Origin of the sequence: Clostridium sp. AF02-29 (assembly GCF_934835585.1) — a bacterium.
GTDB classification, from domain to species: Bacteria; Bacillota; Clostridia; order Lachnospirales; family Lachnospiraceae; genus Otoolea; species Otoolea fessa.
In genome coordinates this window covers 57,672-115,342 of sequence record NZ_CAKVZK010000003.1, presented here as the reverse complement: position 1 = coordinate 115,342, position 57,671 = coordinate 57,672, and the positions used below count along the sequence as shown (strand labels likewise).

37 protein-coding genes (2 of these 37 cut by a window edge) are annotated in these 57,671 nt (G+C 48.3%); 5 read left to right on the top strand and 32 right to left on the bottom strand.

Annotated elements, in window-relative coordinates:
* On the bottom strand, nucleotides 1–380 hold the 5' end (the start) of the coding sequence (locus PUQ60_RS01800) for an L-aspartate oxidase (RefSeq protein ID WP_273381305.1). Its footprint begins 835 nt before the window's first position; only the first 380 of its 1,215 coding nucleotides appear in the window; it begins with the start codon at nucleotides 378–380; its stop codon lies beyond the left edge, outside the window.
* A 363-nt stretch (nucleotides 381–743) separates the two neighbouring features.
* Here PUQ60_RS01800 and PUQ60_RS01795 point away from each other — a divergent pair, with 363 nt between their 5' ends.
* Complete coding sequence (locus tag PUQ60_RS01795) at nucleotides 744–1,568, top strand: EFR1 family ferrodoxin (protein ID WP_273381307.1); 825 nt, start codon at nucleotides 744–746, stop codon at nucleotides 1,566–1,568.
* Nucleotides 1,569–1,753: 185 nt separating this feature from the next.
* Here PUQ60_RS01795 and PUQ60_RS01790 read toward each other — a convergent pair whose 3' ends face one another.
* The 6 genes from PUQ60_RS01790 to rsmH all read right to left on the bottom strand — a co-directional run bounded on the left by PUQ60_RS01790 (nucleotide 1,754) and on the right by rsmH (nucleotide 14,502).
* The gene (locus PUQ60_RS01790) at nucleotides 1,754–5,860 is read right to left on the bottom strand and encodes a Cna B-type domain-containing protein (protein WP_273401038.1); all 4,107 of its coding nucleotides are present in this window, start codon (nucleotides 5,858–5,860) and stop codon (nucleotides 1,754–1,756) included.
* 138 nt (nucleotides 5,861–5,998) lie between these two features.
* The gene (gene srtB / locus PUQ60_RS01785; protein WP_273380516.1) at nucleotides 5,999–6,799 is read right to left on the bottom strand and encodes a class B sortase; all 801 of its coding nucleotides are present in this window, start codon (nucleotides 6,797–6,799) and stop codon (nucleotides 5,999–6,001) included.
* A gap of 199 nt (nucleotides 6,800–6,998) precedes the next feature.
* Entirely contained in the window at nucleotides 6,999–11,282 is a 4,284-nt protein-coding gene (locus tag PUQ60_RS01780; RefSeq protein ID WP_273380515.1) for a VWA domain-containing protein, read from the bottom strand.
* A gap of 53 nt (nucleotides 11,283–11,335) precedes the next feature.
* Nucleotides 11,336–12,001: a hypothetical protein gene (locus tag PUQ60_RS01775; protein ID WP_273380514.1), complete on the bottom strand. Its 666-nt coding sequence runs from the start codon at nucleotides 11,999–12,001 to the stop codon at nucleotides 11,336–11,338.
* Nucleotides 12,002–12,287: 286 nt separating this feature from the next.
* Nucleotides 12,288–13,133 carry a tyrosine-type recombinase/integrase gene (locus PUQ60_RS01770; RefSeq protein WP_273401040.1) on the bottom strand — a complete coding sequence of 282 codons (846 nt, stop codon included), beginning with the start codon at nucleotides 13,131–13,133 and terminating at the stop codon, nucleotides 12,288–12,290.
* Between the two features lie 310 nt (nucleotides 13,134–13,443).
* A complete protein-coding gene (gene rsmH / locus PUQ60_RS01765; RefSeq protein ID WP_118695990.1) occupies nucleotides 13,444–14,502 on the bottom strand; it encodes a 16S rRNA (cytosine(1402)-N(4))-methyltransferase RsmH in 1,059 nt (352 codons plus the stop codon).
* A gap of 524 nt (nucleotides 14,503–15,026) precedes the next feature.
* Here rsmH and PUQ60_RS01760 point away from each other — a divergent pair.
* On the top strand, nucleotides 15,027–15,812 hold the full coding sequence (locus PUQ60_RS01760) for a MerR family transcriptional regulator (RefSeq protein WP_273380509.1): 786 nt from the start codon (nucleotides 15,027–15,029) through the stop codon (nucleotides 15,810–15,812).
* A 131-nt stretch (nucleotides 15,813–15,943) separates the two neighbouring features.
* Here PUQ60_RS01760 and addA read toward each other — a convergent pair whose 3' ends face one another.
* The 8 genes from addA to PUQ60_RS01720 form a co-directional block, all read right to left on the bottom strand.
* On the bottom strand, nucleotides 15,944–19,771 hold the full coding sequence (addA, locus tag PUQ60_RS01755) for a helicase-exonuclease AddAB subunit AddA (RefSeq protein WP_273380507.1): 3,828 nt from the start codon (nucleotides 19,769–19,771) through the stop codon (nucleotides 15,944–15,946).
* Between the two features lie 67 nt (nucleotides 19,772–19,838).
* Nucleotides 19,839–23,306: a helicase-exonuclease AddAB subunit AddB gene (gene addB, locus PUQ60_RS01750; protein ID WP_273380505.1), complete on the bottom strand. Its 3,468-nt coding sequence runs from the start codon at nucleotides 23,304–23,306 to the stop codon at nucleotides 19,839–19,841.
* A 34-nt stretch (nucleotides 23,307–23,340) separates the two neighbouring features.
* Nucleotides 23,341–24,843: an RNA polymerase factor sigma-54 gene (gene rpoN / locus PUQ60_RS01745; protein WP_273417072.1), complete on the bottom strand. Its 1,503-nt coding sequence runs from the start codon at nucleotides 24,841–24,843 to the stop codon at nucleotides 23,341–23,343.
* Nucleotides 24,844–24,933: 90 nt separating this feature from the next.
* A complete protein-coding gene (locus PUQ60_RS01740; protein ID WP_022358993.1) occupies nucleotides 24,934–25,272 on the bottom strand; it encodes a DUF1292 domain-containing protein in 339 nt (112 codons plus the stop codon).
* Between the two features lie 145 nt (nucleotides 25,273–25,417).
* On the bottom strand, nucleotides 25,418–25,951 hold the full coding sequence (locus PUQ60_RS01735; protein WP_273380272.1) for a hypothetical protein: 534 nt from the start codon (nucleotides 25,949–25,951) through the stop codon (nucleotides 25,418–25,420).
* Nucleotides 25,952–25,965: 14 nt separating this feature from the next.
* Nucleotides 25,966–26,547, bottom strand: a complete 582-nt coding sequence (locus PUQ60_RS01730) for a cob(I)yrinic acid a,c-diamide adenosyltransferase (protein WP_022358991.1) — start codon at nucleotides 26,545–26,547, stop codon at nucleotides 25,966–25,968.
* Nucleotides 26,548–26,815: 268 nt separating this feature from the next.
* A complete protein-coding gene (locus PUQ60_RS01725; RefSeq protein ID WP_273380275.1) occupies nucleotides 26,816–30,178 on the bottom strand; it encodes a TRAP transporter large permease subunit in 3,363 nt (1,120 codons plus the stop codon).
* Complete coding sequence (locus PUQ60_RS01720) at nucleotides 30,179–30,667, bottom strand: TRAP transporter small permease (RefSeq protein WP_118481861.1); 489 nt, start codon at nucleotides 30,665–30,667, stop codon at nucleotides 30,179–30,181.
* Nucleotides 30,668–31,222: 555 nt separating this feature from the next.
* On the opposite strand from PUQ60_RS01720, the gene PUQ60_RS01715 reads away from it, so the two are divergent.
* On the top strand, nucleotides 31,223–32,251 hold the full coding sequence (locus tag PUQ60_RS01715) for a 3-deoxy-7-phosphoheptulonate synthase (RefSeq protein WP_117796364.1): 1,029 nt from the start codon (nucleotides 31,223–31,225) through the stop codon (nucleotides 32,249–32,251).
* A gap of 246 nt (nucleotides 32,252–32,497) precedes the next feature.
* On the opposite strand, the gene PUQ60_RS01710 is transcribed toward PUQ60_RS01715, so the two are convergent.
* The 15 genes from PUQ60_RS01710 to PUQ60_RS01640 all read right to left on the bottom strand — a co-directional run bounded on the left by PUQ60_RS01710 (nucleotide 32,498) and on the right by PUQ60_RS01640 (nucleotide 50,734).
* The gene (locus PUQ60_RS01710) at nucleotides 32,498–33,235 is read right to left on the bottom strand and encodes a GntR family transcriptional regulator (protein WP_118467923.1); all 738 of its coding nucleotides are present in this window, start codon (nucleotides 33,233–33,235) and stop codon (nucleotides 32,498–32,500) included.
* A 296-nt stretch (nucleotides 33,236–33,531) separates the two neighbouring features.
* Complete coding sequence (locus PUQ60_RS01705; RefSeq protein ID WP_118742675.1) at nucleotides 33,532–34,530, bottom strand: SIS domain-containing protein; 999 nt, start codon at nucleotides 34,528–34,530, stop codon at nucleotides 33,532–33,534.
* 36 nt (nucleotides 34,531–34,566) lie between these two features.
* Entirely contained in the window at nucleotides 34,567–36,306 is a 1,740-nt protein-coding gene (locus PUQ60_RS01700; protein ID WP_273380280.1) for a hydantoinase B/oxoprolinase family protein, read from the bottom strand.
* 1 nt (nucleotide 36,307) lies between these two features.
* Complete coding sequence (locus PUQ60_RS01695; RefSeq protein ID WP_273380282.1) at nucleotides 36,308–38,371, bottom strand: hydantoinase/oxoprolinase family protein; 2,064 nt, start codon at nucleotides 38,369–38,371, stop codon at nucleotides 36,308–36,310.
* A 168-nt stretch (nucleotides 38,372–38,539) separates the two neighbouring features.
* On the bottom strand, nucleotides 38,540–39,376 hold the full coding sequence (locus PUQ60_RS01690; RefSeq protein ID WP_273380284.1) for a sugar phosphate isomerase/epimerase family protein: 837 nt from the start codon (nucleotides 39,374–39,376) through the stop codon (nucleotides 38,540–38,542).
* Between the two features lie 29 nt (nucleotides 39,377–39,405).
* Entirely contained in the window at nucleotides 39,406–40,308 is a 903-nt protein-coding gene (locus PUQ60_RS01685; RefSeq protein ID WP_273380285.1) for a fructoselysine 6-kinase, read from the bottom strand.
* A 128-nt stretch (nucleotides 40,309–40,436) separates the two neighbouring features.
* Nucleotides 40,437–41,525, bottom strand: coding sequence for a TRAP transporter substrate-binding protein (locus PUQ60_RS01680; RefSeq protein WP_273380287.1), 1,089 nt, complete (start codon nucleotides 41,523–41,525; stop codon nucleotides 40,437–40,439).
* Nucleotides 41,526–41,575: 50 nt separating this feature from the next.
* Nucleotides 41,576–42,871, bottom strand: coding sequence for a TRAP transporter large permease (locus tag PUQ60_RS01675; RefSeq protein WP_273380289.1), 1,296 nt, complete (start codon nucleotides 42,869–42,871; stop codon nucleotides 41,576–41,578).
* A complete protein-coding gene (locus tag PUQ60_RS01670) occupies nucleotides 42,864–43,316 on the bottom strand; it encodes a TRAP transporter small permease subunit (RefSeq protein ID WP_270224273.1) in 453 nt (150 codons plus the stop codon). Before PUQ60_RS01670 ends, PUQ60_RS01675 begins: the two co-directional genes overlap by 8 nt.
* A gap of 544 nt (nucleotides 43,317–43,860) precedes the next feature.
* Complete coding sequence (locus PUQ60_RS01665) at nucleotides 43,861–45,084, bottom strand: MFS transporter (RefSeq protein WP_273380291.1); 1,224 nt, start codon at nucleotides 45,082–45,084, stop codon at nucleotides 43,861–43,863.
* Nucleotides 45,081–46,172 (bottom strand): sialidase family protein, encoded by a 1,092-nt coding sequence (locus tag PUQ60_RS01660; protein ID WP_273380292.1) that lies wholly within the window; start codon nucleotides 46,170–46,172, stop codon nucleotides 45,081–45,083. Before PUQ60_RS01660 ends, PUQ60_RS01665 begins: the two co-directional genes overlap by 4 nt.
* Before the next feature lie 14 nt (nucleotides 46,173–46,186).
* Nucleotides 46,187–46,627, bottom strand: a complete 441-nt coding sequence (locus tag PUQ60_RS01655; protein ID WP_273380294.1) for an RbsD/FucU family protein — start codon at nucleotides 46,625–46,627, stop codon at nucleotides 46,187–46,189.
* Between the two features lie 161 nt (nucleotides 46,628–46,788).
* Entirely contained in the window at nucleotides 46,789–48,054 is a 1,266-nt protein-coding gene (locus tag PUQ60_RS01650; protein WP_273380296.1) for a diaminopimelate decarboxylase, read from the bottom strand.
* A 271-nt stretch (nucleotides 48,055–48,325) separates the two neighbouring features.
* Nucleotides 48,326–49,780: a pyruvate kinase gene (gene pyk / locus PUQ60_RS01645; RefSeq protein WP_273380298.1), complete on the bottom strand. Its 1,455-nt coding sequence runs from the start codon at nucleotides 49,778–49,780 to the stop codon at nucleotides 48,326–48,328.
* A 111-nt stretch (nucleotides 49,781–49,891) separates the two neighbouring features.
* Nucleotides 49,892–50,734: a hypothetical protein gene (locus PUQ60_RS01640; protein ID WP_022359663.1), complete on the bottom strand. Its 843-nt coding sequence runs from the start codon at nucleotides 50,732–50,734 to the stop codon at nucleotides 49,892–49,894.
* Between the two features lie 350 nt (nucleotides 50,735–51,084).
* On the opposite strand from PUQ60_RS01640, the gene PUQ60_RS01635 reads away from it, so the two are divergent.
* Both PUQ60_RS01635 and PUQ60_RS01630 read left to right on the top strand, forming a co-directional pair.
* A complete protein-coding gene (locus PUQ60_RS01635; RefSeq protein WP_273380977.1) occupies nucleotides 51,085–55,341 on the top strand; it encodes a 2-hydroxyacyl-CoA dehydratase in 4,257 nt (1,418 codons plus the stop codon).
* 150 nt (nucleotides 55,342–55,491) lie between these two features.
* A complete protein-coding gene (locus PUQ60_RS01630) occupies nucleotides 55,492–55,977 on the top strand; it encodes a hypothetical protein (RefSeq protein WP_273380975.1) in 486 nt (161 codons plus the stop codon).
* 107 nt (nucleotides 55,978–56,084) lie between these two features.
* Here PUQ60_RS01630 and PUQ60_RS01625 read toward each other — a convergent pair whose 3' ends face one another.
* On the bottom strand, nucleotides 56,085–57,482 hold the full coding sequence (locus PUQ60_RS01625) for a sodium:solute symporter family protein (protein WP_273380973.1): 1,398 nt from the start codon (nucleotides 57,480–57,482) through the stop codon (nucleotides 56,085–56,087).
* Nucleotides 57,482–57,671, bottom strand: the 3' end of a protein-coding gene (gene larA, locus PUQ60_RS01620) for a nickel-dependent lactate racemase (protein WP_273380971.1). It continues 1,136 nt past the right edge of the window; only the last 190 of its 1,326 coding nucleotides appear in the window; its start codon lies beyond the right edge, outside the window; it ends in the stop codon at nucleotides 57,482–57,484. The genes PUQ60_RS01625 and larA overlap by 1 nt, the downstream gene beginning before the upstream one ends.

Below are 57,671 nucleotides of genomic sequence, written 5' to 3'. Positions count from 1 at the left end.
TCCTCATGGAAACAGATACGCGGCTGCGAATGCGCGCCCTCCTTTGTATATTTTAAACTGCCATCTGGATTTTTGTCAAACCCTACGCCTAATTTCAGCAGATTATTTATCACATCCCGGCTGGAGCGGATCATGATATCCACACTCTCCTTGCGGTTCTCGTAGTGTCCCGCGCGCATCGTGTCCTCAAAATACGCATCATAATCCGTCTCATCCCGCAGCACGCAGATACCTCCCTGCGCCAGCATGGAATCACAGCTCTCTATATCTTCCTTGCAAATCATTAAGATCCGGTCTTCCGACGGCAGGTTTAAAGCGGTGTACAGACCGCCTACGCCACACCCGACGATGACCACATCATAATTTTCCTCCCGGACCATTTTGTTGCCTTCCTTTCTATACCATACGTTTGCACTTATCTTTTTATCCCGCAGATAGTTCAGCCTTCAAATCGCAGAATACTATCTGCCACTCTATGCTCCTATCGCAAACAGAGTTCTCTTTCAATCCAAAACTTCATTTGTGCATCCGCACCAGTATAGCACATATTATTTCATGTGACAAGACATATGTAATGATATTTTGGGCGATTCTGTAAAAAACATATTACTATTCACGCATACGTGCCCAGTAACCAAAAAACTCCAGTTTCATTGACAGCCCACCATAAATCCATTAAAATACCTACTATAATAAGGTATTTTACCGAATTAAATTTAAGCATACGAAGAGAAGGTATTTTCATGAAAATCAATCACGTACACGCAGTCTATTTCAGCCCGACCGGCAACGCGAAAAAGGTTGTTACCACGCTGGCGCAGGCGATCGCTGACACACTCGGCGTCCCGATGGATTCCTATGATTTCACGCTGCCGGAAAGCCGCGAAAAAGTTCATACATACGGGGCTGACGATCTGCTCGTCATCGGCACCCCGGTCTACGCGGGACGCATCCCGAACAAGATGCTCCCATTTGTACAGACCCATTTTGAGGGAAATGGCGCGCTCGCCATTCCGGTGGCTGTCTTCGGAAACCGTAACTTCGACAATGGGCTCATCGAGCTTCGCAATGAATTAGAGGCGCACGGCTTCCACACCATCGCAGGTGCCGGTATCCCGACCGAGCACGTATTCAGCGACAAGCTGGCAACCGGACGTCCAGATGCGGATGATCTCGCACAGATCCACGCGTTCGGCATCAAGGCGGCTGAAAAGGTCGCTTCCCTGACCGAAATCCCGGCTCCGATTGCCGTGCGCGGCGATGATCCGGTCGGACCATATTACACCCCGCTCGGCACCGACGGAAAACCGGCTGTCTTCCTGAAAGCCAAACCAGTCACCGATCCGGAAAAATGTACTGGCTGCGGCATCTGTGCAACAGTCTGTCCGATGGGATCCATCCCGGCAGATGCACCGGACACCTGCATCGGTATCTGCATTAAATGTCAGGCGTGCATCAAGATCTGCCCGGCTGGCGCCAAATACTTCGACAATGAGGCCTTTCTGTCCCACGTCGCGATGCTGGAGCAGAACTATACGCGCAGAAGTGAGGCGGAGTATTTTATTTAAAGATAGCCGCATTCTTTCTCTGGGGAGATTCGTGGGAGATTCGAGATAGAATAAGACAGCAGCAAAACAGACTATTTCTTTCCGTTTTTGTCTGTTTTACTGCTGCCTTTTTTACTTACTTTTCTGGTGACGCCCTATCAACCTGATTTTATGACCGTGCAATCTTTATTTTTCTATGCCAGATTCTATTCTTCTGTCTTTTTTCTACCTGTCATTAATACATAGGCTGCTGCCATCATTCCAACTGTCAGCACAGCCATCGGCACATTCATCCTGTCTTCTCCAGTCTTCGGAAGTCCCTCTTCCGGTACGACCGGCTGAGGTTCTGATTCAACCGGTGTAACCGGTTCGGTCGGTTCTGCTGCCGGACCAGACGCGGTTGTGGTCGAAGACTTTTTGCTTCCAGAACTACTTCCTCCGCCGTGACCACCATGGCTTCCACCGCCATTATGATCCGGGGTCGGATCTGGTGTTGGAGTTGGATTATCTCCTCCGCTCATGGCATTGACAAATTTTACAACTGCTGTTTCTCCACCAGCGATTGTTCCCACATCTCCTGTTTTCGTCACGGTATAGCCTTCATTTCCGCTCTCCTCCACCGTGTAAGCGATCCCCTCCGGAATACCGGCTGCCGACTTGCTCTCGCCGTGCTTCAATGTAAATGTTGCTACATTATCGACAAATTCCATATCGCCATAAATTCCGTTCAATGCAGTGCCGCCCTGCAAGGTTACTTTAAACGTGAACACTTTTTCCTTGTCTCCGCTTCCGGTGACCTCTTTGGAAACCGTCAGGCTGCCGTACTGAATTGGTGCATTGGTCAGTGTAATGTGATAGGTCTTGTTTTCCTTGTCATATTCAGTACTGGAACTTCCCTTCCATCCTTCCAGCGTTTCTTCTTCCACAATATAGTGACAATCTTCCACTTCTCCATTCGAAACGCATTTTGACGGAAGATCCTCAAACGACGCCGACCAGTTATTTTCCGCATTCAGTTCTACGCGGCTGTCGAGCTTCACTTTTTCACCGCTCGTATCACCTACGCGGTAGAGATCCACGTACACGTGGTCTGGGTGAGTTTCTTCGGTCCATTTTTTAGTTACTTCTACCGCCACATCGGCATATTCCATACCAATCACGATTGGACTGTTCGTTGCAATACCGCCGCCGCGCTTGGAAACATTGTCACTGATAACAAGCTGTGCCTCCGATGACGCCAATTTCTGGTGTTCCTCACTCAACTCTCCATGTAAACCAAATGACTTATTTGTATTGGTATAAATAGCCGGAGCCGCTTCTGGATTTCCAGCCTGATAGCGATTTTCCGCCTCATCGGAATACCATCTGAGCACACCGCCGCCCAGAGAACGGCCGGAAACAGAAATGTGGGTAGTTGCGCTCGGCGGGTTGCTCTGAATCGAGAACTTATCCGGTGTATCGATTCCTTCATAGCGGATCTCATCTCCTGATGCTTCATAAGAATAGGAAATACCGCCTGTCTTTCCAGTTGCCTTATTTCCATAAAAAGCGCCGCCCAAAGTAGAATAAACCTCTGTCTCCGAGGTCGGGCACGCCCAGATTCCTGCACCACGCGATGCCCGATTTCCTGTTATCAGTACATTCGTAAGATGAAGCGTTGGATTCTCGTGATTCGTGTAATCAATTCCGCCGCCAAAGCCAGACGAGCTATTTTCACTGATCAAACCACTGATTAAATTCACCTGGCTGTTCTTATCCATATTCAGCTTCATACCGCCGCCACGCTGACCCGCTTCATTCTTAGCAATGGTATTTCCTTCCAATGTCAGAACACAATCAGCCTCTCCAAGTACCCACAGCCCGGCACCATTTCCCATGCTGGTACATTCTGTAATGGTATTGTTCTTCAATGTAACTGTTTTCGATATACGGCTGTAAATCGCACCGCCATCGCCGCCTCTGGCTGCCATCTCTGTAATCCGATGGTTATAAGCATGTGAATTTCGAATCCGGTTGCCTGTCAATTCTGCCGTCTGCACCGCATCCAGATGGATTGCTCCACCATAATCCTTAGATGTATTATAGAAGAAATAATTTTCATTCAGTGTCACCGTTCCGCGATCTGCAAAAAGCGCACCGCCGCCAAACCAATACTGTCCGGTCGTTCCTGTCATATCAATCGCACTGTTATAAAACAAATTACACTTCTCCATTTTGACTGTTGCCTGAGAAGTATAGACAGCACCTCCGCTCTGGGCGAAATTTCCCTGTCCACTATATTCTTTATAATTATTATCTTCCCTTGTAAAATAACCGAAATTACATTTCTCTGCTTCCAGCGTACCGCCATTCATCCAAACAGCGCCGCCGTTTCCAGATAACGCCTGAAAACCTGCCAGAATCGTATCTTTCAGAATGACTGTTCCGCCGTTTGCCTCGATCGCACGGTTATCGGCATCTTTGCCACTTCCACCAAGCAGGCCATTCAAAATCGTAAAAGTTACCGATTCTGAAACCGTAAACGCACTGATTGTCTGCGCTGCTTTTGCCTCCGGAACTATTTTTACTTTTACTATTTTTCTATTCAAATCGAGTGTGAGATCTTTACCGACTGAGATAGTATTTGACAGTCCACAGTTTTTCAGCACCTTCACCGTATCCCCATCGCCTGCTGCCGCAAACGCGTCTTCCAGCGTATCATATGCATTGCCATTTACCTCTGCCACGCCGGCAACTGCCTCATTTAAAGCCAGCAGAATCGAAAATTCATTGACGCCAAAGGTCAATTTTGCTGTTTTTTCACTATCCTCTGTGCTATCCTGGATTTCAACCTCCGAAAGTTCCGTAATGACATCCTCATGGATATGCAGGATTTTTGTCTCTTCCAGATTTTCTGCTGTCTCACTTTCAACTGCATTCTTTTTAAACTGAATGCTGACCTTTACTTCTTCGGATGGCTCGACTTCCTCGCCTGCCTCGTTTACAAATTTCACATCAAAGGCTGTAAAGGAATCCGCGCGGTATCCTTCTTCCTGGATCTGAGTGCTCAGTGTCTGATGTTCTTCGCTTCCGTCCTTGATCTCTTCTGCTTTCAGCTTTACTTTTTCTTCAAACGCACCCGCCGGTACCGTCAGGGTAAGTACAGCGGAATCTGTATTAACCGTGTAGACCGCATCATCCACACTGCCGGAAAGCCCCAGCTCCGCAGCGGTCGTCACGAATGCTGCAGCCGCCGTATTTTTAAGAAGAACGCTCTCATATGACTCACCCTGCAGGCGCTCTGCTCCGTCTTCTATATCGACTTCCGTCTCCGCATCCGGCTGGCTGTCTGTATTCGTTTCTTTCTCCGGTGTCTCATCTTCCGTCCGCATCTCGCTCGCCGTCGCCGGTGCCGCTGTCAGGAACATCTTAAAATGATCCGATCGCGATACCTGCGCCACGTTCCCTGCTTCGCTGCCTGTAGAATCATTCTTTTCCTTTTCTGAGCCCGAATCTGCATCCGGCTGACTGTCCTTTTCTTCCGAGTTACCTGTTTTTTCCGCATTACCTGCATCCGAGCCTGATTCCTGGCTTTTTTCCAGCTCGTTTGCCGGGTTCTCTGCTTCTGCCTCGTTTCCTGATTCATTCGCCGGATTTTCTGTCTCTGAACCTTTTTCCGGCTCGCTTGCCGGATTCTCTGACTTATCCCCATTTTCCGGAGTTTCCGCCGGATTCTCTTTTTCTGGTTCCTGCGTATCTATTTCTTTTACATTTTCTTTCTTTTCAGGTTCTCCAGCCGTTTCATTTGATTCTTCGTCCGCACCATTCGAATTCGAAACACCTGTTTTTTCCACAGCTTCCGTTTCTTCATCCTGAACCTGCTTCTTTAACTCTTTCGATGGGAGAATCGAAACTTTTCCGCTTAGTTTTCCATCTACCTCGATCTGTCCATATTCTTTCTCAGAGGAACGATTTAACAGCAGAAATAAAATTTCTTCCTCTCCCGTGATCGTATAATGATCCAGATCCTCTTTTTCATCCAGTCTCGCATAGACCTTTAAATTCACCTTTCCATCCGGCGCTTTCACATCCGGATGCAATTCAAAGAGAGAACCATCTTCCTGAAACAGCGTCTCATACGCTTCGGATTCTTCTCCCTCAAAGGTTAGGGCATCTTCCTTGACCGGCTTTCCTTTCACCGCTTTTAAAAGTGCCTCACTCAGCTCTTCCTGATCCAGGACAAAATTCGGATTTTCTTCTTCCGCCTCATCCTTTTCCAACAGCGGAGCCGTTGCTGCCAGCGCCGTCGTACTTCCAATACTGGTACTGATCATACTGGTGCACAGACAGACAAAAGACGCTTCATCTGGTTCATTCCCTTATGAAACAAATGATGCCTCTGTTTCCGGCTCCTTCCCTTTGTCTCTAACTTCTTCATATTCTTACCTCCTGTTATAGATCTATTTTCCATTCTATTCTGCCGCCTCATACGCATATAGAATTGTCCGGGCATTGTTAAATTCATAACTGCATGTCACAAATGAATACAAACGCACGATCGTCCCCCCGATCGGCGCGGACGCGCTCGCGCCCGCTGTCATCTGCTGAATATACGAAGCAAATTCTTCCCCCGATGCAAACTCCGTTTTCCGGCGGATCGCATCCGGCGATGTGCAGACAGCCGCCAGGGCTTTTAAATGAATCTCCCGCTTCGGCGTATAAAGAATGATTTCTGAATGCTGATCGAAATAGCCCTGATCCTTGTATCTGGAAATGTCCTTAAACATACTTCCATTCTTCATGTGATGGCCGTACAGCACATTATGCAGGGACGAAAAATCTGCCCGATCGGCATAGTCCAGAAAAATCGTGCCCGCCGTGCTCTTCTGCCCGTTCAGGTCACGATGCAGGTAATAATCATTGTCCTTCCCCTGAACCACTGGATAATTGATCTGAGTTCCCGGAATCTGAATCCAGGCAACGACGTCCGGATTCTGGGAATCCAGCACTGCGAAATCAATTGCTGACACATATTCTGTCTCCTTTATTGCATTCGTCTCATCTATCTCATTTTCCACTTCTGGCACTTTTTTCTCCGGCATTGTTTCTCCTGTCGTCCCTGCTTCCGACATTCCCACAACCTGAGCGGTCAGCTCTTCATGCGCCTTCTCCTGACGCATTTCATCCCATTTATGCATTGCCACCCCCGCTGTACCGAACGCCAGACAGATGACAGCTATCACAGCCGCTGCTTTCCGTGTCCACTTTTGCATCGATCCCTCCATCTTTGCCCGTGAAACATTCTGCGCCTTTATTTATTAAGCAAATTATATATTTTTATAAATGATGTATAAATTTGCATACAAAACGAAACAGATAACAGCATAGTTTTAGGACAGCGCCATTATTTCTGGCGCCGCCCTACAACCCTGCTCTTATAACCGGGCAATTTTTATTTTTCTATGTCTTGTCTTACTCTTCCGTCTTTTTTCTGCCCGTCATTAATACATAAGCTGCTGCCATCATTCCAATTGCCAGCAGAGCCATCGGCACATCCATCTGATCCGTATCTCCGGTCTTCGGAAGTCCTTCTGCCGGTACAACCGGCTGAGGTTCTGGTACAACCGGTGTAACCGGTTCCGTCGGCTGTGCTGCCGGTCCCGACGCGGTTGTGGTCGAAGACTTTTTACTGCCAGAACTACTTCCACCGCCGTGACCGCCGTGGCTTCCGCCTCCGTTATTGTCTGGATTCGGGGTCGGAGTAGGATCAGGTCCCGGTTCCGGGGTTCCATGTTCTACCACATATGATACGGTCGGCTTCGCAAATTCCTCTGACCGATACTCATTTCCACGGCTGTCTACCGGATACAGAACCGCCTCCTGATTGGTATAAAGCCCTTCATAGTGCTGGCTGCCGTCCCGGTCATATTTTCCATACGTTCCATCCGCCGTCTTTGGGTTTATCAGTTTTACGGTATAGGTAAGCTGCACCGGTGCAAAGTTTGAAACTGGTTCTTCTATATACCAGGTAAACATCTCTGTCTCTGCCTTATTTCCTGCGTCATATACCACTTTAAAACGGTAATTCTGCGGTCCCGGTTCTCCGTCTCCAAAATACCAGGTGTTGCCCTCCTGATACATAGAAAGCGCTTTTCCCCCTACTGTCAGCTGGTCTAAGTGATCGAAATCAAAGTTATAATCCTCTTTCACATAGCCCATATAATCTTTCACAACAGAACCTTTATCAACGGCATACAAAATATCATTTTTTATACTGTCAAATGAAACCTGCTTTCCGTTCGCAAGGTACCGCATGAAACTCATTCCCCACTCATAGTTACTTGCCGTTCCGAGCGGCGTAATCGGCATCGCATAGCAGTGATATCCTTCCGAAGCTGCCTGTGCATACGCCTCGTAGGAAAGATATAATGCCTTATCGATCGAATTCACATATTTTCCTGCTTCCTCCACCGGTGTAATAAGCGATACATCCGGTTCCGTTCCATATGGATAGTCGTGTGTATCCTTCTGCTCTGAAAGTCTGGCTTCTATGCCGGTCAGCCATGCATTCCAGTCCGCCGGTGCCTGATTATTTCCATACTTGGAATTCCAGTTATCCGGCCCTGCAAAATGTTTCGGAGAATCTGCCATAAATCCCCAGGCAACCGCCGTCGGATTCTCATTAAACATATAGGTAATACCATCACTGACAACTACCAGTGTCTTGCGTTCATCTGCCACTCCTGTATCCTGGTCTAACATCGATTTACCCGCTAAAATACCTGCGTGAAGATTGGTTCCACTCTTAATCTCCCGACAAATGGCTGCTTCAATCGCCTCATATTGGGTCTCCAAATCCATAAATCCATCCGTATGGGCTTCCTTGTTAAAGAGCACTACTCCCACTTTGACCTTTGCTCCCTTTTCCTGCACTTCTTTCTTGAGGTTCTGAAGCATTTCCAACGCCTTCTCTTTCAGTCCCATGCTGGTTGATTTATCTAAGACAAGCACCACATCACTTACCAGCTGCTCCTCCGCTGACGGCAAAGACAAAGCCACTTGAGACTTAAAATTTTCATCCAGCTGTTCCGCTGTCTTCGATTTAGAAGTTCCTCCCTCTGGAATCGTCGGAAGTTCTCCTCCCGGAATCGTATATGATACAGTCGGTTTCGAAAATACTTCCGTTTTTCCTTTTTCCTGATCGCTTCCAACCGGATGCAGCACTGCTTTCTGGTTCGTATAAAGTCCATCATACTCTTCACTTCCGTCTTCATCGTACCGTCCATACGATTCTCCTGGATTGTTCTTCGGATTTACCAGTTTTACCGTATAGGTCAGCTGCACCGGTTCATTATTTTTTACCGCCTCATTCATCGTCCAGACGAAATGTTCTCCGCCTTCTTTATCCGACGGATCGTATTCCACCTTAAAACGATACTGAGCTGCATTCACGTCTTCATTTCCAAAATAAACGGTATTTCCATCTTCCCATTTAGAAAGCTCCCTGCCGCCAACGGTCAGACGGTCGATGCTCTTTAAGCCAAAATTGTAATCATCCTTGACCCAACCCATATAATCTTCCACAGTCGAGTCCCGATCGACGGCATAAAGGATATCATTTTTGATATCTTCAAAACTTACCGTTTTTCCATCTGCCAGATATTTCACAAAGCTCGGTCCCCATGGATAGCTTTCACCAGCAGATGAACCAATCGGCATCGCATAGCAGTGATACTGTTCCTTCGCCGCTTCCAGATATGCCTCATAGGAAAGATAGAGTGCTTTATCAACGCTATTGGCATATTTTTTTCCTTCATCAGGTGGGGTACATGGCTTTAACTCTCCTTGCTCATATGAATGGTCAAATTCATCGCCCTGATTATCCATCTGTGCTTTGATTGTACCCAGGCGCTCGTTCCACTCATTCTTCGATAATGCTTCATTATTCCCATATTTAAGACTCCAGTGATCCGGTCCCGCCCAGGAATGTTCTGAACCATCATTCTCAAATCCCCAGGCAACCGCCGTCGGTTTTTCCCCGAAAATATAGGTAATGCCATCGCTTAAAAGCACCAGACTCTTTCTTCCTGCTGCCACCTGCGTATCCTCATCCAGCATTTTCTTGCCTGCAAGGATTCCAGCCGAAAGATTCGTTCCGCTGCTAATATTCTCACGGATCGCTGCCTCAATCGCATCATACTGGGTTTCCAAATCCATAAAGTCAGACTTGTGCGCTTCTTTATTGAAAATAACGACTCCAACCTTTACTTTTGCGCCATTTTCCTTTGCCTGCGCCTGCAGCTCCTTAAGCATCTCTAACGCCTCATTTTCCAGCTGCACGCTGGTAGATTTATCCAGCACAAACACAATGTCATTTTCCAGTTTTTCCTCCGCTGACGGAAGGGAAAGTGTTACCTGGGATTCAAAATTTTCGTCCAGATTGGTAGCTTTTTTAGACTTCGAAATCTGCCAGTGTGGAATTTCTTCCACTTCCACTGCCGACAAAACAGCTACGTCTGTCAGACCAAGCTCCATCGCGGAAGTTACAAATGCGGCTGCGGATGCATTCTTAATGCCTACCGTTTCATATGAATCCCCCAGAATGCGTTCGAAATTGTCTTCTTCTGCTTCGTCGCCTACAATCGCCTTATTTTTTTCGTTTTCATCGTTCTCGTTCTCTTCTTCTTTTGCATCAGACGGAGATGCCATTGCAGCTGAAGTCAAAAACATCGAAAAATGAGCCGAACGTGATACCTGAACTGAATCTTCGTCCTGGGCGCTGTCATTTTCTGAATCCGATGTATCTGCATCGGATGTATCTGCACCAGATGTATCTGCATCGGATGTATTTGCGTCGGATGTATCTGTTTCGGACGCATCCATGTCTGCTTTTTCATTCTCGTTCTCAGAATCCGGTTCCGATAAATCTTTCTTGCCATCCGCTGCTTCCGATTCTTCTTTTATATCCAAGGTATTTTCTGAATCTCCTGTATTCGGTTCCTGAGCTTTCTGCTCTGCTTCGTCCTGCTTTTTGGGATCCGAGTTTTCTTCTTTTATTTGATTGTTACCTGCATCTGAAGCATTTTCCTGCTCTTTTACATCGTCCTCCAGAGCCGTATCCTCTTCTGTGATATCTTCACTTCCTGTCGGAACTGCACTTTCCGGTTCTTTTACCTCATTTTCTATCTCGACCGGAACCGCTTCCTCTGTCTCCAGCCCAACCTGCTTTTTTACTTCACCAAATGGCGCAACCGTCATCCATGCGCTGGCTCTTCCATCCACCAGAATCCGTCCGGTGCGCTCTTTTGAAGAAGAATTGGTCATCAGGAAAATAATTTCTTCATTTCCGCTGATCGTATACTGATCCATGTCCTCTTCATCCTCTAAGCGGGCATACATTTTCAAAGTAAGCCGGTCGTTTTTCTTCTCGAAATCTGGATGCAGTTCATATAGATTTCCTTCTTCAAACAGTCCCTCGTAGGTTTCTGCCTCATCGCCGGAAAACGTAAACGCATCCTCTTTTACTGTCTTCCCTTTTTTAGCAGCATCCCGGATTGCCTGCCTGAGGTCTTCTTTTTCCAATGAAAATTCCTGTCTTTCATCCCCTCCTTCGGATGTGGCAGCTGCAAATGCGGCTGTATTTGCCACGCTTGTGCTCAACATACTGCTGCACAAAAGCACTGACATGAAACGCCTTGACTGACGTTCAAACCAACCTTGACTGTAACTTTTCCCCTTTTTCTTCGCTTTTTTCATTCTTTTTGCCTCCTGTCTTATCTATCATCAACATAGGTCCCCCTTATGCGGATTTAAATACCTCCCTTCTGCACCTCTTTCACGCCATGCTCCCGCAAAAATGGCTCGTACAGTTCCTCTTCTGCTTTTTTTCGCGCTGCCACCGCGTCCTCAAGGTTTACGAAGGTTCCAAGATTGTACACTTTTCCCTGAAAGCCGATCGCTGCCCGCCACCGGGAATTCTCCCGCTGGTAGACGCCTCTGTAGCCACTTGTATTGTTTGCCGTATTTTTCTGGTTGGCGATCCGTTCCAGGCAGGTTCCGCCTACAAAATGAATCGCTTTTTTCATGTTTTCCTTCCGTGTCTCCGCCTGCAGGCAGCCACAGCTCTTGGTTTTTCCCGCGCACAGGCTTTCTTTGGATACCTCAATCAGGCGTCCGCAGCTACAGACACATTTCCAGTATTCGCCTGTCCGGTTGGAATTATCCGCCTCTTCAAGCACTTTCAAACGCCCGAACTGACGCCCTGTCAGATCGATCCGCCGACTGGACGGAAGCTCCTTCCGATAGCACCCGCAGCTTTTCGTATGCCCTGTTTTCAGATGGGACTCCTCCACGGTTTTTTCTTTCCCGCAGTCGCACCGGCACAGCCAGTAATGGCGGCGGCTTTTTTCTGCCTGTTTTATCTCCCGGCAGACGGTCAGGCGTCCATACCGGCGCCCCGTCAGATCTTCTCTCACATACTCCACCTCCCCGGTTGACATAATGGGAATTATGTCATATCCGCCTATTTCATTTTTTCTTTGATTTGCAAGGTTTTTGTCAGATTTTCCAATTTTTGGATACAATATCTGTTACTGTTCACGCATGTGCCCAGTAATACTGTGCTATTTCAGGTATTGTTTTTAACACCTTTGTATGTTGAAATTTTTTCTCAGAAGTGATAAACTTGATAATAAAATCATATATTTAGATATGTATGCAGATTTTTTTCATTTCATGACATAATTCCCATTATGTTTTTCGTCAATTTTCCCTATCAATCAACAAACCTAATTCCAGCTGTCTGCGGCACGCTTCACGGCTGCTGATGATCGTATAACGTCTTGTCGTTTCCACGCTGCTGTGACCCAGATAGTCTGCCAGACGGACCAGATCGTGATCGCGCTCGTAAAATATCTTGGCAAACAGATGGCGCAGATTGTGCGGATATACCTTGCTCGGAAGAACACCGGCTTCGGCGCAGACGGATTTCATGTCCGCCCACACATTCTGTCTGCGGACTGCCTGCCCGCTTCTTGTGACAAAGATACTGCCTCTCACAATCCGCTGCTTCCGGCAGTACTGCGTCAGATACAGCATCAGCGACTGCGGCAGCAGGATCACCCGCTGTTTTCCCTTACAGTCGATCACTACTTCCCCCTGTGCCAGCGATTCCGCTGTAATATATGAAAGCTCGCTGATTCGTATGCCCGTGCTCGCGATCGTCTGCAAAATCGCACAGAGACGTTCATCGCCGCGTCCCCGTGCCGCCTTAACTAACTTCTGGTAATCGCTGCGCGTCATTTCCCGTCTCTCATCGCAGAAAATCCGCTTCTGCACCCGGAACGTGCGGACACAGTATTCCTGTCTTCCGATAAAATGAAAGTAGCTGTTCAGAGATGCCAGCATCGAATTGGCGCTGGATGTTTTATAATGGGCTTGCAGATATTCCTTAAACGATATAATTGTGTTTTTATCCCATTCTTCACCCGCAAACATCAAAAACTTTCTCACATCCCGGCAGTATTTCTCGATCGTATGGCTGCTTTTTTCCTGTTCTCTCAAATAATCCCTAAATCGTTCCAATTCATTTTGTGTTTCCTGTTTCAATGCGTTTCCTCTCTTTCTCACGAAACCTTCTCGCGTATTTGTTTTTTTCGCAGCTGTTTTTTCTTTCACAACTGTGACCACTTTTCTATTTTCTGAAAAGTAATCTTATAGTATACGCACCGGAAACAGAAATCTCGCTAAAAAAACATTTTTGCTCTTTTAATCGGATTTTTGCAGAACCGGACATCACTGCGCCCGAAATTTTTTCACATGGACTCTCTTTGATCTTCACAATAAAAACAGGACAGCCGCTCCCATATTGCTCGGAACAGCTGCCCTGTTTTTTCATATATTTTCTTTTATATTCTTTTTACTCGTCCGCCCGGATCGCCCAGCGCATCTTCGTCGAGCGGGCACGCGGGTTCTGTACGCACTCCTGCGCAGACGGGCGCACCACATCTTTGGAATATTCTTTATAGATACCGGCGCGATATCCCTCTTTGAGCGCCGCTTTCACCAGTTTATCCTCTCCGGAATGGAAGGTCAGGATCGCTGCCCGTCCGCCCGGTCGAAGCGCATTTGGAAGCTTCTCCATAAACTCATAGAGTACTTCAAATTCCTGGTTTACATCAATCCGGAGCGCCTGGAAAACACGCTGACAGGTCTTCTTGACTGTCTCCTTTTTCTCCTTTTCCGGAAGGAAATCCAATGTTTTTTCAATGATTTCACGGAGTTTCGTGGTCGTATCGATCCGGTTTCCACGGCGGATCTCATCCGTGATCGCTTTTGCCAGCTCCTCGCAGTACGGTTCGTCTGAATTTTCGTACAGCATGCCCGCCAGCTCCTCACGCTCGATCGTGTCAAGGCGCTCGGCGGCGCTGATGCCTTTTTCCTGATTCAGGCGCAGGTCCAGCGGTCCATCTACCTTGAACGAAAAGCCTCGCTTCGGATTGTCAATCTGCATCGAAGACACGCCCAGATCGGCTAAAATAAAATCAAAACCACCCGCTTCTCTGGCAATCTCATCGATTGTACAGAAGTTCTGGAGACGGATTGAAAGCATGTCCTCGCCATAGCCCGCTTCTTCCAGGCGTTTCCGCGTCTTGGCGGATTCCTCCGGATCAACATCGGTCGCATACATATGTCCCTGCCCTTTCAGGCAGGCCAGCATCGCCTTCGTATGTCCGCCGTATCCTAGCGTCGCATCAAATCCGACCTGCCCCGGCTGGATCTGCAAAAAGTCCAGAATCTCCTGCACCATAATGGAAATATGCATGCCCGCTGGTGTATTTCCCTTCTGAATCACGTGCTGGATCGTATCCTGATACTTCTCCGGCTGCAGCTCTTTATATTTTTCTTCAAATTTTTTTGGATATTTTCCTTTATATCTGACACGCCGTTTGTGTGGTGTCTGATTTTCCTGATCCATAAAAGCCTCCCATATCTGCTTAGATTTTCCATTGATTTTCCCATCTGTCAAATCGAAAATCATATTGGTTCAAGCATATATGGAAGGCGTTCAAATGTCAATTCTTTCTTGATTTTTCCAGATAAAACGCAGCATCATAGGTACACAATAAAGGCGTTTTGGTTGAAATGTTTCTCCGGGCAGATGTTTGCAGATAAGCCATCAAATCTTTCTGTATATAAAATACTCATTCTCCCCAATGTCTGACGCTCCTGCCTGCCCGGATACTCCTTTTCAACGTGCATAGTATGACAAATTGTGTGGCGTTTTGCATCGGCGGGATACTTGACACGGCATCCCGCTTTCAATAAAATAATTATACACCGTACATTGATGTACGATACAATCCCTTTTTAGCTAATTTATATAATTTTTACTTATTTTCATGTAATTATACATAACTATGAGTGTAAAAAATTGCACCAGAATCCTACATGACAAATATACATGATTGCGCATCTTATGGATATCTAACAGGAGGTTTTATGACGCACGATAAAAAACGGCTGCTCTCGATCGGCGAGGCAGCCAAAGCGTTGGAAGTGACCCGGCGCATGATTTTAAATTATGAAGACAAGGGTCTTATTCTGCCGGATCAGAGAGACGGTATCAATGGAAACCGTTACTATACAGCAGACACCGTCTCGCGCATCCGGAGCATCCGCATTCTGCAGAATCTCGGTCTGTCGCTGGATGATATCTATGCCTATTATCACGGCACGACGGATCTGGAGCCGCTGATCACTCGTCTGGAAGATCTGCGTGACGAGATCAGCCGGAATATTGAGAAATTAAAAGAACATTCAAAAGGGCACAATGACTTTGAAATCCGACAGATAGAACTTCCCGCCCAGACCGTTTACTGCCAGGATCTGCATTCGACAGAACTTGAAGACAAGAAAGAGCAATTACGTGGCGTCTTCATCAAGGCGATCCGCCAATATGGTTCTGACACCACCCAGCATATGTTTTTCACCGAATACAACCTTTCGAATCCGGGCGATTTTACCTGCTGCATCGCCGTCCCGCCGGAAAGCCGGGGTGAACATCTCGTCACCCTGCCCCGCCAAAAAGCGCTCTGTATCTTTTATCACGGTGCCTATGAAGGTCTTCCGGTAATTGTGAAGCATCTTTGTGCGTATGCAAACAAATATCAGATTCCATTAAAGGGCACCGCCCGCCACCTCTATCTGGAGGGACCGCCCCAGCACAAAAATCCTGAGAATTTTCTGACGCAGGTAGCGGTTCTGGTGGCGGATGATACCCTTTAAACAAAGCCCTGATCCGTATAATCCGTAAAACTCCGGTACTCCGTCAGAGCCTCCTGCGCCGCATATCCCGGCGTATTAACTGGAAATACGATCGGCTCCGAACGTGCCTATCTGTACCCAGAATCACTGCCTTACACTTCAATCGCCCCAAACCGGAACGAATACAGGTAGCGCTCCGCCACCCTTTTTCCTGTCATCTGTTCCAGTGCGCGGGTATAGTAGCGCACCTGTGCCTCATAGCGGCGGATCAGAATGTCTGAATTTTCCACATAATCTGTCTTATAATCCACCAGAACCAGCTTGCCGTCCTCCTCAAAAAAGGCGTCGATGATACCCTGTATCAAAATCCGCTCATCCGAATCCCACTCGCCCATCTCGCGCGCCGGAATACCGATGACGAACTGTTTTTCCCGATACAGCTTCCCGGCTGCTGCCGCTCTCTGCATGCGTTTTCCCAATGAACTGGCTGTCAGTTTTGCCAGATCTGAACCGCGCACCAACGCCGCCGCTTCGGCATCCATCTGCCCCTCAGCCGCCAGCTTCGCCGGAAATGCATTTAACTCCTGTCTCGACATTGCCCGCTCAAACGGCAAAAACTGCAACACACGGTGGTACGCCGTACCGCGCGTCGCGCCGCCTTTTTCTTCCTGCTCTTTCTCCATAAACACTGGCAGCGTCGGCAGAAATACCATCTCCTCCTCTTCTTCCTCCATGCCCTTTTTCTTGAGTTCAGAAACGGACATCTTGGTGTTGAGACCCAGATCGTCCAGGTATGGGTACTGGAAATGGTAGTTGTTGCTGATGATCGATTCTATTTGCCTGATATTTTCGAGCCGATTTTGCGTGTTTGGATGATTCTCGTCATTCGACAAATGGCTGTCCTCCCCCGCCAGCCACCGCAGCCACTCTCTCGATAACGTCTGGCGTATCTGCGTGCCGATCTCACGGTCGATCTGGTCGGAAAGCGTTTCCACCTGATATGAAATCCACGGATTTTCTTCCGGAATACTCATCAAAATCCAATCCAGATACGAGGAAGCCAGCGTCAGAATCGTATACGGAATCGCCCCGTGTTCGGCTGCCACTGCGCTCCACTTCGCAATCCGATCCTCCAATTTCCGGGAGGACGCCGTCAGAATCAGTTTTTCCTTCGCACGCGTCAGCGCCACGTAAAGAACACGCAGTTCCTCGCCCAGCGCCTCCAGTTCCATCCGGCGTTTCATCACATTTTTCTTGAGCGTCGGTCCCTTGATGCGCTTCTCGCTGTCCAGATAGTCGGTTCCGATTCCCAGATCCGCGTCGATCAGAAGTTTCCCCCGCGTATCCTGCTTGTTAAAATTTTTTCCCATTCCAGCCACAAACACGATCGGAAATTCCAGTCCCTTGCTCTTATGGATACTCATGATCCGCACCACCGTTCCCTCGGAATCTGCCACCGGCGCTTCACCAAAATCTGTATTGTATTTTTTCAACTTCTCAATATACCGGATGAAATGGAACACACCCCGGTAGCTCGTCGCCTCATAGGCTGCCGCTTTCTCCACCAGCATATCCAGATTGCCGCGCCGTCCCGCCCCGCCCGGAAGCGCCGACACATAGCGGTAATAGCCCGTTTTGTCGTAAATCCGGTAGAGGAGTTCGTGCATCGGCAGGTAAACAGATTCCTGGCGGAATGTATCCAGGAGAGTAAAGAGTTTTTGGAGTTTTCGGCGCAGGTTATTCTTTTGAATTAATTTATTTTTTTGAAAACGAAACGCATCCGCGATCGACGACTCGTCACTTTCGTCATTCGACTTCACCGGTCCATCCTCGTTCATATACTCCACAACCGCCCGGTAAAGCCCTGCATCCCGCGACCGGTCAACGCCCGCCTTATGTTCCGCCACAATCCACGCCATCTCCTCATCAGAAACGCCGCCAAACGGCGATTTGAGCACCGACGCCAGGGGAATGTCCTGCATCGGATTGTCGATGACTGCCAGAAGATTCAGCACCGTCTCGACTTCCAGCGTATTAAAATATCCCGTCCGAGACTCTGCGACCGCCGGAATCCCCTGCGTCGCCAGCACCTCGATAAATTCTTCCGCCCATCCGCTGACGCTTCGAAGCAGAATCACAATATCCCCGTACTGCGCCCGACGGTAAGCGCCAAGCTCCTTATCCCAGATCGTGATCCCCCGTTCTTTATCCGTCATCTCACGGATCTTTCCGGCGATCATGCGCGCTTCCAGCTCTCTGGCGGTGTAATCGGCTGCCTCATCATCTAACTCTGGGGATTCCGTCTCTTTCTGCGGCTGCGCCGACAAATCCACCAGCAAAAGCTCCGTCTTTAACTCATCCAGGCCATCCCGCTCTTCAAAGGCTGCGCCCGGATGCAGTGCCGCATCTTCCGTATAGGATATATTTCCCAGCTTTTCCGTCATGATACGGTAAAAAATCGCATTGATCGATTCCAGTATGTGATCCCGGCTTCGAAAGTTCTGGTGAAGCTCGATCTTCTGGTGCGCGCTCTCCTCCGACGTGTATGTGCTGTATTTTTCCAGAAATAATTCCGGTCTCGCCAGGCGGAATTTATAGATACTCTGCTTGACATCGCCCACCATAAACACATTCGGGCGGTCAAAGCGTTCACCGCTGATGCACTGGATCAGCGTCTCCTGAACCAGGTTGCTGTCCTGGTACTCGTCCACCAGAATTTCGTCGTACTGCACGGCGAGCTCATCCGCGACTGTGCCTGGTACGCGCACTGTCCAGGCATTTTTCCCTTGCATCTGATCGGTTTCTTCTGCACTTGAAGTTTCCTCCGCCTCGGAACATTCTGCTTCCGGTTCTGTCAGAATCTCCAGCGCAAAATGTTCCAGATCATGAAAATCCACCACATTTTTTTCTTTCTTCTTCGCCCTAAACCGCCGTCCAAATTCCTGCGCCAGCTCCAACAGTTCCAAAATCCGCTCTTTTCCAGCTTCCATATCCGCAAGCATCTGCTCCGGGGATGCAAACAGATACTCTCCCTTTAACTTTTCAACTGCTTTTTTGACCCGGCTGCGGCAGTCGGAAACAAGCGCCTTTTTCTCCGGATCGACCTCCCCGTTTTTGCCGCGGATCGCCGCCAGACGCGAAAACGTAAATTGTTCCAATGCCTCCGAGATCGTTTCAAACGAACCGGCTGCCCCGCAGACTGCCTCCGCATGGTGCAGATCTTCCTCGATCATCGGCAGGTACGGCATCGGTCCCCCCGTCTCCTGGCAGATCTCCCACGCCTCCCGAAGCTGTATTTTCCACTCCTGCGCCTGCAATGCAATATCACGCAAAAGGAACTGCATCCACTCCGTCTGCTCCAGCTCTCCCTGTTCGGTCAAGAGCAGCTCCTCACGGCATTTTTCATACCACGCATCCGGCCACGGGTTACTCTGGGCGAAATTGTAGACCTGCATCACATACTCGGCAATTCCACCGTCCGCCTTGCCCGTCGCATACGCGTCCACAAACTCCTCATACCGTTTCCCGCCGTCGCGGTAATAATCTTCCAGCAGCCCATCCATCACATCAGCGCGCATCAGAAGCATTTCGCCCTCATCGCCAACCCGGAATGCCGGATCGATGTCCAGCCGGTCAAAATGTTCCCTCATGATATGCAGGCAGAAGCTGTCGATCGTCGTGATCTGGGCAAACTGAACCAGAACTGCCTGCTGCTGGAGATGTTCATTTTCCGGCTCCGATTCCAGTTTTTTCTCAATCGCCGCCTGGATCCGCTCCCGCATCTCCGCCGCTGCCGCCCGGGTAAAAGTCATGACAAGCAGGCGGTCTATGTCCTTCGGGTTCTCCCCCTCCGTGATCATCTGGATGATCCGCTCAACCAGCACCGCGGTCTTGCCGCTTCCGGCCGCTGCCGACACCAGGAGGCTTTTCTCGCGCCCCTCAATTACCTGCTTCTGTTCCCTGGTCCAATTTACTGCCATTTCTCGCCCTTTCCTTTTTCATGACTGGTTCATTCTTTCATTCCCACAGTCACAGCCAAACACAAACTTACCCTTCCGTTTCCTTATCCTTTTCTTCCATCTTTCCCCAGATCTCCTCCGGGCTCAGCTTATCAAAACGCCGGAACTGGTAGCCGTCCGTTTTCAAATCAAATCCGCACACACTGTGGTACGGGCAATAATCGCACGCCGTTTTCTGGCCGTTTTTGTACGGCGACGCCGCAATGTTTCCATCCAGAATCTCCCGCCCCATATGCTTCATTTTCCGGTTCACATACGCGCCCAGCACACGGAATTTTTCTTCCCCTGCCGCCTGCGAACGCCGCTCAACGATCGCCTCATTTTTAATCGAAACCGGCACAACATCCGAATCCACCGTCGCCTCCTCGCCCAGCCGGTTATCCAGATGTGCCAGTGCCTCCCGATCGCCGTTTACCAGCCCATTCATCCGCAGTGCCTTCAAAATATCGGCATTCGTCTCCTCCTCCGACTCCACCGGCTTGCGCTCCACCATCGGATCCTCGATATGATAATAGAAAAGCCCCGCTGGAACCACCGTTTTATCCGGGTATTCCCGCCCGATCTTCTCCATCGCCGCATCCATGTAGACAACCAGCTGCAGCTGCAAACCATAATAAATATCCGTCAGGTCAAATTTCGTTTTTCCCGTCTTGTAATCAATGATCTTAAGGTACAGCCGGTCGCCATCCTCGCAGAGATCGATTCGGTCAATCCGCCCGCGCAGATGGATCGCCTCCTCGTTTGAAAGCGGAATCCGCATCGCTCTCAGGTGATCCATCGGTGAAAAACTGACCTCAAACCCGGCTGGCTCAAAATCACCTTTTTTTAGCTGTTCCGTCAGTGCCCAGATCGTCCGATCCGTGATCCGGTATACCTTCCGTTCCAGATACTGGTTCCGGTACGAGCTTCCCAGAATCGCATTGCCGTATTCCTCCGTGACCGACGCCACACACTCCGCCACCATTTTCTGGCGGTCTTCCTCCGAAATGCCGGAAAACAGGCGATTTTCTTCTTTCATCCGCGTGAAATACATGTCGATCGCCGCATGGAACAGATTTCCGATATCCGACGGGGCAATCTCGTACATCTGCCGTTCCGACAACTCCAGCCCATACGAAAGAAAATGTGCATACGCACACGACGCATACAGCTCCATACGCGTCACACTGCCCCGCAGAATCGGACTATAGAGCGCCCGCGCCGCCGCCTTCCCGATGCCCGTATCCTGATAGGTATAAAATGCAGCATCCGAGAGCGCCTGCATTTCATCCCGGTACGATTCTGCCTGAATAAAGTATCGGTACAACGATATAAACTGGTCATTTTCCCCGCTTTTTTCATCCTGCAGTCCCCGAAGCACCCAGCTCATGCCAAGCTCCGGCGACCAGAGCGCTTCCTTCTCTTCCTCCGGCTGTTCCAGACGTTTCTCCGGAAATAATTTAAGCAGCTGCAGCATCAGACTCGAAGGACGCATCGCTTTTCCCTCGGCAGAGGACGCCGCACACGACAGATAGAGATAGTCCGACGGCTTTGTCAGCGCCAGATAGAGATAAAATCGCTGCAAAAAGCTTTCCTCCCGCGCGGTCGGCGCCAATTCTACCTGCATTTCCCGCAGCGCCCGGCGATCCGCCTCCGAAAGGATCCCGCCGCGTCCCGAAACAGACGGCACTATCCCGTCATTGACTCCGGCAAAAAACAACACTTTTATATTGGAAAGACGGGTTCGCGTGATATCGCCGACCACTATCCGGTCCACGACCGCGGGGATCAGTCCTACCTTGATCTCCGCAAAACCGGCGTCCAGAATCTCTGCATACTCCCGCTGTCCCATGACCTCCTCGCCGAGAAGCGCCACGATCCGGTCAAACAGATCCATCACCAGCCCATACACCTGCCCGTATTCCTTGGCAAGACTCATATCGCCCACTTCTTCAAACTGCTGCGCCATCGCCGCCAGCTTCTGCTCCATCTCAAGTGCTTCGAGAAAATGGACCAGCGCCTCCGTCCGCTCGCGCACCGTTACTTTGCGGTTGGAAAACACCTCCCGAAGCGGCAGAAATGGTGTGACAACCGCCTCGCGGAACTGATTTAACTCATCCAGATTGATAAGCTCAGCCCCCCGGTACACGCGCTCCCATGTGCTGTTCCACCGCTTAAACCCGCGGATTCCAAGCGCAATCACATAATTTTCCGCCTGATAGATCACTTCCGGTGAAAGCCCCGCAAGCGGCATCACCAGCCCTGTTTTCAGGAATCGAAACACCGATTCATAGGAAAAGCCCGATTGCAGCACCTCCAGCGCCGCCCGGATTAATTCCACCATCGGGTTACTTAAAATATTTTTCTTATAATCAATAAAACACGGGATCTGATTCTTCTCAAACTGCCTCAGAATCTCCCGCGAATATGTCTCCAAGTCGCCGGTAATCACCGCGATCTCCCGGTAACGGATGCCCTCCGATGCCACCAGACGCCGGATTTCTCCGCATAAGAAAGAGATTTCCGCCTGCGGGGTTGCTGCTTCAATTAGACGCAGGCTTTCCCGGCCGTGTTCAGCCGCAGCCCCGCTTTCGTTCCCGCTCCCAGAATGATACACCTTTCCCCTATATCGGAACAATTCATTTTCAATAAATCCCAGTTCCGGGCTGTCCTTAAATCTCCACATTGGTTTTTCTTTCAACAAAATATCCTCATCCCGGCTGCATCCGGCAGCTGCAGCACGGTCAATCAGACGGCAGACGGTATGACGGCTCATGTAAAAGAGCTTCTGCTGCACGCTCTCGCGGTACGGATTGTCCTCCGGATCCATCGTGACCGTCACGATCACCTTCCGGCAGCACCGGAATAAGAGTTCCAGAAGCTCATACTGGATCGGCGTAAAGCCCGTATAGCCATCCAGCGTCACAACGCTGTCGCGGATGAGCTGTGACTGCGGCAGCACCCGGCAGAGAAGGCTTAAAATTTCTTCTTTTACGATCACTTTTTCCTCGGTATACGCCTGGAATGCCCGGTATAAAACCTGCATATCCAGAAGCTTCTGGCGCAGCAGCGGGCTTTTCGTCTCCCCGATCAGCGTCTCCAGCTTTTCCTCCGTGATGCCGTACTGGAAAAACTCAGACAGCATCGATTTGATCTCGCTGATAAAGCCCGCCTTGTCCAGATGCCCTCCAAACAGGTGCAGATTTCCCCGGACGCCCGACGAAACGCGCCGCAGAACCATCGATTTTCCCATATCATCCAGCACCGCCAGATTTTCAATCGCTAGTTCCTCAAACACCCGGTATGCCAGACGCTCAAAACTGACAATATCGATATTCATCACGCCATGGTTCGGATGCAGCATCACGATCTCTTTCTGCGTCTGCATCGTAAACTGTTCCGGCACCAGAGCAAAAAAACGTCCGTCCGGCTCTTCCATCGACTGATGGATCAGATTTTCATACAATGTCCGTGTCTTTCCCGAACCGGAACCACCGATTATAAATTGCAATGACATAGTTTTCCCTCTGTCTTTCTGTCTATGTTTTCTGTCAGATACCAAAGCATTTCCGCCCGGATGCATCCCGGATTCCCATTTCTTCCCGGTATTTCGCCACGGTCCGCCGCGACAGCGTGATCCCCGCTTCCGCCAGTTTTTCTGACAACACGCGGTCACTGAACGGCTTTCTCGGATTTTCCGTTTTGATCAGATGGCGGATTGCCTCCCGCGGATCTTTGCCTGTTTCCATCCGATTCACCACTTCTGCCTGAACCGCCGTTTCTTCCTGATTCGCCGCCTCTTCCCGATCTGCCAGTCTTCCCTTATCCGTCATCCCGAATCCCCCCGCAGCCATGTGTCTTGAAAAGAAATATGACAGCGGAAAGATCCCCCAGCGGCATTGCAGATATTTTTCACGCACTGTCCGGCTCAGCGTCGGCTCGCTGACCCCCAGCGATTTAGCCGCCTGTTTCTGCGTCCACGGAGCCAGTTTTCCACTTCCTTTTGCAAAAAACTCCCCCTGTACGCACAAAATCTCTTCTGCCAGCCGCGACAATGTCTGATTGCGCTGCCCAATGCACTGGCAGACCCATTCAGCCTGCCGGATTTTCCCCTCGATGTAGTCTTTCGCTTCCGTCTCGGTATCTTTCTGCTTCATCAATGACAGATAATACGGATTGATGGCAATCTGCGGCAGTGTCTCATCGGAAAGCTGCATTTCAAATCCGTGTTCCGTCTGTGAGATAATTATATCTGGTACGATATATTTATCATAACTCTCATCCCCATATCCGCTTCCCGGTTTGGGATTCAGCTCCCGGATCCGCGCTGCTGCCAGAAGCACTTCCTCCAGCTTGCAGGAGCATGCACGGGCAAGCTGCTTCATCTGGTTTTTTCCCAGCAGATCCAGATGGTTGGAAATGATGCGTGCCGCCAGAATTTCGGTTCGCATCGTTCCATTCTGAACCATATCAATCACCGCGCCGCCGTCCTCTGCCAGGTAAGACAGCTGCATCAACAGACACTCCTTCAGCGACCGTGCCCCGATCCCACACGGTTCCAGCCTGCCAAAATTTTTCCAGATCCGTTCTCCTTCTGTCTCCTCAATTCCCAGCCCAGCGCAGAGTTCTCCAAAATTCACGCTGAGATATCCGCTTGCATCCAGATTTTTGATCATATAGCGGAATATTTTTTCTTCTCTTTTCGTCAGATGCAGCATACACGCCTGTTCCAGAAGTGATTCCAAAAGCCCCTCCTGGCTTCGTCCCGGCTCTAATCGCCCCGCCTCTTCTTCCTCATCCTGATAATAGGTCTGGTTCTGGCGGTCAAGGCTGGAAAGTTCTTCAAGTCTGCGGATTTTCTCGTTCAGCTCTCCATTTTCTTCCAGCCGTCCGTTCTCCGGCTCCCGCTCTTCCAGATCCACCACCGGATTTTCCAGCGCCATCTCTTCTATGTACTCTTTCAGTTCTATCTGCCCCATCTGAAGAATATTTGCGGATTGTATCATTTTCTGGGACAAGGTCTGTTTGAGCTTTAACTCCTGTTTCAGTTCCATCGTACCACCCCTGAAAAGATGTAAAACGCCCAGATGCCTCGCCGTTTCTGCCTGCGAAGTACCTGGGCGTCCTGTCTTTTGCCTGCCTAATTACTGATCCAGCTCGTCCTCGCCGACCAGCTCATCATATTCCTGCTCGTCCAGAAGCTCGTCAAACGCATCTGCCACGATCTCATACTCATCATCGTCCTCGATGTTTTCCAGGTTCGGCTGTCCGTTCTCATCCTCGCTGTAACGGTACAGATATACCTCTCCGTCCTCTGCCTCGATGTCATCCATCGGAAGAAGGGCAATATAATCCTTACCGCCTGCCGGGAAAATCGTCAGAACAACACACTCAATCTCTCTGCCGTCATCCAATGTCAGGGTCACGGTCATCTCCTCGCCGTTGTCGATCTCTTCCTGCGTCATATTCTTATTATCTGCCATATTTTACCTCTTTCTTTTCTATGCCTTTTCTACGTCCCACAAGATCCGTTGGCGGAATCCTGTCCTGACTCCACTGTATCAGAGTATTCTGTAAAAATCAAGACTTGACTTCCTCATTGTCCGCTTCATTCCGATACGCCGCCATCTATTCCCGCACCTCATCCGGCACCTGTACGCGCATTCCACGTGCAAATGCCCGGTTTAAGCGGATTGTGTGCCGTGCCAGCGGGTTAAACAGCATATAGATGCAGAATACCGCCTCGATAAATTCGATTGCCGCCGCCATCACCAGCATAAAAACCAGCGGAAATGGCAGCCACCAGCTCATCTGAAGCAGCGATACGCCGCCCCACACGATACTCGCCCCACGCCCGATCAGCATCAACACCGTAAGCACCGGGCTCTCCCGCAGCATCAGCATATACCAGCCATAAAAAATAAACGGTCCCAAAAGCATCATGACCGCATTTGTTTTCTCCATTCCATAGACAAATGTCATAATCAGATAAAACAGGCAGTACAGGACACGCACCCCCGTCAGAATCCGTACCATCCAGTGCAATGCCTCATTCTGCTCCCCGTACCCCGGAAGTGCTTTTTCCATCTGTTTTCCCCACATTGCCCATTCCCGCTGCACTGCAGCGTACTCCGGACGATGCTTTCTCTTTATAAATCCCATTCAGAGTCCCCTCTCTAATATTCAATTCCCCGCCGCGCCAGGATTTTCCGGTCAAACGGATGCTTGATTTTTTCCATCTCTGTCACGTAATCAGCCCGCAAAAGCAGCTCCTCCGGCGGTTTCCTCCCCGTCATCACGACTTCCAGATCCGCTGGTCTGTGATCCAGAAAATCCACTATATCCGCCAGCTCCAAAAGTCCCGAAGAAAGAGAAGCGCAGACCTCGTCCAACACCAGCAGAACATCGCAGGTTTCACAGAAGTTATTCTCCTCCGGTGCTTTCGAACCGTTCTCTTCTGCTTCCCCACACCGCTTCACTGCCTCACGGCACGCTGTCTCAAACATACTTTTATAATAATCCGCTGCCTCCTGCTTCACCTCATCGGTCATTTTCCACGTGAATCCAAATGTTTTTTCACAGGGAATCAACGTCACCTCCGGGAGCCGCTTTAAAATCTCCACCTCCCCAGACTGGTCCGTTTTTAAAAAGCGGGCAGCAACTACCTGTTTTCCCGTTCCTGCCGCCCGGACCGCCAAACCGATCGCCGCCGTCGTCTTTCCTTTTCCGTCGCCGCAGTACAGATGTACACATCCCATATATTTTTCCTTTTCTTCCTTTTTATCTCGCTTTTCAGCGCACCAATACCAACTATCTTATCATATCAAACTGCCAACCACAATATTTGCCCGATTGAAAATTCACATTCAAATATTTGGCATCTTACTGTTCACGCATACGTGCCCAGTAACGGAAATTCCCCCATATACGCAATCTGGCGGTCTGATCCCAAGGACCAGAACCGCCAGAAAACCAAACTCAATGATTCAATTTTACTAAACTTCTAACTTCAAACTTCTAATTTTCCTATTTGAATGCAGCAACCAGCTCTTCCGCATCCTTATAACCCTGTTTTTTCAGTTCCCCGATATACCACTCGGTCACTGGTTCTACAACCGCCTTGAAGGAATCGATATCCAGATCCTCATACGGGATGACCTCGACACCATTCTTGGACTGCCATCTGGAGAGGATCTCGTCGTCGCCTGCGCGGTTGATCTCGCGCTCGTACTGAACAGCAAGTTTGCCGCACTCATCGACTACTTCCTGCTGCTCCGGTGTCAGGCTGTCGTAAATATCCTGGTTGATGCAGAAGAACAGGCAGTCATAGTTTGCATTCCACATGGAAACGTATTTCTGTACTTCCTGTACGCTTGCCGCATCAATCGCCGGAAGCGGATTCTCCTGACCGTCTACCGTACCCTGCTGCAATGCCGTGTAAGTCTCGGACCAGTTCATGTTGGTCGCATCGGCGCCCCACAGCTCGTAGCACTTCATCAGAAGGTTTGAACCAGCCACACGCACTTTCAGGTTCTTCATATCTTCCACGGAATGTACCGGGCGCACGCCGTTAGTGAGCTGACGGAAACCATTCTCCGCCATACCCATGCAGTGCAGACCATAGGAAGAAAGAATCTCATCCATCTTCTGGCCAGCCTCGCCGTCCAGCTTCGCGTCGGCGTCCTCCACGGAATCAAACAGATACGGCAGCGATACCACGTTGAAACGCGGGTCAAATGCCGAATAAATCAGGTTGCTGTGCATCGAAATCTGCACCGGATCGCCGTTCATCAGTGCCTGAATGCCCTCAGACTGGTTTCCACCGGTCAGCTGATCGGCTGCGTAAACATCTACTTTGACCTTGCCGCCCGTTGCCTGATCCATAAGCTCGCCAAACTTGCGGCCTGCCTGTGCCCAGGTACTGGTTTCTGTCGTGGAACACGTAAAGTTCCATGTCATTTCCGGCCAGTTCAGGTCACTATGATCTTCTACCTGATAAGCAGAAGAATTTTCAATGCCCGCCGTCTTAACTGCACTAGCCGCATTTTCAGTAAAGGTGTTTACCAGATCCTCTGCATCATCAAAGCCCTGGTTTTTCAGTTCTCCGATAAACCATTCCGTTACCGGCTCAGCTGCTTTCTTAAAGGATTCGATGTCGAGATCCTCATATTTCAGTACTTCAACACCGTTCTTAGTCTGCCAACGATCCAGAATCTCCTCATCGCCTGCACGGTTGATCTCACGCTCGTAAGCAACCGCCTTACGGCCTGCCTCATCAACAACCGCCTGCTGCTCCGGCGTCAGGCTGTCATACAGCTTCTGGTTGATGCAGAAGAACAGACAGTCATAGTTTGCGTTCCACAGGGAAACATATTTCTGTACTTCCTGTACACTCGCCGCATCAATCGCCGGAAGCGGGTTCTCCTGCCCGTCTACCGTGCCCTGCTGCAGCGCCGTATACGTCTCGGACCAGTTCATATTGGTCGCATCGGCGCCCCACAGCTCATAGCACTTCATCAGAAGGTTCGAACCAGCTACACGCAGTTTCAGGTTCTTCATATCTTCCACGGAATGAACCGGATGTTCGCTGTTGGTCAGCTGACGGAAACCATTCTCCGCCATACCCATACAATGCAGGCCATAGCTTTCCAGGATCTCAACCAGCTTGTCGCCCGCCGGACCATCTAAGACTGTATCCGCTGTCTCAACCGAATCAAACAGATACGGCAGTGATACAACATTGAACCGCGGGTCAAATGCCGAATAAATCAGGTTGCTGTGCATCGAAATCTGCACCGGATCGCCGTTCATCAGTGCCTGAATGCCCTCAGACTGGTTTCCACCGGTCAGCTGATCGGCTGCGTAAACATCTACTTTGACCTTGCCGCCGGTCGCCTGCTCCATGAGCTCGCCAAACTTACGTCCCGCCTGTGCCCATGTGCTTGTCTCGGTTGTGGAACACGTAAAGTTCCAGGTCATATCCGCCCAATCCAGATCGCTGTAATCGCCGATCGTGTTGAAATCGTCATTGTCTGTCTGAGTGGTTCCGCTGTCGCCTCCGACTGTCTCGTCATTTTCAATGGCTGCCGCACTTCCCAGTGCCGCCGGCAGACAGGTCGAAATCTGCGGAATATATGTAATTATCAGTAAAACAGCAATGGAAGCGGCTACCATCGGAACGACTGCCCTGGAAATTTCCTGCAGCGTTACGCGAATACCATCTCTTAATTTGATGCCGATCGCGACAAACAGGTTGACACCGACCGGAGGTGTTACCTGACCAATTGCCAGGTTGACCGTTGCCATGATACCAAATGCGATCACGTTGTAGCCCAGTGCCTTGCAGACCGGCAGCATGATCGGGATGAAAATGTACATCGCAGAGTTTGCATCAATAAAGCAGCCCGCGATCAGGAAAATAATGTTACAAATCAGCAAGAAAGTAAACTGGTTGCCTGCTACTCTTGCTAACAGTTCGGAAGCAGCCGTCGAAATACCGAAACGGGTGCAGACAAAGGAGAACAGCGACGCACACGCTACGATCAGCATGATGCCGCCGGTGGTCTTTGCCGAATCAATCAGAATTTCCCACAGGTCTTTAAATTTTACTTCCTTATAAATAACCATGCCGACAAACAGACCGTACACAACGGATACGGCTGCCGCCTCGGTCGGTGTAAAAAAGCCTCCGTAGATACCACCCAGAATGATGATCGGCATCAAAAATCCCCAGAATGCATCCTTAAATGCGTTCCAGCGCTCTTTTGCGGATGCCTTCTCTACGTTGGACGGCACGACATGATTGCGGCGTACCTCCAGCATAACGACAACCACCAGAGCCAGACCCATCAGGATACCCGGGATGATACCTGCCATAAACATATCTCCGATGGAAACACCCGTGATCGACGCGTATACAACAAACGCGATACTCGGCGGGATGACGATCGCGATGGAACTGGAAGTTGCCATCAATGCCGTCGAGAACGCTGCAGAGAAACCGCCCCGCTCTACCATCGCCGGAATCAGGACCGCACCCAGGGCCGCTACCGTCGCCGGACCGGAACCGGAGATCGCGCCGAAGAAGCAGGCTACGATGATACACACATTCGCAATACCGCCTTTTCTGTGACCGACACAGGTGTCAACGAAACGGATCAGGCGCGTGGAAATTCCCGCCTTCGCCATGATATTTCCAGATAATACGAAAAACGGAATCGCCAGCAGCAGGAATTTACTGATGCCGGAGTAAATATTCGTCGCTACAATCGTTAAAGAAGTACCGGAATACAGGATCGCCGCCGCGGAAGAAAGTCCCAGACAGACGGCGATCGGCACATTCAGCACTAATAATACGAAAAAGGTAATAAAAAGAACTGCGCTAACCATTTATTTGTCCTCCTTTTTCGTACACACATCGAGACAGAACTCGATAAAATGAAGAATCATGCACACCGAACCGATCGGTACAAAGGACCAGAAGATCCACTCCGGCCAGTTCAATACAAAGGTACGTTTCTGGTTCGCAAGCTGCGCCAGTACCTTGTCCATGCCATAGTAAAATAAGATTCCCATAAAGAGAACCGAAAAGATTGTAATCAGAATCATGACCGGCTTCTTTGCCGATTTCGGCAGACGCTCTGTTACCAGATTTAAGCCTACCAGTCCGCCCTCACGCGCAGACAGCGCCGCGCCAAGCAACGTAATTAATACGAAAATGGCAACAACCAGCTCCTCTGTAAAGGACCAGGACTGGTGAATTACCTTACGGGAAAATACATTTCCCACCGTCAGTACAAGGATCAGGATCATCGTGACTACCAGCACGGTTTTCTCAACCATCGCCACAATATCCATCAGCTTTTTATATCCTTTCATACTGCGCTCTCCTCCTAAAATAAGTATCTTATTTTTCCACATTTTTGTCGGCTGTAAGCATTCATCTGAACGTTTTTGTGTCATGGGAAATTTCAAGGAATTTCCTATGACACAAAAAAACGTCCCCAGATAATAGGGACGAATGAAATGCCAGATTTCTGCCAAATGCTCTGTTTTTCTCGGAAAACACGCAAACATATGCAGCACCAAACAAACAAACGCTGCTCCCGCTTGTGCGGGATTTGTACAAAAACAGTGACCGCCGTGCCCTTGCTCTCAGTCAATCGAGGCATGAACGGTTCCGTTTTCATATGGAACTATATCAAACTAAAATTAAATATTGCTGATATGGAATATATTCTACACTTTTTTAATAAATACGTCAACCATTTTTATAGACTACGGTCTATTTAATAAAAGCTGCGTAAAAATAGCATAAAAGAAATAAAATTCTTTTCCTTCAACCTATTGATGATTTGATTTTTCTATACTATAATAAACATCATACGCTTTAAAGTGTGAAAATCTTTTAGACAATACAGGAGGATGAAACTCATGGGATTTGAATATGTCAGCAAGCTGCCGACCCCGGACGAGATTCGTGCACAGTTTCCACTGGCACCGGAGCTGGCCGCAGAAAAAGCTCGAAAGGATGCTGCTATCCGTGACGTCTTTACAGGCGACAGCGACAAGTTTCTTGTCATCATTGGTCCGTGCTCTGCTGACCGGGAAGATGCGGTTATTGATTATGTAAACCGCCTTGCCAAGGTACAGGAGAAAGTGAAGGACAAACTGATTCTGGTTCCTAGAATCTACACCAACAAACCAAGAACAACCGGTGACGGCTATAAGGGACTTTTACACCAGCCAAATCCGGAAGGTAAGCCAAACTTATATCAGGGTCTGATCGCGATCCGCAAACTTCATATGCGTGTGATCGAAGAAACCGGCTTCTCGACTGCAGACGAGATGCTATACCCGGAAAACCTGACCTACCTTTCCGACGTTATGTCCTATGTTGCAGTCGGCGCACGTTCCGTTGAGAACCAGCAGCACCGCCTCGTTGCCAGCGGCATCGACGTACCGGTCGGCATGAAGAACCCGACCAGCGGCGCACTCTCCGTCATGCTGAACGCCGTACATGCAGCACAGCACGGTCATGAGTTCATCTACCGCAGCTGGGAAGTAAAAACACAGGGTAACCCGCTGACCCACACCATCCTGCGTGGTGCTGTCAACAAGCATGACCAGTGCCTGCCGAACTACCACTACGAAGACCTGAAGCTGCTCTTAGACCTCTACAACGAGCGTGATCTGAAGAATCCGGCTTGTATCATCGATGCAAACCACTCCAACTCCAACAAAAAATACATGGAGCAGATCCGTATCGTCAAGGAAGTACTCCACAGCCGTCGTCACTCCGACGATATCCGTAACTTCGTCAAAGGAGTCATGATCGAGAGCTACATCGAACCAGGCAGCCAGAAAGTCGGCGAACACATCTACGGAAAATCCATCACCGACCCGTGTCTGGGATGGGATGATTCCGAGCGTCTGCTGTATGAAATGGCAGAAGGATTATAAAAAATAGAAATATGCAGAAAAAAAGTCCGGTGGAAAAACTCCGCCGGACTTTTTTTCGTTAGGAATTCGGATTTCAAAAAGGTTAAAGGATTAAATCTTTTGTATCATGCATTTATTATGGTTATAGTATATCATGCCTATCTCCAAAATGTTTGTATTCTCTTTAAATAAATTATGAAGAAATTCTTAAGATTCACCATTTCGATGCAATAAAAATCCGATTTTCTGCATTAATGAATATTAGGTTTATTGTTCAATTGATTCACATACATAAAAAGAACAGGTTTCGCCATTAAAAAGCTGTACTCCTGCATACAGAGGCTCTCTATCATATGTATATGTCACACTCTTAATATAAAGAAGCGGAGTTCCCTTCTTAACTTTCATCAGTTTTGCTTCTTCAGCCGTGGCCCGGCATAATTCAATCCGCTTCTCTGAGGAAGCAACTCTTACCTTGGCTTCTTCCTGCAAGCACTCAAACAGAGAATTATCATTAAACTGCTTTTCCAAAAGGAAGGAATATTTTACCGGGAAATAGTTCTTCTCAATGGCTACCGGTTCCCCATCCGCTGTACGCAGACGCGAAATATAAACTACATAGGATCCAGGTTCCAGATTTAACTGTTTTTGAATCTTGTCATCTGCCAGAACCAGCTTATTTTCAAGCATCTGTCCCCCAGGCTTCATATTCATATGACGGCACATTTCTGAAAAGCTCTGGAGATTTTTTATATCCTTCGCGAATTTCTGGCGGCAGATGAAGGTTCCTTTTCCCTGCTTCTTTTCCACAAGGCCCTGGCTCACCAGATCATCCACTGCACGCCGAACTGTGATCCGGCTCACATTGTACTGTTTTGCTAACTCCGCCTCTGCCGGAATTCGTTCTGTTGCATTATAAACCCCATTCTCAATATCTCGTTTCAAACTCTCCACAATCTGTGCATATAATGGAACTATGCTGTTTGGATTTGTATTTATCTCCATACCCTTCTCCTTTTCATTCTTTATAATAATTGAGCCCTACATCCATATGGTCAAAATGATATATAATGTTATATACACTATCATACTATTTGTATTGTTCCATTACAAGCTTTTTTCGTTATTTTAACAAAGAAATTGTATTTTTTTTACTCGGTATAAAAAAGAAAAAAGCAGGCCCACAACAACTACAAGGTTGCAGGCCTGCTTTTATATTATATTTTTGTAACTATTCAGAACTCCATTCGAAAAACCGCTGCTTTGCAGCTTCTGTTTTGCTCATGTGGTTACTTCAATCCTTAATAATCAAATTTCCACATATACCGGCGATATGTCATCGGATGCATTCTCACATCTGCCATTGCTGAAATAAACTGCTTGGAAATCGGATGGAACAGAAGTGAATTGAAGTATTCTGCAACACTCTCATCCAGTTCGCCTAAGCCAAGCTTCTCTGCATCGATAACCCAATGATGACCGCCAAACTGATTTAAGAAGCGTTCTGCTCTCTCATCTACCGGTCTTGTTCGTCCAATGCTCTTGAACAGAAGGATGGCAAGATCCTTGTCACAGGTCTCAAAAGCACCGTGGAAATATTCACCGGAATGAATCGGAACACAGTGTACGGTCTGCATCTCCTGGAAGAAGCAGAATGCATCTGAGTAAGATACCTCCCAGGCTGCACCGCTTGACATTACATTCCATACCGTATCATCTTTGTAGGTCATGGCAAATTTAGCTGCCTCAGCACGCACATCTATATATGCTTTTCCGTAAATCGTCTCCAGCTTTTCGAATCCTTCCAGAGCCTTGTCATATGCCTCATAGTTGTCATATTCTTTTAAGAGCCAGAACGCAATCTTTAACGCAGTACCCTGGCTGTTGTAATGAACTAAGGTCGGATCCTTGTACCACTCGTCTGCATGATAATAGGTGATATAATAATCAGCGGTCTGCGCTGTCAGAGAATCTGCATATCCGGATAAACCAACCGTAACGGCACCCTTTTCTTTTGCCACCTTTAATGCTTCCACGGTTTCTGCCGTTGCTTTGGTGGAGGTTCCAATCACAAGTGTATTCTTATCCACATTCTTCGGAGTTGCATTCACGAACTCACTGCTGTTATATCCCTGAACACGCAGAGAACTCTCCTGATTTAACAGAAACCGTGCCGGATAGGAGGATGCAAAGGATCCTCCGCAAGCCACGAAAATAACCTGTTTTAATCCGCCATTTTTATCCAGATCTGCTTTGGCTTTTGTCATCACATCGATGACTTCCTGCATACCTTTAATCATAGAATTAATCCTCTCTTTCTTACGTTTTGCCGTATCTTATCCTCTGAGGGCTTTGGTTGCCTGTTCGTCTACCTGATAATGAACTCCATCTGATACAACAACCACACCATAATCTTTTTTCGCTGCCTCTACAGACACCTTTTTCTCAATGACATCCTTTAATACCTTTTCTGGCTCACGCTTCATCGGATCACCATATCCGCCTGCACCAGGAGTTTCAACCCGGATGATATCGCCCTTCTTTAACGGAAAACTGGTTGTCTTGTGTCCCATTTTTGTGATAGTTCCATCCGGAGTTACACGGTAGAATGCACCGGCAGCACCTTCTTTACCTCCATCTAATCCCCATGGATGGAATTTATGACGATCACCTAATCCGGTATATGCCACATCATCCTGCATCATCTCTAACTCACGCTCGATACCAAGACCGCCTCTAAACTGGCCGGCACCGCCTGTATCTTCCTTCAGTTCATATTTTCTGGCAAGAATCTTTGTGAACTCCATCTCGGTTGCCTCAATCGGCATATTAGAGGTATTGGTCATGTTTACCTGAACACCAGATAAACCATCTAATCCCTTCGAAGCACCGCCGCCTCCGGCAATAACCTCGTGGAAAATAAACACACTGTCTGTTCCGATTGCACCTTCACCTGCTAAGATGGTGGTGGTACAAGCACCATTACCAGCCGTTACGACGGTATCCGGGAAGATTGGTGCCAATGCTCCGAAAATGGCATCCGGGATTCGCTGCTGGCAGTCAATCTGTGCACCAATCGGACTTGGTTCTGTTGGATTAACGATACAGCCCTTCGGTGCAATGATCTTAATCGCACGGTTAATACCCTCATTGGCCGGAATATCATCTCCCATCAATGCCTTAATGGCGAAGAATACAGCTGCTTTCGTACAAGGATATGGCACGTTGATCGGTGCCTTAATCTGCTCAGCGGTTCCTGTAAAATCAATTGTCAGGTCATTCCCCTTAATGTTGATTTTCACTTTAATCGGCAGCGGATCCGGATATTTGTCACCACAGCCATCCACATAATCGGTATAGCTGTATTCTCCATCCGGAAGCTCTGCAACAACTGCACGGACACGGCGCTCTGAATAGCCTACCAGCTCTTTCATGCACTCAATCAAATCATCCTGATAACGGGCATATGCTTCCTGAATTCTCTGTACACCAATCAGGTTTGCTGACATCTGTGCAGTCAGATCACCCTCTCTCTCCTGCGGAACTCTGGTATTATCAAGAAGAAGGTCCATAACACTCGGAATCAGTTTTCCATTCTGGCGGATACGGATTACCGGAATTCGAATACCTTCCTGGAATAAGCTATCTGCATCTCCGGAGGTAGAACCAGGTACCTTACCACCGATATCTGAATGATGCGCAATATTGGCAATCCAGCCAACCAGTTTATCTCCCACAAAGGCCGGTGCTGCGATTACGATATCCGGCAGATGATTGCCGCCGCCATGATACGGGTCATTGGCAATATACATATCGCCTGGCTGAACATTTTCCTTTCCAAATTTTTCATAAATATTAGGAACTACACTCAGCATTGAGCCTAAAAGTGCAGCTAAACTTTCCACCTGGGCAACACTATTTCCATCCGGATCGATTACTGCAGTACACACGTCGCGACGTTCCTTCATATTAGTAGAATATGCACTGCGGACAATGATTCCATAAGTCTCCTCAGCAATGGACATCAGAAGATTGCGGACAACCTCAACTGTTACGGTATCAATCTGTTTTGCCATCTTACTTCGCCTCCTCATCATGAATCTTTAAGTTGTGATATCCATCAACGTGGATTACCCATCCTTTCGGAACCACTAACGTAGTATCCATCTGTTCGCAGATGCACGGACCAGGAATCGACTGACCCGGAACAAATTTATCTCTTAAGTAGACCGGTGTTTCAACATACTCATCACTGTTCTGGAACAGAACCTGACGAACTTCGATCGGTTCCGGAATCGGTGCCTCCGGATGAAGCTCTGCTGCTTTCAGGTCCGGTTTATCGATAACGCCGATAGCGGATACACGATAACTTACAAACTGTACAATCGCATCTTCTTTGCAATAGCCGTAGCTTCTCTTATGCTCTGCATGGAAATCAGCCAGTGCTTTCTTCAAAGTCTCTTCCGTCATCTTTCCTGCCGGAACCGGAATGCTGATCTCAAAGTTCTGACGCTGATAACGCATATCAACGGCAAATTCAAAGTAACGTCTGTCTGCCGGAACACCTTCTTTATCCAGAAGACCGGTTCCCTGCTCTACCATGTTATCAAACTGCTCATTGATGTCATCTAAGTTTCCGGCTTCACCATTCATGATCTTAGTTCTGGATAAGTCGAATTTTGTATCTGCCAGAAGAAGTCCGAGACTACAAAGAGTACCTGGATGCGGCGGAATCAATACTTCCTTCATTCCCAGTTCTTTTGCCACCTCGCATGCATGAAGCGGACCGGCGCCTCCGAATGCCATCAGGCTGAATTCGCGGACATCATATCCCTTTTCTACGGATACACTTCGAATCGCACGAACCATGTTGGAGTTTACGACTGTGATAATACCGTTCGCTGCTCGTTTCATATCCAGGTTGGATTTATCACAGATTTTTGTCTTGACAGCGTTTTTAGCCAGTTCAATATCTACATCCATTCTGCCGCCAAGAATCTTCTTCTGATTCAGCTTGCCAAGAACAATATTGGCATCTGTTACGCAAGGATTCTCACCGCCGCGCATATAGCAGGCCGGTCCAGGTGTTGCGCCCGCACTCTTAGGTCCTACCTTTAAGGCACCGCCTTCATCAATCTTTGCAATGGAACCGCCGCCGGCACCGATGGTAATGATATTAATCATCGGGATTCTGGCCGGATATCCTTCGACATAACGCTCATTGGATACCTGCGGTGTATAATTTTCAATTAAGGAAATATCTGCGCTGGTACCACCCATATCAAAGGTAATAATCTTGTCTGCTTCGCACTGTTTGCCAATATATGCAGCTGCGATAACACCGGCACTCGGTCCGGACAATGCTGTCTTAATCGGGCAGTCGATGGTTTCTTTTATTGAAATGATGGAACCATTGGACTGGGTTACATAGGGCTCTACCTGAATACCAAGCTTCGCAATGGAATCACGGAAATTATTTACATATTTTTCCATAACCGGTCCCAGATAACTATTCATAACCGTTGTACTCATACGGCTGAACTCACGGAACTCCGGTGCCAGTTTACTGGAAATCGTAACGTATGCTTCCGGGAACTCTTCATGAATGATCTCTTCAATTCTTTCTTCATGAACCGGATTAATGAATGAGAACAAAGTACAAACTGCAATTGCTGTCACACCCTGTGCTTTTAAGTATCGAACGACCTCTCTTGTTTCGTTCTCATCCAGCGGAGTCTCAACACTTCCGTCGTAACGGATTCTCTCTGTTACCGTACAGTTTAAACCGGACGGAACCAGTGGATACGGTTTCTGTGCCTGCAGATTGTAAAGAGAAGGACGTCTCTGGGTTCCGATTTCCATCAGATCCTTAAATCCTTTGGTAGTGATAAGGCCAAGGCGGCAACCTTTCTTCTCGATTAATGCGTTCGTTCCTACGGTTGTACCGTGTGCCAGATAACTAACTTCTTCCGGAGCTGCTTTCTTAATCTCTAATACATCCTGCACGCCCTTTACAATTGCTCTGGACGGATCCGCCGGTGTGGAACTATCCTTGTAATTGAACAACTCACCTGTTTCCTGATTAAAAACAGAAAAATCTGTAAACGTTCCTCCAACGTCTACGCCAATCATATATGACATAGTATTTCCTCCTATGTAGTGTATTTTTCAAGCTGCACCTTCCGGGTATGGTCGTTTACCCATCCGGACTTTTTAGGATGTTGACATCATACAGTTTATGTTGTTATATAACGTCATATCTCCTTTACTGATAACATACTACCATTCTCATCATTTGTCAATACTTTTTCAATCAAAAATTCCATGCTTTTTGAGCCACCTTATGCTCTGTATATCTGCCTGCCTTGGATTAGAGCGATACCTCGGATCATTCTGCTCCAGCGCATACATTCCCTTATATCCAGCTGATTCAAGAATATCCAGATATTCACAGATGGGAAGATCCCCATCCCCAAGGGCCATGTGAACCGCCGGGTGGGAATCATGGAGATGAATATGTGATAATTCTGTTCCATGAGCTAAGTAACGTTCTATCTTCTGGTCCATATAAACCATTTGTCCTATATCCAGCATAGGCTTCATGCTTCCTGAAGGCATAAGGGAAATCATCTCTTTCTGCTGCTCCGGCGTGTTCAGTACGTTCGAAGACAGAGGTGTCAATGTCTCCAGCACAAGTAAAATACCCATTTTCTGAGCCTTTTCAGACAAACGATACAGGCTCTCTTCGCTCCGCTTCCACGCATCCTCCACTGGTTTGTTGAAATAACCGCATCCAGCTGAAACCAACACCTTCGGGCAGTTCAATATTTCTGCTGCATAAAATGCACGTTCAAAATTGCGTATGCTATATTCACGTATTTTTTCATCTTCTGCTGCCAGATTGACCGGATACTGGCATTGCTCCGGCGTGATACAGCATACTGAAATCTCACGGCTCCGAATCTGAGCAGCTTTTTCTTTCATCTGCGCTTCGTCCATCGTATCCAGACAGAAGGAAGGACCTGCTGCCCAGAGTTCCACATTTTGCATTCCCAGTAAAACAGCCGTATCCAGAAAGTACTCGAACGGATACCGCAGATACTGATAGCTCCCCAGTGCAAATCGTTCCTTTGATATCTGCAGCATGACCCTCACTTCCTTTTTTATTTTTGTTTTTATAATTCTCTGTAAATCCGGTCATGCTCAGACTTCGGTACCGGCACACCGTCTCCAAAGGCACCATTCTTCAAGCAGGTTCCTGCTGAAAATACAGCTGCCGCTTTCAATGCCTCTGGAAGTATCTCTGCCCTTATCTCACTGTTTTTCCAGCTTCCCTCCGGTTGTGTTTCCAGCTTTTTCAAGATGGTAATCAGCATAGCAGTGGCAAAGCTGTCTCCGGCTCCCATGGTATCCACCGGAGTGACATAATCCGGCAGCTGGCGATAAAACCGCTCCCCATCAAAAACCGTTGCTCCCTTACTTCCACGGGTAGCTGTCACCACACTGCATCCCTTTTCATGCAGCTTCCGGCACAGTTTTTCTGTCTCCTCATCATTCAAATCACTACAGGATAAAAATGCGAAATCAATATATGGGCAGACACGTTCCACCCTGTCTTCCTCATTCCAGCGATACGAAAAATCATAGCTTACCAAGGGAGAAAGTCCATGCAGGGCTGGAAGCAGCCCATCGGTAAAGCCATTGTTGGTTGTATGAATCAAATTAAAACCATCTGCATATTCCAGATCCTCTTTTTCCAGATAAATTGGATGCTGCTGCAGAACACCACCTTTATTGCTTCCTTTAAATACACGATCTCCATCTACAAGAGTTACTCTGGCAAAGCCATTTTCTCCTTCATAGATGCGGCAATGACTGTGTCCGACTCCGTGAGCATCTAAAGATGCCTGCACGTGATCCGCTACTGCATCCTTTCCAAATACTCCCATAAAATCCGATTCTGCTCCCAGCATTCTGGCATATACCGCAAAGTTTACTGCCTGACCACCCGGATACATAGTTCCGGTATGCAGATATACATCACACACATTATCTCCAAGACCTAATACTTTCACCATTTTCTGTTTCCTCCTGTATTTTTATCAATTAAATTTGTTTTGAAACGAAAAGCGGCCGCCTGGAAGAGGCCGCCATTTCCTGGCAGTTCTGTCCCAAGCGGCAGCATTATTCTTAATTTAAATTTTACTTATTTATTAAACTGACGAGTCTGATCATAGAGATCCTTGGTTGTAAAGAAGCCTTCATCCTGAAGCTCTTTTCCTAACGGTTCTGTTGCATCAATAAATGCCTGGCGATCAATGTCACAGAATGTTACGCCGCCTTCGTTAATTAACCACTCTTTATCTTCCTCCCACTTGTCGAGAGTTCTTTCAGAATGATGAGAAGCTACCTGTGCTGCTGCATCAGAAATTACTTTCTGATCTTCTTCCGATAAGCTGTTCCAGAACTGAGTGGAGAAGCAGATCTGCTCAACCGGATATGCGTAATCCACATCTGCTACATATTTTGCAGACTCATAGAGGCCTGAAGAACGATAGGAGTCTTTCGAACACTCACCACCGTCAACTACGCCCTGCATTAAAGCAAATGGATATTCAGACCAGGCAACTACAACCGGAGTTGCTCCCATCGCTCTCGCATTCTTCTCGAAAATCGGAAGGTTCGGGATACGGTACTTCATGCCAACCATATCTTTCGGGCTCTTGATCTCTCTGTTTGCAAAGAAGATACGCGGATTCTTCTGGAATTCAAAGTTTACTACGTGAATTCCCTGATTATCCAGGCTCTCCCAGATTGGATCTGCCACATCACTCTTTAAGTAATTAATCATGGAATCGTAATTGTTAAATGCAAATGCCATGGAAAGAATGTTTAAATCAGATTCATAGGTTGCCAGAGTGTCTAAGGCACACATCATGCCCTCCTGGAGTCCTACCTGCAGATTCTCCAGCATCGTGGTCTCATTGCCAAGCTGCTCTGCGGGATAAAACTCAAAGTAATATCTGTCACCGATCTTATCATTTACCAGATCACAGAACTCTTCACAGGACTGTGGTGCCGGCTCTCCGATGGCTCCGGAGTTACCGAATTTGACAACCTTTGCTCCAGCCGGAGCCGGTTTTGTTTCCACTGTATCAGCTCCGCCTTCCGTCTTATCGGTGGCCTGTGCGGATGCCTGAGCAGATGTGGTGGTCTGCGCAGTGGATGATCCACAGCCAGCTAATGTGCCTACAGCCATCGCTGCCGTCAGGGCAAGTGCAAGTTTCTTCTTCATAAATTTTCCTCCTTAAATTGTGTACTTTATACGATCTTAATCTCTTACTCTTACATGGATCCTAACAGTCTCGGAAGGAACATGGTCAGCGGCTCCCAGAATGTTGTAATCATCAGTGTAATAAACATCGGGATCAGGAACTGTACCGTATATTTCAGTGCAGTTTCAAATTTATTACCGGTCGCCTTCGCTGTTACAAACAACGCTGGTGCCATCGGCGGAGTGATTAATCCAAGTGTTACATTCAGTACGGCCATAACACCCATCTGAACATAGCTCATACCAAGAGCCGTTGCCAGATTCATAAGAAGCGGTGCCACCATAATCAGAATCTGCATGGAACCAATAAAGCAGCCCAGGAATAATAACATTGCATTTAATATTAAAAGAATGATGATTTTATTTCCTAAGGACATCAGAAGAGTTGTCATAAAACCAATCAGACCACTGGTTACAATTACCCAGTTAAATACAAGACCGGTTGCACACAGACACATGGACATACCCGCGCTGGCTAATGTATCCTTTAAGGCCTTTGTCAGCATCTTAAAGCTAAAACGTTTTAAGCAGATAGCCAGGATGACGCAATACATAGCCGCTACAACGGAGCACTCTGTAGGGGTAAAGATACCGGTCATAATACCAAGAACCAGGATAGCAGGTCCTCCCAGTGCCGGAAGTGATGTATACAAAGAATGGAAGCGCTCACTCCAGGATGCCTTCGGTGCCCGCGGGCAGGCAATGTGCTGGGTTTTCACTGCAATCGGAATCCAGATCATCATGGCCACGCCCATCAGGACACCCGGTCCCATACCAGCCTGGAACATAGCCAGTGTGGAGGTCTGGCTTAAGAATGCCCAGACAACGAAGTTGATGGACGGCGGAATAATCGGTCCGATACCTGCGGATGCTGCCGTTACTGCTACCGAGAAGTCCGGATCGTATCCGGCTTTTGACATCGCACTTACCTCAATGGTTCCAAGTCCTCCGGCATCTGCCAGAGCTGAACCGGACATTCCGGCAAATACCATGGAAGATAATACATTGGCATGTGCAAGTCCTCCCGGGAGATGACCGATCCATTTTTCAAACATTCCAAATAGTCGGTCCGTTAGTCCCACTTCATTCATAAAGCATCCTACAAAGAGGAATGCCGGTAATGCCAGCATGTTGAAATCAGCCAGGGAGTTTGCTGTTTTCTGTGCAAACATGACAAAGGATTGATGGTTAAATACAATGAATTCAAACGCTGAAGCCAGCATTGCGTATGCAATCGGTACTTCCAGAAGAATTAATACCACAAAGGTGATAAAATAGACGGCTAAATAGGGATCCAGATTAGTCAAGAAGACCGCCTCCTTCCTTTTCTACCGGTACACAGATGGATTCATCTCCGGTAATTACAAATGCGATTGCCTTATATGCAGACATTACCAGCATAATCACTCCCATCACCAGAACCGGCAATGCATAGTAATAACCCTTGCTGATAGGAAGTCCTCCAACGGGAGGCATCTTCTTCTGCATCTGAAACAGCTGCCAGGATGCCGGAATATAAACCCAGCTTATCACAACAATCAAAAAGTTCGTAAATGTAAACATTCCTCTGCGAAATGCCTTTGGCATACGGTTCATGATAAACTCCAGAACTGCATGACCATTGTCCCAATAAACGGTACACCATCCAAGACACATGGACCATATCATCAGTGCGGTTACACATTCATCAATTCCGTATATAGGATGCTTAAATATAAAACGCATCAATACCTGAAGGAACAATAGTGCCATAAAAGCGAATATCATGTATCCGGTAAATACTTCCACCACACTATTCGCTTTATCCATAGCCTTACCAATTGAATAGATACTTTTCTTCATACTCTAATTGCCGCGCTTCGCTGCTGCGAATACGTACTCTCCTTCCTTTAAAATTAATTTCTATCATATAATGTCATGTGCTATAAGGGGTTTCTGGTTTTCTCTGCTCTGGCCGACCTATCCATTCAAATACTCGTCCAGATTCCCTTATATTATAACACCTCAAAAGACATCATATATCGTTATGTTATTTTTACCATACTTTGATTCATTTTGCAAGTATAAATTTATTTTTCATCGTCGCTTTTTATATTATCATAGGTTTTCCCCTTTCTTTTTTGTGAATTTTGTCAACTTTTGATTCATTTGCGTTATTATATGCAAAAAGCGGAACCCTCTCCTTCGTTGGAGAGCAGTTCCGCTTTCATCTTATGATGCCAAAGTCAAAAGAAATTTCGTCCTTTTAGGTCATCATATAACATCATATAATCTTCTAGCATTTGTTATGCTATCACTATATATTTTCATTGTCAAATTTCTCTTTAAAAAATGCAAAAAAAAGCAAATTTATACTTCCTAATATTAAGCTAAGGAGAATCAGGCTTCCCGGATGAAACAGGTCACACAGTTTTCCTCCTGCCAGATTCGCACATACGGTTCCGATCACACTGCTGATGGTCAGACCAATGGAAATACTAAAGCTTTTCAGACGTTCATCCGATGTTTCCGCAAAACACTCTACGCTGGCACTCATATAAAGGGCAAAACTGACGGACTGAAGAATCTGTCCCATATAAAGAGACCACTCGCCCCAAAAGAGCTGAAAACAAATCGGACGAAGCAGGTTTGTGCCCAAAGCTGCTGCCATCCCCCAGAGGGCCGGATAGGTTTTCTTTTTTCCAATATAGGCCAACAAAAGCAGACTCAAAAACTCTACGGCTGCTCCTATTCCACAAACATTTCCAAATAATTCCGCATCTCCTCCACGCTCCGCAATAATCAATGACAGGAAGCTGCCAACTGGCCGATGACTGAACCAATAAAGAGTGCTTATTGTTAAACAAAACAAAAAACGACGGCTTTTTACCAATTGCTGAAACGCCTGAACAAATGAAAGACTTTTCTCTGCCTCCCCTTTCTTTCGATGATTGCCAAGCCTGGTATCCGGAAGCAGGATGAGAAATGGAATCATCATAAGAAATAAAAGAATCTGCATCTGAAAATAACGATTCCATCCCCAGTGTTTGAAATAAAATCCTCCAATCACTGACATCACTGCAAATCCAATGGAACCACCGGCACGAATCCGGCTGTATATCAATCCCGGATAACTTTCCTTACTTAAATTAACCCAGGCATCCATCAGCTGACTAAAGGGATAGGCCAATCCGGCTGCCAGAACCAGCCCCGGCAGAAGCAGCCATGACTGGTCCATGAATTTTGTGCAAAAGGCACACACCATTGATACGATACCGATACAAACTAAAAGGTATCTTCTGGTGGGCAGAAATGTATCTGTTATATAGCCTCCCACCGGTTCCATCAAAAGATTGGCCAAAAATGTCAAACTGGTAATAATTCCGCAGACTGTGGCGCTATAGCCCTGCTCTGTTAAAAACAAAACGATGAAACTCGAAAAGACACAGTAGACCGCATAATAAATAAAATATGCCGAAAAAAACAGAACGGTACAGCTCCTTTTCCCTTTCACTAATGTATCTTTTCCCGCCCCAGTCATAACAAAACCAAAGGAATAACCGCCAGCGATAATCTCTGATTAAAAATACAGTTTCCATCCTGCCAGCCTTCCTCGTAAAAGCAAGCAATCGCATCCTTTCCTGCAAGATCCGATGCTCCCCCTTCTTCTGCTATCATAAGTCCATCGTTCCATGTAACACCATCATCTTTACTAAGCCGAATCGTGAGCTTCTGACGAGCGTCAAGACTCCAGCGAACAGATTCTCCCTGTTTCTGCCGTTCCAGCGCCGGTTCATCTCCATAGGCACAATTAACAAAAGCCATCTTCCCATCTGACAGTGACAAAAGAGCGCCTCCACAGATTGGATCCGGAAGTTCTTGATTTAACCAGGGTTCTCCCCAGCGTATAGTATCTTCCCCATCTATCTCTTTTTTGCTTTCACAAAAAGCTCTTCTTCTGACTCCCGGAATTTCATGGCGCATGGTTGCAAGCAGTGTTCCATCACTCCGTTCTGCCACGGAGCTTTCTGTGGGATCGCCAACCCCGTTTCCCGCCGGAACCACACTGCTGCATCTCCATGTTTTTCCTTGATCCTGACTGGATAGACATGCAAAACAAGCTGGGAGATGGGCATTTTCCCCACGGCTCAGCCACAATGGAAGTATCAGTGTCCCATCTTTTTTGCTTATTCCATGACCAGGTGCAATCGCCCACAATGTAACCGGCCATTCTTTCCGGAATCCGTCAATCAGGGATGTCAACTCCCTTTCCGTTCCAAATGAAACACCATTATCATCGCTTTCTTTCAAAAATAATCTCTTATAATCCTGACACCAGAAAAAATAGAGCTTTCCCTCCGCTGCTGCTATTAACAAGGGATTATGAATCAGCTCATCGTCTTTGGGAGAAACCATCGTAACCCGCTCGCCGATTGGCTCTATCGTTTCACCTGTCATGCGATATCTTCTTAAAAACAGAGTTCGGCTGTTTCCTCCATCTTTTCTTCCTTCATAGGTCAGGAGCAAATCCCCATTGGAGGCTGTCACGATTCCCGGTACGCGATAGGAATCAAAACCATGCTCATTATTTTCTTCTACCACAATCCGGGTATATTTTTTTTCTGCCATATGGTCCTCCTATCTTACTTCTCCAGTGAAAAAGAACAGTCATATTGTTTTACATATTTATCCATTCCGGAGGCTGAATATAATACCATCGTACAGCAGCTGCCAAAATCACCGGTACGCACTACGACTTTGGCCTTCTGCATCGTTTCCGTTAAGCGATCCTGGCTGATGGTTCCGCCAGGCAACTGCGGCAGCAGCGACTGAATCTTTTGATACATAGCATCATTATACTGGGGCATTAACTCAAACACTTCGTAACGCTCTGCCACCAGGTCGTTCAGGATTGCGCACATTGTCTGTTCAAGGGTTGGAACTCCTCTTATCAGTGACACATCAATTACATTGCAGCCATCCGGAATCGGCATATTAGCATCACAAATCACAATTGCATCCTTATGGCGGGCCGTGGCTAATGCATATCCAAGTTCCGCGTTAATCACCGTGTTCTTAATCATCTGTCTTCCTCCTTTTTAATATGTTATATGATGTCATTATGTTATATGATAAGTATAGAGGAAAGAACAAAAAAGTCAATGCTTTCGATAAAATATGGCATAAAAAGAACGGACTCTGTCACATCTTGTACAGAATCCGTTCTTTTTCAATTTTTTATGGACTAAATATTCTTAAACAGATCACAGAAATCAAAGGTCGCAAAATAATCCTTCGGTGTCTCTGCCCGGCGGATCATCTCCACGGAACCATCCTCTTTCAGGAGCAGTTCAGCCGAGCGCAGCTTTCCGTTGTAGTTGTAACCCATCGAAAAACCATGTGCGCCGGTATCATGGATGACAAGGATATCGCCCATATCGATCTTCGGAAGCATCCGGTCAATCGCAAATTTATCATTGTTCTCGCACAGGGAACCGGTTACATCGTATTTGTGGTCACACGGCTCGTTCTCTTTTCCCATGACCGTGATGTGATGGTATGCGCCGTACATCGCCGGGCGCATCAGGTTGACTGCACACGCGTCCACACCAATATACTCTTTATAGGTGTGTTTCTCATGGATTGCCGTTGTCACAAGGCAGCCATACGGCGCCAGCATGAAACGTCCCATCTCTGTATAAAGCGCTACATCGCCCATGCCAGCCGGAACCAGAACTTCCTCATAAACCTTGCGGACGCCCTCGCCGATTGCAAAGATATCGTTCGGCTCCTGATCCGGGCGGTAAGGAATGCCAACGCCGCCAGACAGGTTGATAAATTTAATATCTGCGCCGGTCTCTTCTTTCAGCTTGACCGCCACCTCAAACAATACCTTCGCAAGCATCGGATAATACTCATTTGTAACCGTATTGCTTGCAAGGAAGGCATGGATACCGAAATGTTTCGCACCTTTTGCTTTCAACACCTTGAATGCCTCAAATAGCTGCTCGGTTGTCATACCGTATTTCGCATCGCCTGGGTTGTCCATGATATCATTGCTGATCTTGAACAGTCCGCCCGGATTGTAACGGCAGCTGATCGTCTCCGGAATATAACCGATCGTCTTCTCCAGGAAAGCAATGTGCGTAAAATCATCAAGGTTGATGATCGCGCCCAGCTCGGCAGCCATCTTGAACTCCTCCGGCGGTGTATCGTTGGAGGAGAACATGATCTTCTCGCCATCGTACTTCATCGCCTTTGCCATCATAAGCTCTGTCAGCGAAGAGCAGTCCACGCCGCATCCAAGTTTCTTTAAAATATCAATTACAAATGGATTCGGTGTTGCCTTTACAGCAAAATACTCTCTGAATCCCTTGTTCCAGGAAAATGCACGCATCAGGCGCTCGCCATTCTCGCGGATTCCCTTTTCATCATACAGGTGGAACGGTGTCGGGTATGTTTTCTTGATCTCCTCCAGCTGCTCCCGTGTTACAAATGGTTTCTTCTCCACTTTTACATCCTCCGAACTAAAATCTACATATAAAACCTAAAAGTCTGGACTACCGGGAACATACACTACTCCCGGCACGCCCAGACTTCTTTGTCCTGCTACTATTTATACACCAAAACCCGTGTTTTATCAACTGATTTCCCGAAAAACGCCCACAAATGGGCGGTATTTTTTCTCGTTTTCTCCGCCAGGACACAACCTCCGGACAAATTGTATCATTTTCCAGATACATCTATGAACCGGGCACAGATTCAGGCGCAGAATCCAGTTTCTACTCTACCACAATTACACGCATAATATTCGTATCGGCTACCGGTTCATGGCGGTTGGCACGTGTCACCACACCCGCGGTTGCAACCACAATTTCACCCTCTTTGACGATACCTTTCTCTTTCAGCAGTTCCACCGATGCAAATAAGAGTGCATCCGTCGATTCAGCGCGTTTTGCATGGAACGGCTTAACACCCCAGTAGAGCTGCATCTGACGGACAGCCGTCATGCTCGGGGAAAGTCCCGCGATCAATGCTTTCGGACGCCATTTCGAAAGCATTCTCGTCGTAAATCCGCTGACACTCGGAGCCACAATGACCGGCGCTTCCAGATCGGAGGCAGTCGCTACGGATGAATAACATACCGTATTAGATATATTTCGAAGATTTTCTGCCGATACCTTTCTTCTCTGGTAGAACATATAATCCAGATATTTCTCCGACTCCTCGGCGATCTGGCTCATCATGCGGACTGCCTCGATCGGGTAACTTCCCATCGCCGTTTCTCCGGACAGCATGACCGCATCGGTTCCCTCGTACACTGCATTCGCCACATCCGATACCTCGGCACGCGTCGGACGCGGGTTGCGGATCATTGAATCGAGCATCTGGGTCGCCGTGATAACGACCTTGCACGCCAGGTTACATTTGCGGATGATCATCTTCTGGATGTGCGGAACTTTCTCTGCCGGAATCTCCACGCCCATATCGCCGCGGGCTACCATGATGCCGTCGCTCGCCTCAATGATGGAATCAATATTTTCAATTCCTTCTTCATTCTCGATTTTCGCGATAATCTGCATGGCAGAACCTTTTTCATCCAGAATCTCCCGGATCTCGCGGATCGCATCGGCATTGCGGACAAACGAAGCCGCCACAAAATCAAAGCCTGCATCCACGCCGAAACGAATGTCTTCCTTATCTTTATCGGTCAGTGCCGGAAGCTTGACACGTACCCCCGGTACATTGACACCCTTCTTCTCGCCCAGCTCGCCTCCATTTTCAATCCGGCAGACGATATCTGTTCCATTGACCTCACGCACGTGCAGCTCGATCAGACCATCGTCAATCAGAATGCGGTCACCCGGCTTTACATCCTCCGCCAGCCCCGCATAGTTGATGTAGCCGCGTGTCTCATCGCCCACGATCTCCTCGGTCGTCAGCGTATACAGATCGCCCTCTTTCAGCGTCACTTTCTTTCCATCTTTTAATTTGCCGGTACGGATTTCCGGTCCCTTGGTATCCAGAAGCGATGCGATCGGAATCCCCAGCTCCTCGCGCACACTCTCCAGAATCTCCAGACGATGTTTATGCTCCGCATGATCGCCATGCGAAAAGTTAAAACGTGCGACATCCATGCCATTTAACGCCAACTCCCTCATAATCTCCCGGTTATCGGTGTTTGGTCCCATTGTGCAGACAATCTTTGTCTTTTTCATTCTGTCATTCCTCCTCATATTCTGTCATTTATCAAGATTTTTCCCATCAGTGAATCATTTATAACCTCTTTTGTATGCTTCATCCAACCTATTTAAATCCCCTGCTAAAAAACAATCCACCGCCTGGTTCTATTTAGAATCTTTCAATTCTTCTTCCGTCACATGTTTATGCGTATACAGGTGATCCATGCAATATTCCATATTTCCCGCACATTTCGAACAATAGCGGAACTCCAGGTTCGGATCGTCCTTCTCGGTACGTCCGCAGACCGCGCATTTGTGACGGGTCAGGGAAATTTTCTGGATCTGCGCTTTCTGCATCTCGTTTTTGAACTTCTGCTTGCGGACCGCCTCTTTCGGGCTGATCTTCCGGTAGTTACGCGTCATCAGGAAGAAAATGATAAAATTGAGCATCGAAACAACAATCTCAATTTTCGCGATAATGCCACCCGTTAAGAAGCTGTAGACCAGAAGCGCTCCGTACATCATTCCAAGGTATTTCGCCCGGATCGGAATGAAAATCAGAAGGAACTGCATCTCCGGGAAGGTGCAGGCAAACGCCAGAAACAGCGATTCATTTAAGTAATACGGGGACATCGGCACCGAAAAGCCGGTCACACCGTACACCAGGAATGCCGCGATGATGTGTCCCAGCACGCCCATAAAGAAAAACATATTAAATCGGAAGGTTCCCCACACGCGCTCCAGCGTCGATCCAATCGAATAATAGAGATACATCGCGAGCAGCGCAAAGAGGACGCCCGACTGAGGCGGGCATACGAGAAAGGTCACGATTCTCCATACCTGTCCCCGCAGGATCGCCGCTGCATCAAGCGCCAGATACTGCACGTAAAAATACGGATTAAACAGGCTCATCACAAATCCAGCCGCATACATCATGATGATATAGTACATCAGATTCGGGATCGCAAACCGACCGAATTTGCGCTCTAATTTTCTAAAAAAATTCATAATTCACATCCTTTGCCGTTTTCCTTTCATTATAGAGAGCGGCGGATTCTTTGTCAAATTATATTCTCGCTTCCACCACGTTATCTTACGGCACATTCGGTTTCAAAAGTGCCTGCCTGCGATCTGTAACGGCTGCATTCCAACTCAGAAAAAGCGGTATTTTCCACTCAGAAAATGCCTTTCCTTGTACAGAGCACATTCTCCCATTATGCGCAATATTAACAAATTTTAGTCATTTTTAGCATCTTTTTAACGCACCCTACTAATTGTTTTCTTCCTTATTCTATGTTAAAGTATAGCCGAATACATGTGTAGTACAAAGGAGGGAAGGGGCACTGCCCCGATTGTACATGAATTCCTGTAAAAAATTAGGAATCGACATCGGTTCCACAACGGTTAAAGTATCTATTATTGAAGATGGCGGTAAGCTTCTTTTCGCCGATTATAAACGTCATTTTGCAAACATACAGGAGACGCTCGCGGACCTGCTCCGTGAGGGTGAAGAGAAACTTGGCGCACTGACCGTCGAGCCGGTCATCACTGGTTCCGGCGGTTTAACACTTTCTAAACATCTGGGCATTCCATTTGTCCAGGAGGTTGTAGCGGTTGCCACATCCCTGAAGGATTATGCCCCGCAGACCGACGTTGCCATCGAGCTTGGCGGCGAGGATGCGAAAATTATTTATTTTACCGGCGGCATCGACCAGCGTATGAACGGAATCTGCGCCGGAGGCACCGGCTCTTTTATTGATCAGATGGCTTCGCTGCTTCAGACGGACGCATCCGGTCTTAATGAGTACGCGAAAAATTACAAGGCAATCTATCCGATCGCGGCGCGCTGCGGCGTTTTCGCCAAGACGGATATCCAGCCTCTCATCAACGAAGGCGCAACCAAAGAGGATTTGTCCGCCTCCATTTTCCAGGCGGTTGTCAACCAGACCATCAGCGGTCTGGCATGCGGCAAGCCGATCCGCGGCAATGTTGCATTCCTCGGCGGTCCGCTTCATTTTCTCCCGGAGCTGCGCGCGGCATTTATCCGCACCCTGAATCTGGGACCGGACCAGGTCATTGCCCCGGATCACTCGCATCTGTTTGCGGCGATCGGCGCGGCGATGAACTCTGATCCGAAGACGACTGCCAGCCTGCACGATCTGATCGAACGACTATCCCATGGCATCAAGATGGATTTCGAGGTAAAGCGGATGGAACCCCTCTTTACGGATGAAGCCGACTATGAAGATTTTAAGACACGCCATGCAAGCCATGATGTCAAAAAAGGTGATTTAGCGACCTACGAAGGCAACTGCTACCTCGGCATCGACGCCGGTTCCACCACAACCAAGGTGGCGCTCGTCGGCGAGGATGGCTCTCTTCTATACCGCTTCTACAGCAACAACAACGGCAGCCCGCTGGCGACGGCGATCCGTGCAATGCAGGAGATCCATGACCAGCTTCCGGAGAAAGCACAGATCGCTTATTCCTGCTCCACCGGTTACGGCGAGGCGCTCTTAAAGTCTGCCCTGATGCTGGATGAGGGCGAGGTCGAGACGATCTCCCACTACTACGCAGCGGCGGCATTTGAGCCGGATGTAGACTGCATCCTCGATATCGGCGGCCAGGATATGAAATGCATCAAGATCAAGGACGGCACCGTAGACAGCGTACAGCTCAACGAAGCTTGTTCGTCCGGCTGCGGCTCCTTTATCGAGACATTTGCTAAATCATTAAATTACAGCGTACAGGATTTTGCCAGGGAGGCGCTCTTTGCCAAAAATCCGACCGACCTCGGTACCCGCTGTACTGTTTTCATGAACTCTAACGTCAAACAGGCGCAGAAAGAGGGAGCTTCCGTCGCAGATATTTCTGCCGGACTGGCTTACTCCGTCATCAAAAATGCCCTGTTTAAGGTTATCAAGATTACCAATGCCTCCGACCTCGGAAAACACGTGGTCGTGCAGGGCGGTACCTTCTACAACGATGCGGTTCTCCGCAGTTTTGAGAAGATCTCCGGCTGTGAGGCAGTCCGCCCGGACATCGCCGGTATCATGGGTGCCTACGGTGCAGCTCTGATTGCCCGTGAGCGCTACGATGCTTCCAAGACAACCACGATGCTGCCGATCGACAAGATCTTAAGCCTGACCTACAAGACGACGATGGCGCGCTGCCAGGGTTGTACAAACCACTGTGTCCTGACGATCAACCGTTTCGACGGCGGACGTCAGTTCGTTACCGGCAACCGCTGTGAGCGCGGTCTGGGCGGCAACAAACAGAAAAAAGACATTCCGAACTTATTTGACTATAAATACCACCGCATGTTCGATTATGAACCGCTGACCGCCGATCTGGCGCCGCGCGGTACCGTCGGCATCCCGCGTGTCCTGAATATGTATGAAAACTACCCGTTCTGGGCGGTCTTTTTCAAGGAACTAGGTTACCGCACCGTTCTGTCCCCAAAATCGACGAGACAGATCTACGAACTTGGTATTGAATCGATCCCGAGCGAATCCGAATGCTACCCGGCAAAACTCGCGCACGGTCATATCGAATGGCTGATCCGCCAGGGACTGACCTACATTTTCTATCCGTGCGTTCCTTACGAGCGCAACGAAACCCCGGAAGCAGGAAATCACTACAACTGCCCGATGGTCACATCCTACGCGGAAAACATCAAAAACAACGTAGAATCCCTGACGGATCACAAGGTACATTTCCGGAATCCGTTTATGGCATTTACAAATGAGGAAATCCTGACAAAACGTCTGGTCGAAGAATTTACCAAGGATCAGGCAATCCCGGAGAAGGAGATCCGCGCCGCCGCTCACAAGGCATGGCAGGAACTCATCGCCTCCCGTCAGGATATGGAAAAGAAGGGCGAGGAAGTCATCGCCTGGTTAAAAGAAACCGGACACCACGGCATCGTGCTGGCAGGCAGACCGTACCATGTAGATCCGGAGATCAACCATGGCATTCCGGAACTCATCACTTCCTACGGTTTTGCCGTGCTGACCGAGGACTCCGTCTCCCATTTAGGACGCGTTGACCGTCCGCTGATCGTCACCGACCAGTGGATGTACCACTCCCGCCTCTACGAGGCAGCTTCCTATGTGAAGACACAGCCAAACCTGGATCTGATCCAGCTCAACTCCTTCGGATGCGGTCTGGATGCAGTTACTACTGATCAGGTCAATGATATTCTGACCCGCTCTGGCAAAATTTATACGCTGCTCAAGATCGACGAGGTCAACAACCTCGGCGCCGCACGTATCCGTGTGCGCTCCTTAATCGCCGCGATCCGCGTGCGCGAGATGCGCCACTACCATAAACCGATCGTTTCCAGCGCATACAGCCGTGTTTATTTCACGAAGGAAATGAAGAAAAACTACACGATCCTCTGCCCGCAGATGTCGCCGATCCATTTCGACCTCATCGAACCGGCGGTCCGAAGCTGTGGTTACAACCTGGAGGTGCTGCAGAACTCCGACCGTACTGCTATCGACACAGGACTTAAGTACGTCAACAACGACGCCTGTTACCCGTCCCTGATCGTAGTTGGTCAGATCATGGATGCGCTGCTCTCCGGCAAATACGACTTAGAGCATACAGCCGTTATTATGAGCCAGACCGGCGGCGGCTGCCGTGCCTCCAACTACATTGGCTTTATCCGCCGTGCCTTAGAGCGCGCCGGTATGCCGCAGATTCCGGTTATCTCGTTAAATGCCAACGGCATGGAGACGAATCCGGGCTTCAAGATTACCCTGCCGCTTCTCACCAAGGCAATGCAGGCGGTTGTCTACGGTGACCTCTTCATGCGGGTTCTCTATGCGACCCGCCCATACGAGGCAAAAGCCGGTTCCGCCAATGCCCTGCATGAGAAATGGAAAGCAATCTGCATCAAATCGCTGCAGAAACACTCTTTATCCATGGCAGAGTTTAACCGCAACATCCGCGGTATTATCCATGACTTCGACGAACTTCCGAGACGCGATGTCCAGAAACCGAGGGTTGGCATTGTCGGCGAGATTCTGGTAAAATTCTCCCCGTTAGCAAACAACCACGTGGTAGAGCTTCTGGAAGCCGAGGGTGCCGAGGCTGTAATGCCGGATCTGCTTGATTTCCTGCTTTACTGCTTCTACAACAGCAACTTCAAAGCCGACAATCTGGGCGGCAAACGTTCCACCGCACACCTGTGCAACATGGGAATCTCCCTGCTGGAGTATTTCCGCCGCACCTGCCGCCGCGAACTGGAACGCAGCACACATTTCCTTCCGCCTGCACGGATTCAGGATCTGGCGTCGATGGCGAAGCATTACGTTTCCCTCGGCAATCAGACCGGCGAGGGATGGTTCCTGACTGGTGAGATGCTGGAATTGATTCACAGCGGCACGACGAACATCATCTGCACCCAGCCGTTCGGCTGCCTGCCGAACCACATCGTCGGAAAAGGCGTCATCAAAGGACTGCGCGCCAGCCATCCGGAGGCGAATATCATCGCCGTAGACTACGATCCGGGGGCCAGCGAAGTCAATCAGCTGAACCGTATCAAACTGATGCTTTCCACCGCACAGAAGAACCTGCCAGAAAGGAAAAAGGAGTCAAGAATTGGATGATTTTGGATTGATTTTGGATAAAATTTCCAGCTGACTTTTAAAGACGTCTGTGCTATAATAAATTTATATGGAGTTTAAGATAGGCTGTGGATTCCATAGCCTATCTTCTATATAGGGGAACAAAAAGACAGACTAAAAGGAGATCTCAGGATGAAATCAAAATTATTCCTCTGCGCGGCTCTGGCTGCGGCTCTCTACGTGACGCCGTCTTATGCAGCTGATTATTCCGCACAGGTTGTGAGTTTTTCTCAGGAGGACCCGGACAACCTCTCCATTGAGCTGACCGGCTCCAAAGTAATTACCGACGATTTTTCATTCAAACTTCCATCCCAGTCATTTTCGAGACTCATCATGGTTCCGAACGGGGATTCCTACGAGGTATATGAAAAAACAGCCTATGAAGCCAACGGAGGCGGACTTCTCTTCCGCATTCTCGCATTTGAGGACACGCATTACCGCGATTTAAACGGCTGCACCATCTTAGGCTTCTGCGGCAACAAGATCTTCATTCTGGATCCGCACTACGACGAGCAGTATGCCAGCGACAGCGAAGAATATACACAATGCAAAGAAATCGTGACCTCGCTCAAGAAGAGTTTCATTTCCTATATCAAAGACGCCGGGACGGTTGAGTAGCATCGAATCGAATATAAATATGCAAAAAGAACGCCAAATTCTAAGTTTTTCGCTTGGATTTGACGTTCTTTTTTACTTTAAACTCTTCTATTTAAATCAAACGCCTCTTACTGTTTAACCTTCTCCGGATCCACCAGACTAATCAGAATAAACACAGCCCCGCAGACTGCCAGCATAAAGAATCCAACATTCTTAAATACCGGAACAAGCGCCGGAACCATATTCCATGCCACGATCGACACAATCGAAGCCATGATGGTCCAGAAACCTGCCTTGCGGCTGGAGAATTTCGGGCACAGCAGACCGCCGATGACGATAAACGAAGTACCGATCGCCAGAGAAAGCGCTTTCTGCATCGCGCTTAAAATCGCACCCATCTGAGTTGCAATCAGGTAGGTAACCAAACTGCTGAGTACAACGATTACCTTATTTAAAATATGTTTCTGACGGTCATTCAGCGAAACACCCGGAATCTTTCCGATAATATCCGTGCTGACGGTCGTCGCCAGGCCGATAATCATGGAGCAGCCGGTTCCCATATCAGCCGCCCACAGACCGGACAGCGTGATGCCGCCAAGTACCGGAGGAATGCTCATCAGGATCATTGGCAGTGCCACCGATGCCTCTGCATCCGGCAGAAGCGCACGGCTCGCTACCCCGAGCAGCGCACAGATAAATCCAACCGGAACCATCAGGATCGCGCCAACGATGAATCCAACTGTTGCCGAACGGTCGCTCTTGCCGGTCAGACCGATCTGGACAACGCCCTGAACGGAGTTTGTATTACCCAGCATAACGACGATCCAGCTCAAAATCCCCATCCAGCCCATACCAGCTGTCAGGCTCAGGTACGGTGTGTCCGGGTCAGCTTTCGTCAGTACGTCAATCGCCTCCCAGCCGCCGTGGTTCCAGAGAACCAGCGCCGCCGCCAGGATAACGCCGACATAGATCAGTACCAGATTCAGTACATTTGTCAAAGAAACACTTCCCATACCACCGATCACTGCTACCAGCATGAAGATCAGGAAAGAGAAGAACGTACCGCTCTGAACCGTGAAAATATCCGGCAGAAGCGATGCCAGAATCGAGCCGCCCGCCTTGTACTGCAGGGCGATGATGCCTGACTGGATGATACACATGGCAATGACCATGATAAAGCTCGTCTTTGTGCCGTAGAGGTCCCTTACAAGACCGCTGATGGTCGTGTACTGGCTTCTACGCAGGTAACGGACTGCCAGCATAGAAGAAACAACCGCGCCGATCGCCCATGCTGTATCATACCAGCCTGCCGACAGCCCCACGGTAAAGGCGTTCTCCGCGATACCGATCGTCGAAGCACCGCCGATCGCCAGACCCGCGATACTAGCTGCCACGACAAACGCATTATTTTTTCCTTTATATAAAAGGAAGTTCTCTGAATCCTTTTTCTGGCTGTAAGACACATAGATACTGATGCAAAACAGCAGAAGCACATATAAAATAACTATTAGCAGCGGAATATTCATTACTTCGCGTCTCCATTTTCCTCTGCCTCGCGGCAAATACGCTCGTAGGCTTCCTTTGTCTGCGGGAGCACGCTTCCGCCGTACGGAATTACATATACATCTTTTCCGTTAAAGTCTACCTCTGCCAGCAGATCCTTCATATCTTTAAACGATCTTACGCCCATATCCCGAACCAGCTCCGGCTCCATG

What these genes read in the sequence shown, in the direction of transcription:
- PUQ60_RS01660 (WP_273380292.1), bottom strand. Translation starts at nt 46,172, where the DNA reads ATGGCAGAAAAAAAATATACCCGGATTGTGGTAGAAGAAAATAATGAG.
- srtB (WP_273380516.1), bottom strand. Translation starts at nt 6,799, where the DNA reads ATGCAAAAGTGGACACGGAAAGCAGCGGCTGTGATAGCTGTCATCTGT.
- PUQ60_RS01625 (WP_273380973.1), bottom strand. Translation starts at nt 57,482, where the DNA reads ATGAATATTCCGCTGCTAATAGTTATTTTATATGTGCTTCTGCTGTTT.
- PUQ60_RS01710 (WP_118467923.1), bottom strand. Translation starts at nt 33,235, where the DNA reads ATGGAGATAAATACAAATCCAAACAGCATAGTTCCATTATATGCACAG.
- PUQ60_RS01790 (WP_273401038.1), bottom strand. Translation starts at nt 5,860, where the DNA reads ATGATCAGTACCAGTATTGGAAGTACGACGGCGCTGGCAGCAACGGCT.
- rsmH (WP_118695990.1), bottom strand. Translation starts at nt 14,502, where the DNA reads ATGGATCAGGAAAATCAGACACCACACAAACGGCGTGTCAGATATAAA.
- PUQ60_RS01700 (WP_273380280.1), bottom strand. Translation starts at nt 36,306, where the DNA reads ATGGCAAAACAGATTGATACCGTAACAGTTGAGGTTGTCCGCAATCTT.
- PUQ60_RS01795 (WP_273381307.1), top strand. Translation starts at nt 744, where the DNA reads ATGAAAATCAATCACGTACACGCAGTCTATTTCAGCCCGACCGGCAAC.
- PUQ60_RS01685 (WP_273380285.1), bottom strand. Translation starts at nt 40,308, where the DNA reads ATGGTGAAAGTATTAGGTCTTGGAGATAATGTGTGTGATGTATATCTG.
- PUQ60_RS01705 (WP_118742675.1), bottom strand. Translation starts at nt 34,530, where the DNA reads ATGATTAAAGGTATGCAGGAAGTCATCGATGTGATGACAAAAGCCAAA.
- addA (WP_273380507.1), bottom strand. Translation starts at nt 19,771, where the DNA reads ATGGCAGTAAATTGGACCAGGGAACAGAAGCAGGTAATTGAGGGGCGC.
- PUQ60_RS01715 (WP_117796364.1), top strand. Translation starts at nt 31,223, where the DNA reads ATGGGATTTGAATATGTCAGCAAGCTGCCGACCCCGGACGAGATTCGT.
- rpoN (WP_273417072.1), bottom strand. Translation starts at nt 24,843, where the DNA reads ATGGAACTGAAACAGGAGTTAAAGCTCAAACAGACCTTGTCCCAGAAA.
- PUQ60_RS01740 (WP_022358993.1), bottom strand. Translation starts at nt 25,272, where the DNA reads ATGGCAGATAATAAGAATATGACGCAGGAAGAGATCGACAACGGCGAG.
- PUQ60_RS01635 (WP_273380977.1), top strand. Translation starts at nt 51,085, where the DNA reads ATGAATTCCTGTAAAAAATTAGGAATCGACATCGGTTCCACAACGGTT.
- PUQ60_RS01680 (WP_273380287.1), bottom strand. Translation starts at nt 41,525, where the DNA reads ATGAAGAAGAAACTTGCACTTGCCCTGACGGCAGCGATGGCTGTAGGC.
- PUQ60_RS01720 (WP_118481861.1), bottom strand. Translation starts at nt 30,667, where the DNA reads ATGAAAGGATATAAAAAGCTGATGGATATTGTGGCGATGGTTGAGAAA.
- PUQ60_RS01640 (WP_022359663.1), bottom strand. Translation starts at nt 50,734, where the DNA reads ATGAATTTTTTTAGAAAATTAGAGCGCAAATTCGGTCGGTTTGCGATC.
- PUQ60_RS01780 (WP_273380515.1), bottom strand. Translation starts at nt 11,282, where the DNA reads ATGAAAAAAGCGAAGAAAAAGGGGAAAAGTTACAGTCAAGGTTGGTTT.
- PUQ60_RS01735 (WP_273380272.1), bottom strand. Translation starts at nt 25,951, where the DNA reads ATGGGATTTATAAAGAGAAAGCATCGTCCGGAGTACGCTGCAGTGCAG.
- PUQ60_RS01630 (WP_273380975.1), top strand. Translation starts at nt 55,492, where the DNA reads ATGAAATCAAAATTATTCCTCTGCGCGGCTCTGGCTGCGGCTCTCTAC.
- PUQ60_RS01695 (WP_273380282.1), bottom strand. Translation starts at nt 38,371, where the DNA reads ATGTCATATATGATTGGCGTAGACGTTGGAGGAACGTTTACAGATTTT.
- PUQ60_RS01655 (WP_273380294.1), bottom strand. Translation starts at nt 46,627, where the DNA reads ATGATTAAGAACACGGTGATTAACGCGGAACTTGGATATGCATTAGCC.
- PUQ60_RS01760 (WP_273380509.1), top strand. Translation starts at nt 15,027, where the DNA reads ATGACGCACGATAAAAAACGGCTGCTCTCGATCGGCGAGGCAGCCAAA.
- PUQ60_RS01730 (WP_022358991.1), bottom strand. Translation starts at nt 26,547, where the DNA reads ATGGGATGTGTACATCTGTACTGCGGCGACGGAAAAGGAAAGACGACG.
- pyk (WP_273380298.1), bottom strand. Translation starts at nt 49,780, where the DNA reads ATGAGGAGGAATGACAGAATGAAAAAGACAAAGATTGTCTGCACAATG.
- addB (WP_273380505.1), bottom strand. Translation starts at nt 23,306, where the DNA reads ATGTCATTGCAATTTATAATCGGTGGTTCCGGTTCGGGAAAGACACGG.
- PUQ60_RS01690 (WP_273380284.1), bottom strand. Translation starts at nt 39,376, where the DNA reads ATGCTGCAGATATCAAAGGAACGATTTGCACTGGGGAGCTATCAGTAT.
- PUQ60_RS01670 (WP_270224273.1), bottom strand. Translation starts at nt 43,316, where the DNA reads ATGGCACTATTGTTCCTTCAGGTATTGATGCGTTTTATATTTAAGCAT.
- PUQ60_RS01725 (WP_273380275.1), bottom strand. Translation starts at nt 30,178, where the DNA reads ATGGTTAGCGCAGTTCTTTTTATTACCTTTTTCGTATTATTAGTGCTG.
- PUQ60_RS01665 (WP_273380291.1), bottom strand. Translation starts at nt 45,084, where the DNA reads ATGACTGGGGCGGGAAAAGATACATTAGTGAAAGGGAAAAGGAGCTGT.